We start from the raw sequence: 49,487 nt of genomic DNA, 5'->3' as shown, positions 1-49,487 counted from the left end.
TCTGCCGGTAATCCCAAACTGGCGGACGACCGAGCTTCGAACGCGGTGGGAGCAGCGGTTCCAAAATCGCCCATTCCGCGTCAGTCAGATCACTTGGCAAAAGCAGTTCGGCTCTGGCATACTGCCGACGGGTGGTGTCGGTCCACATGTGTCACTCCGTCGTCGTTTCGCAACTCCGACTGAATCACATCTCGCTGATATCACCCAACTTCTTTTTCGGTCAGCCTCTGAACAAACATAAAAAAGCCGGCAGCAACCCAAAGTCGCCACCGGCCCATATTTGTCTCACTCATCCAAGCCCAAAGGCCCGAAAAAGCCGATCAGCCCTCTTCCTTCTCACGCTTCTTACGATGCGTATCCAGGTCCAGAACCGTCGTGTCCAGCCCTTCGGGCAGCAAGCCCAATCGGCGCGCGACTTCCTGATAGGCTTCGACTTCGCCGCCCAGATCGCGGCGGAAGCGGTCCTTGTCCAGCTTTTCGTTCGTCACCGAATCCCACAGGCGGCACCCGTCCGGGCTGATCTCGTCGGCCAGGATGATGCGGCTGTAATCGCCGTCGAACAACCGGCCAAACTCCAGCTTGAAGTCGATCAGGCGGATGCCGATGCCCGCGAACAGGCCGCACATGAAATCGTTGATGCGGATCGCCATGTCGGCGATGTCGTGCATCTCTTCCTGCGTGGCCCAACCGAAGCAGGCGATATGTTCCTCGGAAATCAGCGGGTCGCCCAGCGCGTCATCCTTGTAACAATATTCGATCAGCGTGCGGGGCAGTTGCGTGCCTTCCTCGATGCCCAGCTTCTTGCTGAGCGATCCGGCGGCGACGTTGCGCACCACGACCTCGATCGGCACGATCTCGACCTGACGGACCAGCTGTTCGCGCATGTTCAGGCGACGGATGAAGTGCGTGGGCACCCCGATCTGGCCCAGCAGCGTGAAGATATGCTCGGAAATCCGGTTGTTCAGCACGCCCTTGCCGGAAATCGTGCCCTTCTTCTGCGCGTTGAAAGCAGTGGCGTCATCCTTGAAATATTGGATGATCGTGCCCGGTTCGGGGCCTTCATAAAGGATCTTTGCCTTGCCTTCGTAAATCTGGCGGCGACGGGCCATGCGCGTTCCTGTCTGGTCAAAAATACTGCGCCCCGGCGACACGCGAATCGATGAGGATCAGCGGGTGCCGGGGCTGCTCGGCTGGCCCATAAAGCAAAGTGGGCAGGGGTGCAATTGGATGGGGCAGCGCGACTTATTCCGCAACAGTCATATGCGCGTCCAGAAAATCCAGAAACGCCCTGATCCGCACCGAAGCCCGGTTTTCCGCTGCATAGAGCGCATGAATATCCTCGCCATCGCCCGGATTATGGTCCGCCAATATCTCGACCAGCCGCCCGGCGGCTAGATCGCGCGCGACATGAAAGCGCCCGTGCCGCGCTATGCCGCCGCCCGCGACCGCCATCTGGCGCACCACCTCGCCAGAATTGCCGAAGAACATGCCCTGCACCGGCCTTTGCACCACGCGCCCGTCGATGCGGAATGGCCAACTGTCCACCGACCGGCGGAAACTGAAGCGCAGGCAATCATGCGCGTCCAGATCGTCCGGCGTCACGGGCTTGCCGCGCCGCGCCAGATAATCGGGGCTGGCGACCAACGCCATGCGGCTATGCCCCAGCTTTTTGGCGCGCAGCCGCGTATCGCGCAGCGGCCCGATGCGTATCGCGATGTCGGCGCGCTCCTCCACCATGTCCACGATCGCATCGGTCAATGTCAGGTCGATCGTCACGGCAGGATATAGTGCGGTGAAGCGAGGCAGGATCGGCAACAGACACGCTACGCCAAAGGACGGCGACGCATTGATCCGCACCATGCCGCGCGGCTCGTGTCCATCCTGCCCCAGGCTGCTTTCCACGTCCTGCATGTCGCCCAGCAAGGTGGCCATTCGCGCGCGATAGGCGATGCCCTCGCTCGTCAGCGCCAGCGCGCGGGTCGTACGCCGCAGCAACGCCACGCCCAGCCGTCGCTCCAGCCGCGTGATCGATCGGCTGACGGCCGATGGCGTCAGGCGCAGCGCCTTGGCCGCCGCCGCGAAACTGCCCTCGCTTGCGACCATCAGAAACGTCTCTATGTCGCCAAACCGGTTATCCATGATTTGAAATCACTTCTGAAATGATGAAGTGCTTTCTAATCATCAATCGGCAAATGTCTATCTTGGGTCCATCACATCGAAGGGAACGCACATGGACCTCAAACTCACCGCCAAGATTGCGATCGTCACTGGATCAACCGCCGGCATCGGCCTCGCCATCGCCCGCCGTCTGGCGCAGGAGGGCGTCGCCGTCACCATCACTGGCCGCAGCCAGGCCAAGCTGGACGCCGCAGCTGCGGACATCGGCCTGCCAGTCAACTCCGTGCTGGCGGACCCGGCCACGGCGGAGGGCGCCGCCGCGCTGATCACTGCCGTTCCCCGCACCGACATCCTCGTCAACAATCTCGGCATTTACGAGGCGAAAGCATTTACCGACATCACCGACGACGACTGGCACCGCCTGTTCGAAGTCAATGTGGTCAGCGGCGCGCGCCTGTCGCGCCATTATTTTCCGCAGATGCTCGCGCAAAACTGGGGCAGGGTGATCTTCATCGCCAGCGAAAGCGGCCTGCTGCCGCCCGCCGAAATGATCCACTATGGCATGACCAAATCGGCCCAGCTTTCCATCTCGCGCGGCCTTGCCGAACAAACGCGCGGCACCGGCGTCACCGTCAATAGCGTGATGCCCGGCCCGACCCGATCGGAAGGGATCGTGGATTTCATCCGTTCCGTCGTCGATAACAAGGATGCCAGCGAAGCCGATCGCGAGACGGAATTTTTCACCAAGCTGCGCCCGCTTTCGCTCATTAAGCGCCTGATCGAAGCGGACGAAGTGGGTGCCATGGTCGCCTATCTCGCCAGCCCGCTCGCCGCCGCCACCAACGGCGCGGCCGTGCGGGTGGAGGGGGGGATCATTCCGACCATAGCCTGACCGAAATCGCCCGCCGCCTTGCAAAGAAAAGCGGCGGGCATCGACCGTTACAGCACGTCACCTACGACAAGCCACACCAGTGCGAACCACGCGATCAGGCCGACCGCACCGAATATCACGCCCGACCGCGCATGGATTGCGGACCACAGACTGCGCGGCTCGTCATCATCATGATCCATTGGCGTCATGATGGTGCAATAGCCATCCGCGCGCACCTGCTCAACCGCTATCCCGCCGTCGTCTCGACCTCCGCCTCGACCGACATGTCCGCCCGATCCACCGCCATCAACCGGCTGGTAAAGGCCTGCCGCCACCAGCTGATGTCCTGCGTCTCCACGCTGTCCATCATCGCGCGCCAGCGCCGCTTGCGCTCGTCCAGTGGCATGGCGATAGCCCGGCTGATCGCGTCAGACATCTCCTCCGGGCTATAGGGGTTGATGAGCAGCGCGTCCTTCAACTGCATCGCCGCGCCCGCAAAACGCGACAGGATCAGCACGCCCGGATCGTTCGGGTCCTGCGCCGCCACATATTCCTTCGCCACCAGATTCATCCCGTCGCGCAGCGGCGTCACCAGCCCGATCTTGGCGCTGCGATAGATGCCCGCCAGCTTGTCGCGCGGATAACCCTGATTGACGTAGCGGATCGGCGTCCAGTCCACATCGCTATATTCCCCGTTCAGCCGCCCGGCCAGCGAATCGAGCGTCGCGCGGATCTGCTGATAACTCTCCACCTCGCCTCGTGAAGGCGGCGCGATCTGCGTCAGCAACACTTTGCGATGCTGTTCGGGATGGTCCTTGAGGAACCGGGCATAGCCGTTGAACCGCTCCTCCAGCCCTTTGCTGTAATCCAGCCGGTCGACGCCGACGATCATCGTGCGGTCCTGCAACGAAGCACGCACCTGCTGCCCCATGGCTTCAGCCGCATCGCTGGTGGCGGCCTCCGCAAATTCCTGCGCATTGATGCCGATCGGGCAGGCGATCGCCTGTATCGTGCGGTCGCCCACGGTCACGAAATCGCCGTTCACCGTGCCGCCCATTTCGCGCTCGACATAATGACGGAACGATTCCAGCCATTCCTCGGTATGGAAACCCACCACGTCATAGGCAAACATGGTGCTGACCAGCTTGCTGTGATGGGGCAATGATACCAGCAGGCGCGTGGGTGGCCATGGGATGTGCAGGAAGAAGCCCATCCGGTTCTTCAACCCCTTGTCGCGCAACATCTGGCCCAGCGGGATCATGTGATAATCATGCACCCATATCACATCCTCCGGCTCGATCAGCGGAGTCGCGGTATCGGCAAAACGCTTGTTGACGCGGTTATAGCCGCCCTCGAAATCGCGCTCATATTCGGCCAGGTCGATGCGGAAATGGAACAGCGGCCACAGCGTCTTGTTGGCATAACCGTTATAATATTCGTCGATATCCTGTTCTTCCAGGTCGATCGTCGCGGTCTTGACGCCGTCATCCTCGGCAAAGCCGATATGGCCGGTGAAATTGTCGGTGACTTCGCCCGACCATCCGACCCAGATGCCCCGGCTCTCGCGCAGGGCTTGGGAAAGGGCGACGGCCAGTCCCCCCTGATTGCCGCTTTTACTGGGGCGACTGACCCTATTTGAAATGACTATCAGACGGCTCAACGCATCACGCTCCATGGCTTGCTCAGCAAGACGGCGCAGTTGATAATGCCGACCAACGAGTATGTCTGGGGATAGTTGCCCCATAATTCCCCGGTGTTGGGGTCGATGTCCTCGGACAGCAAACCAGCGGCAGTGCGGCGGCTCAACATCTCCTCGAACAATGTCCGTGCTTCCTGCGTGCGACCCGTGCGGTGCAGCGCCTCGATAAGCCAGAATGTGCAGACGTTGAACGCCGTCACCGGCTCGCCGAAATCATCGGGCGCGCTGTATCGCAACATGTCGTTGCCCCGCCGCAGGTCGGTCTCCAGCGCAGCCAGCGTGCCGATATACATCGGATCGTCGGCGTTCAGAAACCGCAGGTCCAGCAGTTGCAGCAGCGAAGCGTCGCGCGAATCATCCTCGAAATTGGCGGATATGGCGTTGCTTTCGGGCCGCCATGCCGATTCCAATATCTTCGCCTTCATCGTGTCGGCCCGGTTCTGCCAATGCGCCGCGCGCACCGGCAGATCGAGCGCTGTCGCCGCATGGGCCAGCCGGTCGCACGCCGCCCAGCACATCACCGCGCTATAGCTGTGGACATGGGTGCGGTTGCGCAGTTCCCACAGGCCCGCGTCCGGCTTGTCATACACGGCCCATGCCCGCTCGCCCACGACCTCCAGCGCCTCGAAATCGGCATGACCGGCCATGCGCAACAAACGCTGGTCGATAAAGCCCTGCACCGATGACAGCACGATCTGGCCATAGGCGTCATGCTGGATCTGGCTATAGGCCGCATTGCCCACCCGCACCGGTCCCATGCCGCGATAGCCCGGCAGGTTCTGCGCCTCCCATTCGGTCAGCGTCGCATTGCCGCGCACGTCGTAAAGTGGCTGGATATGCCCGCCCTTCGCGCCATCGACGATGTTGCGCAGATAGACGAGATAGGTTTCCAGCACGTCGAGCGCGCCCAGACGGTTGAGCGCCTCCACCGTATAATAGGCGTCCCGCACCCAGCAGTAACGATAGTCCCAGTTGCGCCCGCTGTCGGCATGTTCGGGGATGGAGGTGGTCAGCGCCGCGACGATCGCGCCGGTTTCCTCATGCTGGCACAGCTTGAGCGTAATGGCCGATCGGATCACCGCTTCCTGCCATTCGGCGGGGATGGCCAGCCCACGAACCCAGATGCGCCATTCCTCGATCGTGTCGTCCAGCATCCGTTCCATCGCCGGGCGCAGCGCGTCGGAAAATCCTTCGTCCGGCCCCATGAAGAAATGGATGTCGTCTTCCAGCCGGAACCAGCTTTCCTGCGCGATCAGGCCGATGGGCGCATTGGTCGATACGCGCATCGCCATATAGGACAGCACCATGCGGATATGGTTCGACCCGTAATTGATCGGCACGGCTTCATCGTTCCACGACGTCGTAGGCCGCAGTCGCACCCGCACGCGGGGCGATCCGGCGACCGGGCGCACGATGCGGATGAACGCAACGGGCCGATACATCCGGCCCTTGTGGCGATGGCGGGGGCAGAAATCCAACGTCTCGACCGCATTGCCCTGCGCATCGCTCTGGCGCGTGACCAATATCGGGGTGTTGCGGATATAATGTTGTTCGACAGCGACGCAATTTTCCAGCTCGATGGCCCAGAAACCACGGGCGTCGGGGTCTTCCCATGCCTTGTCGTCCAGCAGAGCGGAGAACACCGGGTCGCCATCGACGCGCGGGACACATCCCCACACCATCCGGCCCGCCCGATCGATCAGCGCAGAGGCCTGACAATTGCCGATCGGCCACAGGTCGAGCGTGCGCTCGTTCCCGCCATGAAGTGTGTCACTGGTGTCGCTGATCGGTCGTCCCCCGGTGGTGAAAAAAAATGGGCGCGTAACAGGGTATGCTCAACCCAGTGTGGCGACCCCCTCGACTAGGTAATGCCTGACCGCTGCAACCTGTTCCAGATTATATGCGGCCCGCGTGGTGCGATAGGGGCCAACCAATATGCCAGCACCGCCCAGTTCGACCGCGACGGCAAAGCCTTCCTCGTCGGTTACATCGTCACCGATGAAGATCGGTACGCCGCCCTCCATCGGGCTTTCGCGCATCAGTCGCGCGACGGCGCTGCCCTTGTCCGCTCCGCCGGGGCGCAGTTCGATCAGCATTTTACCGCGCTGGATCGCCAGTCCATATTGCTTGGCCAGCGCGACGCCCAACGCATCGGATTCGTCGGCAAAGGTCGGATCGCCACGAAAATGCAGCCCCACGCTGATCGTCTTGCGCTCGACCAGCAGGCCCGGCTTGTCCGCGACGAAATCGTTGAACGCCGCTTCCACCGTGTCGATCGCTGTCAGCCTTTGCGGCGCATCGACATCTTCGCCGGGCCGCGCAAATTCCAGTCCATGCGTGCCCGCCATCAGGAAATCGCCAAAGCCCAGATCGCGCAGCGTTGCCACCGACCGCCCACTGACGATTGCCAGCCGCCCGTTCAGGCGGGCGCGCAACGCATGGAGCGTATCCAGCAGCGCTGCATCCACCCGCACATCATCGGGCCGCTCCGCGATCGGCGCGAGCGTCCCGTCGAAATCGAGGAACAGCGCCGCGCCGGACAGCAAGGCGACCGGCGGCGCGGGCAGGGTGATTTGGGATGAACCGAGGGAATCAAGCACCACCCCAAAGTGGCGTCCCGCCCGCAATGCGCAACCCCCGAAACGAAAAATTGCTGCATTTGCACAATCGCGCAAGTGCGTCCGATTCTGGATCGAAATCTTATATATCTAACTGATATATAACGATAATAATACAATTCTGCAGGAACTGGCTAAAGAGCATCAATTCCCACAATCGCGTTTACCTGTGGTCCTCACTCTGGAAAAAGCAAATCCGTTTCCGTTTTGCCCCCGTCCTGCTATCTCACCCGTAATGACCGATTTTCGCGACCCCCTCGACAATATCAAGGACCACCCTTTCGACGCAGCGTTGTCGCAACGCTATCTCGTCTATGCCCTCTCCACCATCACCGCCCGCTCGCTGCCGGACCTGCGCGATGGCCTCAAACCCGTCCACCGCCGCCTGCTCTGGGCGATGCGCCTGCTCAAGATGGAACCGTCGGGCGCATCTCCCGACGTCCTCGTCGCCAACCCGGCGCGCAATAGCACCAGCTACAAAAAATGCGCCCGCGTCGTCGGCGACGTCATCGGCAAATATCACCCCCATGGCGATTCGTCGGTCTATGACGCCATGGTCCGTCTGGCGCAGGACTTCGTGCTGCGGACCCCCCTTGTCGACGGGCAGGGCAATTTCGGCAATATCGACGGTGATAATGCCGCGGCCATGCGTTATACCGAAGCACGCCTGACTCAGCCTGCCGCCGACCTGATGGCCGGTCTGGACGAAGGCACGGTGGATTTCCGCCCGACCTATAATGGCGAAGATGAAGAGCCGGAAGTCTTCCCCGGCCTCTTCCCCAACCTCCTCGCCAACGGCGCCAGCGGCATCGCGGTCGGCATGGCCACCAGTATCCCGCCGCACAACGTCTCCGAACTGCTCGACGCCGCCAGCCTGCTGATCGACGATCCGGAAGCCGATCATGCCGCGCTGATGAAAATCGTCACTGGCCCGGACTTCCCGACCGGCGGCATATTGGTCGACAACCCCGCGCTCATCGCCGAAGCCTATGCCACCGGTCGCGGCGGCTTCCGCACCCGCGCGCGCTTCTCCACCGGCAAGGATGACAAGGGCGTCTGGGAACCGACCGGCATCGAGAAATTGAGCGGCGGCACATGGCAACTGGTCGTCAGCGAAATTCCCTATCAGGTGCAAAAGGGCAAGCTGATCGAGCAGATCGCGGGCATCATCAACGATCGCAAGCTGCCGATTCTGGAGGATATCCGCGACGAAAGCGACGAGACGATCCGCATCGTCATCACGCCCAGAAACCGCAACGTCGATCCGCAGGTGTTGAAGGACAGCCTTTACCGCCTGAGCGATCTGGAAAACCGCTTTCCGCTCAACTTGAACGTCCTCGACGCGACCCACACCCCACGCGTGCTGGGCCTCAAGGCCGTTCTGGTTGAATGGCTAAAGCACCAGATCGACGTGCTGGTCCGCCGCGCGCAAAACCGTCTGGACAAGATCGCCGCCCGGCTCGAACTGCTCGACGGCTATATCATCGCTTACCTCAACCTCGACCGCGTGATCGAGATCATCCGCACGCAGGATGAGCCGAAGGTCGTGATGATGGACGAATTTGCCCTGACGGACCGTCAGGCCGAAGCCATTCTCAACATGCGCCTGCGATCGCTGCGCAAGCTGGAGGAGATGGAGTTGCGGCGCGAACATGCCGAACTCATGGCCGAACAGGATGAGCTGCAAAAGCTGGTCGAAAGTCCGGTCAGACAGCGCACCCGCCTGAAGCGCGACATCGCCGCGATGCGCAAGCGCTACGGTCCCGAAACCGACCTCGGCCGTCGTCGCACATTGGTGGAGGAAGCTGGCCCAACGCGTGAAATCCCGCTGGAGGCGATGATCGAGCGCGAACCGATCACCGTCATCCTGTCCGATCGGGGCTGGATTCGCGCCATGACCGGGCATCGCGATCTGGCCGCTGCCGACACGCTCAAGTTCAAGGAAGGCGACGGTCCACAATTCGCTTTCCACGCCTACACCACCGACAAGCTGTTGCTCGCGACTGCCACCGGGCGTGTATTCACACTGGCGTCGGACAAGCTGCCGGGCGGGCGTGGCTTTGGCGATCCGGTCCGTTCGCTGGTGGACATGGATCAGGAAGGCGCGATCGTCGCCTTCATGCCTGCACGGATCGGCGGCGACCTGCTGCTGGCTTCGTCCGACGGACGCGGCTTCATCGCCGCCATGGCCGACCTCATCGCCGAAACCCGCAAGGGCAAGCAGGTCGTCAACATCCGTGAAGGATCCAAGCTGGCCGTCATCCGCACCGTTCCTGCCGAAGCGGACAGTATCGCTGTCATCGGCGAAAACCGAAAGCTGCTCGTCTTCCCCATCGGCGAAATGCCCCGCATGACGCGCGGGCAGGGCGTCCAGATGCAGCGCTATCGCGACGGCGGCCTGTCCGACGCCATCGCTTTCCGCCTGTCCGATGGGTTGAGTTGGACTATGGGAGGCGAAACCGGCCGTACCCGTACCGAAAGCGACATGACCCCATGGAAGGTCGCGCGCGGCGCGGCCGGACGCATGCCCCCGACCGGCTTCCCGCGCGACAACCGCTTTTAACCGCCGCGCCTTCCGCCTTTTGTCTCATCGCTAAACATCGCGTTTTCAGAAAATTTACTCCTGAGCGGTAATAGCAGGCACATGGAGTCCACCTCTGCGCATAGCTGGCCGGTAGCAAGGACCAGATGTCCCACCTCTGCGGAACAGGGGGACGTGCATCGTCACGACATTGGTCAGGACGGCGAGTGGCTAGATGCGCTGGGGCAGGTCGCAGCCATTTTTGCCGTTCAGGATCAACAGATACTGATGGTTCGCGGCAATGCGCGTTTCGTGCAGGTGCAAAGCGATCGGGCCGAAAATGGCGTTGGTCCGATCATCATCGATGCGGAGTGGAAGAAGCATTTCTGCGAGTTTCGCGAATCGGATCGCCCCCATGTGAATTTCGAACTGCGGCGCGACGGAAAGCTGGGCCCGGAATATTTTTCCTGCGCCTTTGGCCGATTGAAGGGAGCATCAGGCGGTGACGATTTGTATCTCTTCACCGCGACGGATCGCACCAGCGAGCGCACGATCGAAAAAAACCTTCGCCGCGAACTTCTGTCGGACGGCCTGACCGCGCTGCCCAACCGCACCGGCTTTGGCGAAAAGATTGATGACCGGCTGGCCAACGCCCACTGGCCCGACCAGGCGCAATTCGGCATCATCGCGATCGACCTTAGCCGGTTCAGCCGTGTCAACGAATCGCTCGGCTCCATGGCGGGGGACGAATTGCTCATCACCGTGGCAAAGCGTCTGAAGTCCAGCCTGCGTCAGGGCGACGTCCTCGCCCGGATCGGCGGCAACGACTTTGCAATTTTCGCGCGTCTCAACAACGGCCTGTCCGATGCGCTCCACATCGTGCAGCGCATCAAGGAAGCATTGGCATCCCCCATCCGTCTGTCCGATCTCCAGATCCGTGTGGATTGCGCCATCGGCTGCGCCCTGTCGACCAGCCTGACCGACGATCCCGAAGATGTCGTGCGCAAGGCGCAGGCGGCAGTGAAGATCGCCAAATGCAGCGGCAAGGTCGAAATCTACCGCAACGGCGTGCTCAAGGAAGCACAGCGCCGTTTTTCGATCGAAAGCCGCCTGCGCGACGCCCTGGCCCATGGTGGCCTCACGCTCGCCTATCAACCCCTGATCCATCTCCACACCGGGGAGATTACCGGGTTCGAAGCGCTGGCCCGCTGGAATGATCCCGATCTGGGCAACGTCTCGCCTGTCGAGTTCATCGCCGTGGCCGAGGAAAGCGGTCTCATCACGACGCTGGGCCGCTGGGCCGCCTATGAGGCCGCGCAGGCGCTCTCGCGCTGGGATTCGCGCTTTGGACAGGCTTTGCCAATCAGCGTTAACGTCAACCTGTCACCGATTCAGATGGCGCGCGACGATGTGGCGTCGATGTTCGAAGAAGCGCTGCGTTATTCAGGAATCGCAGGCAACCGCATGACTGCCGAACTGACTGAAAGTGCCATCGTTGCGGATCCTGACAAGGCACGCAAACTGCTCTTCGCGCTCAAGGATTTGAAAATGTCCATCGCGATGGACGATTTCGGCACCGGCTTTTCCAATCTTGCCAGCCTCCACAGCCTGCCAATCGACATTTTGAAGATCGATCGCAGCTTCGTGACGTCCATGCTTCAGGATCGGGACAAGATGATCATCGTCCGCACGATCCTGTCGCTTGCCGAATCGCTCAATCTGCGCGTGACTGCGGAGGGGATCGAGACGCAGGAACTGGCTCATGCGCTTCAAACCATGGGCTGCTGGCAGGGGCAGGGCTATCATTTCGCGAAGCCGATGAATGAAGCCGACGCGTTCGATTATTGGCGTGCCCGCTGGAATTTCGAAACGATCTGATCGGCGATCGTCGCGACCCTGCCAGCATCGGGGAAGCCTTCCTCGACCCACATCCGCTGCACCTCATGCAACGCCTTCGCCACGTCGGGGCCGGGTGGCAAGCCACGCTCAATCAACCCGCCGCCGCCAATCGGCAAGGCAGGCGGCGTCCAGCCAATGATGGCGGTCAGGTCCGACAAAGGCCGCCGTCCGTCGAGCAACAGGCGATCGATAGCCCCTTCCACACCAACGCGATAAGCCAGAGCGCGGGGCGTTTCATACTCTGCATCATCCAGGGCTATGGTCAGCCGCTTGCGTGCCTTTTTCGACAGCTTCAACCGCGCGCCGATGGCGTCTGCAACAATCGGATCGGGCGGCAGCAGGGCGGCGAGGCGGCGCAGAGGTGCAACCGCAACACCGGCTTCCCCTTCGCGCGTGATCAGTGTTTGGAGGCGCGCAATTCCATCGCCATCGACCTCAGGCAAAACCGCGCGCAGAATATCGCCATCGACCATCAGGCGTAGCGCATGAACAGGCGCTGCAACGCCGATCAGCTTGAGCAATTCGTCGGCAATCCGCTCACGCGACAAGGCCATCAAATTGTTGGCGGCGGCCCGGCAGGCGGCATAAGCCGCGTCGTCCAGAGCATCACTGCCATATCTGGCGAGGAAGCGGAAATAGCGCAGGATGCGCAAATGGTCCTCGGCAATGCGCGCCGTGGCGTCCCCGATAAAGCGCAGTCGCTTCGCAGTCAGATCGTCCAGCCCACCAAAATAATCCGTCACCGCCAGCGTCAGCGGGTCTGCATAAAGCGCATTGATCGTGAAATCGCGCCGCGCCGCATCTTCTCGCCAGTCATCGGTATAGGTGATGGTCGCACGGCGGCCGTCAGTGCTGACGTCACGGCGCAGGGTTGTTATTTCCACGGGCCAGCCGCTGATGACAGCGGTGATCGTGCCATGATCAATGCCCGTTGGCACCGCCTTGATCCCCGCAGCCTTCAGCCGATCGACCACATCATGCGGGTTGATTGTCGTCGCGATGTCGAGGTCGTTGACCGGCAGGCCCAGCAAACCGTCGCGCACCGCGCCACCCACGAAGCGCACTTTGCCCTCCGCCGCGCCAAGTGCTTCGAGCAAGCCGTCCAGCCCCGGACGATGACGCCAGGAAGCGTCAGGCAGCTGAACGGTCATGGCCCAGCCTGCGCGACAGATTGGCGAGAATGGCAGCAGTAATTCCCCATATGCGACGGCCCTGCCACATGATTTCGTAAAAATGGCGCGTCGCACCCGCAAATTCAATTTCCTGCCGCACCCGATTCGCCGGGTCGAGCGCAAAGGCCAGCGGCAGTTCGAACCAGTCGGCGACCTCCGCCTCCTGCGCGCGCAGCGGCAGGTCAGGCGGGATCACGGCCAGCACCGGCACAATGTCGAAGCCGGTGAAGGTGTGATAGCGGTCGGTTACGCCGATGATGTCCGCCACATGCGGGGGCAGGCCGATCTCTTCCTGCGCCTCCCGTAAGGCGCCGGCGATCTCGTCGGCGTCGCCGGGATCGACTCGTCCGCCGGGAAAAGCGATTTGCCCTGCATGTTTGCGCAACGTGTCCGCCCGCATGGTCAGGATCAGGCCCGGTTCGGGCCGATCGGTGATCGCGACCAGAACGGCGGCAGGGGCCAGCGCTATGTCACTGTCGATGCGCGGGTCGCGTATGTCGGACAGCGGCACCCGATCCGCGCGACTATGCCCTTCCGCCAGCGCCGCGCGCAGCCGCTCCGCCAATATCATGCTTGTCCGTCCAGCGGGAAAAATCGACCTTGGCTCCACAGGCCGACACGAGGCGTGTCCATGGCATCGCTATCTTCCAGCGCCAAGTTCATCATCTCATAATAAACGCTGCGCACGACCAGCGCCTCCAGCCCACCGCGCACATGCAGATAGGGATGGGGCCCATCCGCCGTCTCGCGCACGACGATGGGATTGTCCGGGCCAGCCGTCACCAGATCGCCCGTGTTCAGCCGAAATGCCAATGCCCGGCTGCGATCTTCGCCTTCACTTTTTAATTCGACTGCGACGAAAGGTGCATCCTCTACCGCGATGGTCAATTTCTCGACCGGCGTGACCAGAACGTAGCTGCCGTCCGCTTCACGCCGCAATATGGTGGAAAACAGGCGCACCATCGCCTCGCGCCCGATCGGCGACCCCTGATGAAACCATGTGCCGTCGCGCGCGATCCGCATTTCGCTGTCGCCGCAATGATCGGGATTCCACTTGTCCACTGGCGGCAGTTTCTTGTCCGCCAGCAGGCGGGCTATATCGGCAAGCGAAAGGTCGGCGAGATTGGGGATCGGGTCCATCGGCATGGTCATGCAGATAGGGTCGTGTCGCCCGATCGCAAAGGGCTTTCAGGCAGGCCAAGCGATTCTGGGGCCAAGCATGCCCATGCCGTCCACCGGGCGGCCATCGACCGACAGGGCCAGCAGCCGCCGCGGCTCGAACGGGCCGGGCGCGGCCCAGCCGCCCGTGCCTTCTGCCGAAAAGCCCCAGAAGCGGCCATAATATTCCGGATCGCCAATCATCATCAGCGGTTCGGTCGCCTGCGCCCTGGCAGCGGCGATTACCGCATCCATCATCGCGCGGCCATGGCCGCCGCTCTGATGCGCGGGATCGACCGCCACCGGACCAACCATGATCAGCGGCAACTGCGTACCGTCTGCCCGTGTCAGCGCCACGGGCCAGCTTTGCAACGAGCCGATCAGCTCGCCATCTTCGTCCAGCATGGCGAAGGAGAGGGCCGGAAGCCAGGGCATCGCATCGCGGATCAGATAGGCCGTGCGTCCGTGGCGGCCCAAGCCAAAGGCAGCATCGAGTAACCGCTCGATCGCGTCGGCGGGCTGGCTTTCCAGTGGCACCATCATAGACACGTCTTGCCGATCCGCCGTCAATGGCGCATGGACCGCGCCGGGAGCGCGGGATTTAGCGTCCGGCTCGCAAAATGAAAGACTAAACTGGCCCTGTCTGACGGCAGGACGAGCGACATGTGGCGGATCATGCAGACTGAATTTGACGATTTTCTGACGCTGGAGGTCAACAACCTGCACGTCGATGTGCTTACCGGCATTTACTCGGAGGAAACCCACCTACCGCAGCCGCTGCGCATTTCCATTCGCGCGCGGTTAAAGATCGCCGACCATTATGATCCGGCAACGCCGCTGTCGCACTCCAAAAATTATATGGATCTCAAACATGCGGCATCGACGGCTTTGCCCGACGGACTGCATTTCACCCTGATCGAAGCGGTCGCCGATCACATCATCGACACCATTTTCCTTCAGGGCGACAATGTCACCCATGTCGAGGTGAAGATCGTCAAGCTCGCCCTGTCCGAACGGGGCGAGGATATCGGCATCACGCTGGGTCGCGCACGCAGATAATCCCGCGCCGTTCGGTGATCAGCCTTTTTTGATCAGCCCGATCTCGATCAGCCGTTCGGTCAGATAATCATGCGCGCTGATTGGCGGATCACGACGCGGATTATTATCGCTCACGCACTGCGGCAGCGCGTCGATCATGAAATCGGGGCGCAGATGCAGGAAAAACGGCATGGAATAGCGCGAATGGCCGCGTCGTTCTGGTGGCGGATTGACCACGCGGTGGCTGGTCGATGGCAGCACATGGTTGCTCAACCGCTGGAGCATGTCGCCGACATTGATCGCCAGCGCGCCGGGCGGCGGCACCACCGGCAGCCAGTTGCCGCTCCGGTCCTTCAGTTCCAGCCCGCCTTCTTCCGCGCCCAGCAGCATCGTGATCAGGTTGATGTCCTCATGCGCGCCCGCCCGAATGCCCGGTGCTTGCGGCGATACGGGTGGATAATGCAGCAATCGCAGGATGGAATTGCCGTTTTCGATCGGGCCGTCGAACCAGCGTTCCTCCAGCCCCAGATAAAGCGCAATCGCCGATAGCAATTCCGCGCCCACGCGGTCGAACTCGGCGTAAAGGCTGGCGAACACCGATCGAAATTCGGGCATGTCATCGGGCCAGACGTTCGCGGGCATGGTGTCATTCAATGGGTCGCCGGGCGACAGGTCGCGGCCCACATGCCAGAACTCTTTCAGGTCATTCTCGCTCGCACCCTTGGCGATTTCCGTGCCAAACGCGGTATAGCCGCGCTGGCCACCGTTGAACTTTGCGTCATAGCTGCGCTTGACTGCTTCGGGCAGGGCAAAGAAGGCACGGGCCTGCGCCCATCCTGCATCGATCAACCGCTGATCCATGCCGTGATCGCGGACCATGGCAAAGCCGAAGCGTTGAAAGGACTCGCCGAACGCCTGCGCGAAATCGCCCTTGCTCATGTCCGCCAGGGACAGGACCGGAACCTGATCCAGCACTATTTGCGACACGTCTCTATTCTCCATTATGTATAGGCAGGGAACCGTTATCCCACCGCCCGTCGATGAGAGCATTCTTGATCGCGCGGGATCGCTGATGCAAGGTTGCAGCATGAACTATTGGCTGATGAAATCGGAACCCGACGTCTTTTCCTACGACGATCTCGTCAAAAAGGGGAAGGGCGAATGGGACGGCGTGCGCAGCCATGCGGCGCAGGGCCATATGCGCGCCATGCGCAAGGGCGACCTGTCCTTTTTCTACCATAGCAATATCGGCTTGGAAGCCGTTGGCATCATGAAGATCGTCGAGGAAGCCGCGCCCGACAGCACGGACGATACCGGCAAATGGATTGCCGTTCACGTCGCACCGCATGAAAAGCTGGCAAAACCAGTGACGTTGAAGGCGATGAAAGCCGATCCCAAACTCGCCGATATGGTCATGCTGCGCCAATCGCGCCTGTCTGTCGCACCGCTGACCAAGGCACACTTTGATCATATCATCGCTATGTCGAAGGCTTAAGCGGCGCGGGTCGATACGGTTGCGTTACACGCAATTGTTTCTGCGCTCTTTGCGTTTGCCGCTCTACCGCATCGCAGCATAAAAGCGTCTCAACAGAACAAGAATATTCAGAGGTGTTTGATCGGCATTCACAAGGAGTTTACCCATGCGAATGCTGTCGAAATTTGTTGCCACCGGCGCTCTGAGCGCCATCATCGCTATTGCCGTGCCTGCCCAGGCTGAAGAGACTGGCAAGCAGCGTTTCACGCACGAAGGTTATACCTATGTGTATGAAGTGAAGGAAGCCAAGGGTGGCAAGGTCATCTCGGGCCGTCGCTTCCCCGACGCCGTCGCGTTCAACCTGTCCGTCAAGGACGGCAAGGTTTCGGGCGTATCGGGTGGTCGGTCCGTAGCGTTCAAGGAAGACGAAGCGCGCGGGGCTGCCTCTAACTGAGGCTCAAGGCCTTACGGCTGAAAAAAAGGGCGGCTTCCAGATCGGAAGCCGCCCTTTTTCAATCAACGGCAGGTGCGCTTGCTATCGATCGCCTTGCCGAGCAGCGCGCCGCCAGCAGCACCCAGAATGGTGCCGGTCGCGCGATCGCCACGCGTATCGATCGCACGGCCAGCCAGTGCGCCGCCCACGCCGCCGACAATCAGACCGGTAGTCCCGTTGGACTTGCGGCAGTAAGTCCGGCCATCACGACCGCGCCATTCCTTATAACGATGATTCTTGCGAGCCTGCGCACCATCAGTGGGAATAGCCATCGATACCGGAACGGCCAGCGAGATGGCGGCCAGGGCGAGTAGGGCGTTACGCATGAATATCTCCTCCAATTGCGTGTTCAACGCTTGAACCCCTATATCTTGATGCAAGTTGCATGAACCTTCCACAACGATGTAAAATATTGATTTTTCGTAATAATAATTCGCTTGCGGAGCGGTACAGCCAGTTCCTCCGGGTCAGGCCCAATAGGCGAAGAATAGTTATCCACACTTATCCACAGCTTTCAGTGGCGTCGCCCTTTCTAACCTGTCGATTCCGCTTTGTGCGACTCGGAATCGGTGACACCTTCTGTCTATCGAAGCATCATGGAGCGGAGTGATCCGGTTCAAAAACCCAAGGGAAACCAATGGTTTGATTGAGGCTTCGTTGATCCGCCGAACGCGATGCCTGAACGGGCATCAGTGGCCGACGGGTGGGTCTGCAGAGGCCGTTGCCGGGTACGCGCGAAAGTGAACGTCGGGCATCGGACGCTGGGGACCAAAGCCGGGATGGCAGCCCTTGGCTAAAACCCGGTCATGCCGATGGAGCAGCCTTTCAGGCTGGTGCATGGCACATCGCCGGGCCGATGATCGCCTCTCCACCAGAGAAGCGGATCGCATGACCCGACGGAAGTGGGGACCGGCAGCAATGTCGGCCCCCATTTTGTTTTATGGCGGAACTGGCTTCTTGGCCTGCGCTCGAACATGTCAGGGTTGGCAAATCCGAACGACCGCTTGAGCTTATACTCAGAAAGCCACGATCGCGGAAGCGACCACCCGGCGCGTAAGGGTGAAAACATAATGGTGCCGGCTACAGGATTCGAACCCGTGGCCCCCTGATTACAAATCAGGTGCTCTACCAACTGAGCTAAGCCGGCCCGCCCTAAGGGCTAGGTCCACGCCCTTACTATCAGATGACGCCGAACGTCCAGCCCTCTGTTGCGGCAATATGCGGTGTGAGGGCTGCCGGTGTCCAAAGTCGTTCATTATCAGCGACGGCGCGCATCCATGCAGCGGCGACGATGGCATCGGCGCCATGATCGTCGGGTGGGTCGCCATGGTGCGGGTCTGTGCCCAGGGCAGATAGTGCGGTGTTGAGGGCGCAAAGATCGCGCATCTTGCTGCGTCCCTTGGCTCGCCCGGCGGCGCGGGCGGCAATGGTCGTGTAAATTTCCACGACCAGCGATCCGTCCGACGGCACGGGATCGAAGGGCCACACCGGCACGCGATCCCGCACCCGATGAAGCAGGCGCATCCCGGCAAAGCTGGCCTTGGCCACCTGCGCTGCGCCGATCGCGTCATAGACAGTGGATGCCTTGCCGCCGCCGCCTGCATTATAGAGCGCTTCGCACCGCCGGTTGTGCATGAATCTTGCCTTCACGCCGTCCGCCTTGCCGAAATAGAAATGCGGTCGATGGGCTATTTCCAAAAGGCTCCCCGCGCCCAGATCCACATCATCGCACAGCCAATCGACATAGGCCCAGAACGCAGGCGCAGTGTCGGGCACGGCTTCGCCCGGCAGGTAGGAACCACGCGCCACGAAGGGAGGTGCGAAACTGAAATCGAACCCGTAGAGCGTCGGCACATCCCCGGCGGTTTGGATCAGCCAGTCGGCCACAGCAGTCCGCGACCAGACGCCATCGGGCGGCGTAAGCAGGCGGGGCGTCGCCTGTCCGGCTTCACATAGAGTAATGGCGATCCCTTTATGCCGCGCGCCCTTAGCTCCCGACCAGTCAATCGCGGCGAAGCGCGCGAACCGGGGCTTCATTCCTCCCGACGATCCGCGCGCAGTCGGTCCCAATGCGCGATCCGTTCGGCAATCCGCGCTTCATAACCGCGATCCGTCGGTGCATAGAAAGACTGCGGCGCCATCTCTTCGGGCCAATAATTTGCCCCCGAAAAGCCATCCGCTACATCATGATCATATTGATAGCCCTTGCCGTATCCGACATCCTTCATCAGCTTCGTGGGCGCATTGAGAATGTTTTGCGGCGGCATCAGCGACCCGGTGTCGCGCGCCGATTTGAACGATGCCTTCATCGCCACATAGGCGGCATTGGATTTGGGCGCGGTGGCGCAATAAAGGCACGCCTGCACGATCGCGACTTCGCCCTCTGGGCTACCCAGAAAATCATAGGCGTCCTTGGCGGCGAGGCACTGGACCAGCGCCTGGGGGTCGGCGAGGCCAATATCCTCCGCCGCAAACCGCACCAGTCGGCGCAACACATAAAGCGGCTGTTCCCCGGCCGTCAGCATCCGCGCAAGATAATAGAGCGCCGCTTGCGGATCGGACCCCCGCAGCGATTTGTGCAGGGCGGAAATCAGATTGTAATGCCCCTCCCGATCCTTGTCATATACCGCGACGCGGCGGTGGAGCAGGGCAGACAGGGCGGCAGGATCGAGCGGAGCAGGGATGTCGATCGCATAGAGCGTCTCGACCTGATTGAGCAGAAAGCGGCCATCGCCATCCGCGCTCGCGACCAGCGCCTCTCGCGCAGCGGGCGTCAGGGGCAGGGGGCGACCGGTCAGCGCCTGCGCCCGGTCGATCAGTTGGTCCAATGCGTTCGCATCCAGCCGCCGCAGGATCAACACCTGCGCGCGGGAAAGCAATGCGGCGTTCAGTTCGAAACTGGGATTTTCAGTGGTCGCCCCCACCAAAGTCACAGTGCCGTTCTCGACAAAGGGCAGAAAGCTATCCTGCTGTGCGCGATTGAACCGATGGATTTCGTCCACGAACAACAATGTCTTGTCACCGCGACGGCCATGTTCCTTGGCAGCGGCGAAGACTTTCTTGAGGTCAGCGACGCCGGAAAACACGGCAGATATCGGCTCGAACCGCATGTCCACCGCGTCGGCCAGCAGGCGCGCTATGGTGGTCTTGCCCGTGCCCGGTGGCCCCCACAGGACGATGGATGACAGCCGCCCCGCTGCAACCATCCGCCCGATCGCGCCATCCGTGCCGGTCAGATGTTCCTGTCCCACCACGTCGGCCAGCGCGCGCGGGCGCAACAGGTCGGCCAGCGGAGCGTCGGCAGGCGTGATGTCGGTCAGCGCGGTGTCGGGAGCAAAGAGGTCAGCCATTATTCCCGATATAGGATGGATGGGGCGTTTAGGGAACGGGGCTGGATCGGGCGACGATGCCCTGTTCGCGATGGCGAATGACCCGCAGATAGGTATCGACCAGCGCCTGGTTCACCTGATCCCATCCATTATGTTCCGCCCGCGCCTGCGCCGCCGCGCCCGCCTGCGCACGCAAAGCCGGATCGTCGCAATAATCCTGCAACGCATCGGTGAACGCGCCGATCGCGCCGGGGCGAATCAGGCGTCCGGTCAGCCGATCGGTCAACAGGCTTTCGCTGCCGGTCGCGCGTGCCGCCACGGTGGGGAGGCCGCACGCCATCGCCTCCAGCGTGACGTTGCCGAACGTCTCGGTGACTGACGGGTTGAACAACATGTCCATGCTGGCGACTGCGCGGCCCAGATCATGGCCTTGCTGGAAACCGGTGAAGATTGCGCCGGGCAGTCGATGCTGGAACCAGTCGCGGGCCGGACCTTCGCCTACGACCAGAACCTTGTGCGGCACCTGCCGCGTAGTCAGCTGGTCGATCGTGTCGGAAAAGACGTCCAGTCCTTTTTCCATCACCAGCCGCCCGATAAAGCCGATCGTTGGCACATCATCGGCAATCCCCGCCGCGCGCCGCCATGCCAGATCGCGCCGACCGGGGTTGAATATGTCGCGGTCTATTCCCCGCGTCCATATGCCGACGTCATAACTCATCCGCTGTTCGCGCAGCAGTTGCGCCATGGATTCCGAAGGCGCGACGATCGCGTCGCAACGCCGATAGAAGCGCCGCAGCATGGATTCGATCAATGGCTCCAGAAAGGCGAGGCCATAATAGCGCGGATAGGTTTCGAAGCGCGTATGCACCGATGCGACGGTCGGCAAGCGATGCGCCCGCGCCCAGCTGAGCGCCCGATGGCCCAGCGGGTCGGGGCTGGACAGATGGACCAGATTGGGGCGGAAGGCAGCAAGGTCGCGGCGGACCCGCAGCGACATGCGGTAGGGGACACGATATTCCTTGCGCCCCGGCACGGGAAAGGATGGTGTGCTGACCAGATCGCCTGTGGGTTCGAACGCGGGCGTATCTGTCGTGGGCGAATAGACGCGCACCTGCGCACCCTGCCGGATCAGATAGCCCACGAACCGGTTAAGCGCCTGATTCGCGCCATCGCGGACATAGTTGTAATTGCCGCTGAACAGCGCAACGCGAAGGCCGGTAGCATCCATCTGCGCCCCTTAGCCCATAGAAAGGCAAAACCCAAGGGAACCGGTCAAGCCGTTGGGAATTATGCGATTTGTTAAGACGAGAGACCGGTCGGCGCGGTTGCGCCCGAAAATGGAGAGGATGCCCCATGGCCCAGACATTCCGAAAAGGAACACGGGTCAAATGGAATTGGGGACAGGGCGTCGGCCGGGGACGCATCGTCGAACATTTTGAACGCCATGTCGAACGCACGATCGAAGGATCGCTGGTCCGTCGCAACGGATCGGCGGACGATCCGGCCTATCTGATCCATGTCGATTCTGGCAGCGAGGTGCTGAAGCTGGGTTCGGAACTCAGCGAAGCATAACTACTCTGTCTTCTGCGTCTATCGCCTTGAGCAGAACGCTATGGCATATCGCCGGGCATGAGCGATCCATTCATGACCATCGACGCTTTATTGATCGGCACGCCACGCCCTTTTCGCGGAAACGATCACAGCGCCATCGCCAAGACGCCAGTGACAGGGCCGGTCGCCATCACCTGGTCCGGTTTTGCTGGCGATGCGGTGGCTGACCCGATCCATCATGGCGGGTGGGACAAGGCGATCCACCTCTATCCGCAGGATCATTATGACTGGTGGCGCGATCGCAAGCCGGGCCATCCGCTCTTCAACGCCCCCGGCGCATTCGGCGAAAATATAGCCTCGCGCGGCATGACCGAAGTGCAGCTATGCCTGGGCGATCGCTTCACTCTGGGTAGTGCGGTGGTAGAGGTCAGCCACGGCCGTCAGCCCTGCTGGAAACTCGATCACCGCTTCGGCGCGCGCGACGTCATGGCTACCATCGTCAAGACTGGCCGCGCAGGCATCTATTTCCGCGTCATCCGTGAAGGCGAAGCGGAAGAGGGTATGCGCATGACATTGCTGGATCGCCCCCTGCCGGACTGGAGCATGGAACGCGTGTTTCGCCTATTGATCGGCGGCGGGCATAAGGGCGATCCCGATGGCGTGCGGGCGCTGGCGGGGATGCCGGTGCTGGCGGACGCGTGGCGGGGCAGGGCGTGGAAGTTGGCGGGGATGGCTTAGCTGCCGGCTTGTAGCGCGCCGGCGGTCGATCCATTTTCGGAACATGACTCATCAAAACATGCTGATTTCGGCATTTTCGGTTCGGCCGCGCATCTATCATTCTTCCTGAAATGGGAGGCTATGATGCTGGAAGGCGCAACGAACGGCCTACGTGATAAGCCTCTACGTTACGGCTTGGTCAGCCGTTTCTTTCACTGGATGACAGCCTATTTGCTCCTTTGGCAATTTTGCATGACCATCGGCTGGCGCATGTTTGGCGACAATAAAATCATGCAGGTCGCTTCTGTTTTGGGGCCGTCTCATAAAGTCGTGGGGATACTTGTTCTGACCCTCGTCATTCCTCGTTTTCTATGGGCGCTGTCAAACCGCCATCAAAGCCCCGTGGCCGACATTTCGCTGCTCGGCCGGTTCGCCAAAACCGTCTATACGCTATTCTACATTCTGATGTTCATAGTCCCGGTTCTCGCGCTTCTTCGGGCCTATGGAAGCGGACAGGGTTATGCCCTCTGGGGACTCCATCTCGTTCCCAAAACCGATCACATCATCCCCTGGCTCAGGACGCCTGCCGATCGTCTTCACACTCCGCTTGCATGGACGCTATCCTGTCTCATTGCAGGCCATATCCTGATGGCTATTTTTCACAGCGTCATCCGTCGCGACGGTACGATGAGCCGGATGATATGACCGGATAGGGAAGACCCCGTCCTTAATTCACCTCCACCCGATCGCCATGGCTCTTGGGCACTGACGTCACCAATATCTCCGTCGGCGCGCCGCTCCGGTTCTGCGCCTGATGCGGCACGCCGGGCGGGATTTCGATGCCTTGACCGATATTGAGCCTGTGCGTCTGCCCACCAGCCTCCATCGTCAGTTCGCCCGCCAACACGTAGAAAAACTGTCGCGCATGAACATGATAATGCCGCACTTCGGAAGCGTCCGGCTGGATGCGTTCACGGATGACGGACAGGTCGTCCCGTTTCACCAGATGCCAACCGTCGTTCACGCCGCCCCACACATAATGCTCCGCACCCTCCTGCTGCACCGGGACGGGCAGCGGTGCGATCGGGCTGGCGATGGCAGCGGCAGCGAGAAGGGAGAGGATAAGCGCTTGCATAGCCTCTTTAACGATCCGATCCGGGTCCTCCGCCATGCCACTGGTATCGGCGGCGGGGCGTGCCTATAGCTGGTGCATGGTATTCAACGACAAGACAACATCCCCAGCATCCCGCGCGCCCGGCCGGACCAGAGTGCGCCCCGCCGGTTTCCCCACACGCAACGAAATCATGGACTTCATCACCACGTCCGATCAGCCAGCGGGCAAGCGGGAAATCGCCAAGGCGTTTGGGCTGAAGGGGCAGGAAAAGATCGCGCTCAAGGCGCTGCTCAAGGACATGGCGGACGAAGGGCTGATCGACCTTGGCCCTGCGCGCGCCTTTCACAAATTGGGCGGCGTGCCAAAAGTGACGGTGCTGCGCATCATCGATGTCGACGACACCACGCTGATCGCTACGCCCGAACGGTGGGAGGCGGAGGGGCAGCCCGCACCACGCCTGCGCATCGTGGAGCGTGGCAAGCGCGGCGCGCTGACGGTCGGCGATCGTATTCTGGCGCGCACGGAGGAAGCCGGGCGCGGCTGGATCGCGCATCCCATGAAGAAGCTGGCCAAGTCCGAAGAGATGCTGCTGGGCGTGGTCGAGGAAATGGCCGACGGCAAGCTGTGGCTGCGCCCGGTGGACAAGCGCATCCGTAAGGACACGCCGATCAGCGATCTTGGCAGCGCCAAGAAGGGCGATCTGGTGCTGGCCGAACCGACCGGGCGCCCCCCGCGAATCTCCGCGCGCGTCACAGACATATTGGGCGACCCCTTCGCCCCACGCAGTTTCAGCCTGATCGCCATTCACAAACATGGCATCCCCAACGTCTTTCCCGAAGCAGTGGAAGAAGAAGCGGTCCTCGCCTCCAACCTGCCCCTGCATGAGGATAAGCGAGAAGATCTGCGCCACCTGCCCATCGTCGCGATCGACCCGTCCGATGCGCGCGACCACGACGATGCGGTATGGGCCACGCCCGATGACGATGAAGGCAACGTCGGCGGATATAAGGCGATCGTCGCCATCGCGGACGTCAGCTATTATGTCCGCCCCGGCAGCGCTCTGGACCGCGAAGCGCGCAAGCGCGGCAACAGCGTCTATTTCCCCGATCTGGTCGTGCCGATGCTGCCGCATCAACTCTCGTCCGACATGTGCTCACTGCGTGCGGGGCAGGATCGGGCGGCTATGGCCTGCCATCTGGTCATCAATGCGCAGGGGAAAGTGACGTCATGGCGCTTTACCCGTGCCATTATCCGCGTGGCGGCGGTGCTGGCCTATGAAGATGCGCAAGCGGCGATCGACGGCACGCGGGACGAACCGTTGCTCGACGTCGCGCTGCGGCCGCTCTGGGATTGTTGGGCGCTGCTGCAAAAGGCGCGTAATGCGCGTGAACCGCTGGCGCTCGACCTGCCCGAACGACGCGTGGTCCTGGATGAATGGGGCAAGATTGTCAGCGTTGCCGTGCGCGAACGGCTCGACGCGCATATGTTGATCGAAGATTATATGATCGCTGCCAATGTCGCAGCGGCCAAGGCGCTGGAGCAGAAGAAAGCGCCCGTCATGTACCGCGTGCATGAGCCGCCAAGCCGTGAAAAGCTGGTCGCGCTCAAGGAATATCTGGCCACGTTCGAAATCGATTTTGCGCTGGGGCAGGTGATCCGCCCGGCGACCTTCAACCATTTGATCAAACGGATCGAGGGGGCGGAGGAGAAGGAGCAGATCATGGTCCAGATCTTGCGCAGCCAGACCCAGGCCTATTATGCGCCGCAGAACATGGGGCATTTCGGCCTGTCATTGGGCAGCTACGGCCATTTCACCTCGCCGATCCGCCGCTACGCCGACCTGCTTGTGCATCGCGCGCTGGTGGGCGCACATAAGCTGGAACTGCCCGCGCCGAAAGGCGGCGCTATCCCGGCCTCATCCTCGCTCAGTGTCGAGGATTATGAAAATATGGCCCGCGTCGGCGAATTGATCAGCCAGCATGAACGCCGTGCGATGGAGGCGGAGCGAGAGACGGTCGATCGCTATGTCGCCGCATTCCTGGCCGCGCATGTCGGCGAAATCGTCAAGGCACGGATCACCGGCGTGCAGAATTTTGGTTTCTTTGCGACGGTCGATGGATTGGGTGGCGATGGGCTGGTGCCAGTATCGACCATGGGCGCCGAACGCTTCTATTTTGACGAAGCGGGAAGGGCGCTGGAAGGCGTCGAAAGCGGCGATCGCTACACTGTCGGGCAGAAACTCGAACTACGGCTGGCAGAGGCTGACCCAATTAACGGGTCGCTGCGCTTCGAATTGCCCGACCAGCCCCCTTCACGCGGCGGCCCGATGAAGCGTGATCGCACGCGTCCGGGCGCTCATCGCGGTCGTCCCACCAATGTTCGCCACATCGGTGGCAAGCGCGGCAAACATAAGCGCTAGATACTGTTCCCCGGCTTACCTCGCCGGGGAACGCCAGCATCATGCCAGCGCCGCCTCTAACTCAGCCGATCAATGGCATCGGCATCCAGCCCGCCGGGAATAATCATGATGGGGCAGGGCATCTTCCCTGCATCCGCGCCCGCGAAATGCGACACCAGCGCACCCGGCGGCCCACTGGCCGCCGCGCCCAGCACGAGTGCAGCAACATCGTCCATTTCCTCCAGCATGGCGCGCACCACTGCCACGGCGTCCCCCTGCCGTACGGTGATGCCGGGGCGTATCCCCGACTCATTCGTCAGCGTGCCCGCCGCGCTGGTCACCAGCGCCTCGGCCCGCTGCAAAGCCTCATCCTCCATCGTCGCTTGCACACCGCCCCATTGAACGAACTCTGCTGGCGGGATCAGCGCGAGAATGCGGATAGCGCCGCCCGTCTTGGCGGCGCGGCGAGCCGCGAAGCGCAGCGCGGTTTCCGCTTCCGGCGATTCGTCCACGACGACCAGATATGTGCGCACTCTCGACCACCCCTGCTGCCCCGATGACGTCGATGGACCATCCATCAAGGCCCAACGAACCAGTCCGGTGAAATGTGGGCGATAAACCGCCCTTCTGCAAGCCGCGCCTTGACCGTTACGGCAAATGGGTGAAAACCGCAGCCAATGGCGCAAGCCAAAAGGCAAGAAGAGGCTACGCAAGCATGAGCAAGACGATCCAGATGCCCGCTTTGTCCCCCACCATGGAGGAAGGGACGCTGGCCAAATGGCTGGTCAAGGAAGGGGACACGGTATCGTCCGGCGATCTGCTGGCGGAAATCGAGACTGACAAGGCGACGATGGAATTCGAAGCTGTCGATGAAGGCATAGTCGCCAGGATACTGGTGGCTGAAGGGTCCGAAGGCGTAAAGGTCGGCACCGTCATCGCAATTATTGCCGAAGAAGGCGAAGATGTCGCCGCAGCTGCCGCTGGCGGTGGTGATGCCGCTCCGAAGGCAGAAGCTGCGCCCAAGGCTGATCCCAAAGCTGACGCCGTGCCTGCCAAGGCTGACACTGCCCCAGCCGCCGCGCCGAAGCCCGACGCAGTTCCCGCAAAAGCAGCATCCAGCGACCGCGTAAAGGCCAGCCCGCTTGCTCGCCGCCTCGCCAGTGCCAAGGGCATCGACCTTGGCAGCGTATCGGGCACCGGTCCCAACGGCCGCATCGTCAAGGCGGATCTGGATGGCGCAAAGCAGGGATCGGTCGCTCCTGCCGCCGCTACCCCGACCGCCGCAGCACCGACACCTGCAGCACCTCCGGCCGCCGCACAGGATTTTGGCATCCCGCATGAAGTCGTCAAATTGTCCGGCATGCGCAAGACGATCGCGCGCCGCCTGACCGAATCCAAGCAGCAGGTGCCGCACATCTACCTGACGGTGGACATTCAGCTCGACAAACTGCTCAAGCTGCGTGGCGAACTCAACGCTGGTCTTGCCAGCCGCAACGTCAAACTTTCGGTCAACGATCTGCTCATCAAGGCGCTGGGCGTCGCACTGGTGCAGGTGCCCGAATGTAACGTGCAGTTTGCCGGTGACCAGATGCTGCAATTCCAGCGCGCCGACATTTCCGTCGCCGTGTCGATCCCCGGCGGCCTGATCACGCCGATCGTAACCGATGCAGGCAACAAGGGCGTCGCCGCCATCTCGACCGCTATGAAGGATCTGGCCGCCCGCGCCAAGGACGGCAAGCTGAAGCCTGAGGAATATCAGGGCGGCACTGCGTCACTGTCCAACATGGGCATGTTCGGTATCAAGCAGTTCGAAGCCGTCATCAACCCACCCCAGGCGATGATCATGGCGATCGGCGCTGGCGAAAAGCGTCCCTATATCGTCGATGATAGCCTCCAGATCGCGACTGTCATGTCCGCGACGGGCAGTTTCGATCATCGCGCGATCGACGGCGCGGACGGCGCTCGCTTGATGAAGGCGTTCAAGGAACTGATCGAAAACCCGATCGGCATGCTGGCCTGATGGCCTATACCGACGAACAGCCGCCGGAAACCAGCCCGGCGGTGCGGGTCATCGCCATGCCCGCCGACACCAATCCCTATGGGGACATATTCGGCGGCTGGTTGATGAGCCTGATGGATTCGGCAGCGGGATCTGTCGCCGCCCGCCACAGCCATGGGCGCGCTGTCACCATCGCGGTGGAGGGGATGACCTTCCTGCGCCCCGTGGTGGTCGGTGACGAAGTGTCGGTGTTCGCCACGCTCCAGTCGGTCGGCCGTACCTCTATGAAAATAGAGGTAGAGGCGTGGCGTCGGACCCGCCATGACGACCGATCCTACCGCGTCACCCGCGCGACCTTCACCTTCGTGGCCGTGGGGGAGGATCGCCAGCCGCGATCCGTTCCGCCCATGCCTACCACCAATTCCATTCAGACATAGTAAGCGAGAATGACCATGGCCGACAATTATGATGTCATCGTTCTGGGTTCGGGACCGGGCGGCTATGTCGCCGCGATCCGTTGCGCCCAGCTTGGCCTGAAGACCGCGATCGTGGAGCGGGAGAATCTCGGCGGCATCTGCCTCAATTGGGGCTGTATCCCGACCAAGGCGCTGCTGCGCTCGGCGGAAATCTTCCACTATATGCAGCATGCCAAGGATTATGGCCTGGCAGCGGACAATATCACGGCCGACATCGCCGCCGTGGTGAAGCGTTCGCGCGGTGTTGCCAAGCAGCTCAATCAGGGCGTCACGCACCTGATGAAGAAGAACAAGATCACTGTCCATATGGGCGATGGCAAGCTGACCGGAAAAGGCAAGCTGTCCGTGACCAGGGACGGCAAGACCGAAGAACTGACGGCCAAGAATATCGTCGTTGCGACCGGCGCGCGCGCCCGTGACCTGCCCGGCACCCCCGCCGACGGCAAGCGCGTGTGGACTTACCGTCATGCGATGACCCCGCCGGAAATGCCAACCAAGCTGCTGGTCATCGGATCGGGCGCGATCGGCATCGAATTTGCCAGCTTCTATAACGACATGGGTGCTGACGTGACCGTCGTTGAAATGATGGATCGGATCGTGCCGGTCGAGGACGCGGACGTCTCCGCCTTCCTCGAAAAGGCGCTCAAGAAGCAGGGCATGACCATCCTGACCGGCGCTGGCGTCAGCGATATTCAGGTGGGCGCGAACGGCATCAAGGCCAAGCTGAAGGATAAGGCGGGCAAGGAAAGCGCTGCCGAGTTCAGCCATATGATCGTCGCCATCGGCATCGTTCCCAATACCGCCGACATTGGTTTGAAGGAAATGGGCGTCGACATGGACGATCGCGGTTTCCTGAAGACTGATGCAATGTGCCGCACCAATGTGGACGGCCTCTGGGCGATCGGCGACATCACCGCTCCGCCATGGCTGGCGCACAAGGCGAGCCATGAAGGCGTCATCACCGCCGAAGCGATTGCGGGCAAGCATCCCCACACCATGGACCCGCGCAACATCCCCGGCTGCACCTATTGCCACCCGCAAATCGCATCGGTCGGCCTGACCGAGGCGAAGGCCAAGGAAGAAGGCTATGAAGTGAAGGTTGGCATGTTCCCCTTCATCGGCAATGGCAAAGCGATCGCACTGGGCGAAGCGGAAGGCTTCACCAAAACAGTGTTCGACGCCAAGACCGGCGAACTGTTGGGCGCGCACATGATCGGCGCGGAAGTGACCGAGATGATTCAGGGCTATACGATCGGCAAGACGCTCGAAACGACCGAAGCGGAACTGATGCACACTGTATTCCCGCATCCAACCATTTCGGAATCCATGCATGAAAGCGTGCTGGCGGCTTATGGCCGTGCGATCCATATCTGATCGTCGCACATTGATCGTCAGGGGCGCGGGGGCTTTCTTACTTGCGCTCCTGTGCGTTCTGGCGATCGCGCTATTGCAGCGGAACGGCGCGCTGGACGGTGTGAACTTCGGCCTGATGCGCATGGCGGGGGCCGCACGGGACAGCGTGACCGGCCAGCATGTCACGACGCTGATGCGGCTCTTTTCCATTATCGGCGATACGGCGGGGCGGCTCGTGATTCTCGCCGTGCTGCTGCCCGCTTTGCTATGGACGGGCAGGCGCGCGCATATGATATGGCTGGCAGCGATGATGGCGGGCGGCACAGCACTCAACCTTGTCCTTAAACAGATTTTTGCCGCGCCCCGGCCAAATCTTCTGCCGCATCTCGACGCGGTGCATAGTTACAGCTTCCCCAGCGGCCACGCAGCGGGCAACATGATGCTATTCGGCGCGCTCGCCATGCTGGCCGGGCGCCGCGTCACTTATCTTGGGGCAGCGGCGATAATCGCTCTGATTGGCATCAGTCGCGTCTGGCTGGGCGTTCATTGGCCCAGCGACGTGACGGCTGGATGGATTGAGGGGCTTGGTTGGCTCGCCCTGTGCCGCGTCTGGCTACCAGCGCGGCGAGGGTAGCAATAGCGCGCGAAGCGGATCACTGTGCGGCGGCATCCCGTCGCTCGTGACGAAACCCCTCACCCAAAAACTGTCGAAGGCGCTGACACTGGCTATGGCCAGCAGCAGCAGCGCGGAGCCAGCAAACAGCGGCCGCGCTCCGCGCATCGGTCGCTCCGTGGACAATGCCAGTAGCAGCAGTGGCATCAATGGCAGGAAATAGCGACCCTGCGTCCCCTGAATGAAATCAGCGGCTGGCGGCGTCCCGGTCAGATACATGGCCGTCTCGATCAACAGTGCGGTGTCGACCGCGACGGCGATCCACCACAGCCGTTGCCCGATGCCAAAGCGTTCGCCCGCACCGCTAGCCATTGCAGCCACTATCATCACCCCAGCCAGCGGATAAGCGAGCAGCGGCAGCAATATGGCGTTCCAGCCAAAGCGGCCCACGATCTGCAACACATAGACCGGTGCGCGTTCGACGACGCTGGAGATCAGGATGCGAACATAACCGATCGGATCGCCCAGGATCACTGCCAATTGATTCGCAAGTGGAGCCGTCAGCACGCTCTCCCCCGTCTTGCGAGACATGATGTGATAGAGCGCCTGACTGCCGCCAGAATATTTCATCCACCCAATGAAAGTCAGTGCGCCGATCGCCATGGCCATGAAGAGGACTAGCAAACGGCCATTGTGGCGACCAGTTGGCCAGCGCAGGCCAGCGGCGATCAGCGGCAGATAGACACCTTTGGCCAGCGCCAACATAGGCGCGATGATGAACAGTCCCGTCGTGCGCCGCGCAGAGTTACCGATGAAGCCGATGCGTAGCGCCAGAGCCAGTCCGACAAAGGCGATGCCGTTGATAACCGCATCAGGCGACAGCGAACCGATCTGATAGGAAAATGTAGGAAGCAACGCGACGCCCAACATTGCGGTTCGTCCGAATGGCAGTAGCCAAAGCGCAGCGCACAACAGGGCCAGCGCCGTCACCGCGTTGATGATGCGCCCGACATAGAATGCCCCCAGATGCGGTAGCCCCATGGCATCGCCCATCAGCAGGCCTGCCGCGCCGGGTGCATAAATTGTCGGCGCATAGCTGGCGACGTTGGGAAATTCGGCAAAAACCCTGCCAGGACGGCTTGCGTCTGCGGTCCATGCCTTGGCCAGCATCGCGGAATCAAAAACGCGGGCCGTGGCTGGCACATCAGTCGGAAAATCCACGCTGTGCAATTCGATAGCAGCGCGCGGAAGATCGGCGCCAATCAAGCCGCCCCGTGTCTCCGCCAGCATCCGGCCCTCGGATAGCAGCAGCGCTTTCATATAATGCTGGTTTTCGTCAGGTGCCTGAAACGGTGGCGTCACAACGGCAAAAAACAGCGTAGCGGCGCAGATCGCGGCGAGCAGCAATTTTTCGAGAGCGGGCAGGGGAGAGGGGGCGGACAGGCCAGCCTCTATCCCATGTCGAGCCATCATTCGTTCGCTGCGCATCCAATATCCATGGCTTGGGTCGGTTTGCATGATCCATAGGGGCAGCCCGTTAATATTTCGCGCTCGTCATCCTGCCTTGCCGTGCCGGGATGAAAATATGCCAGACAAGAAAAAGGCCCGACCGCCGATGCGACCGGGCCTTTCTCGCATACTGATCCGTAAAGGGGATCAGTTGCTGTAATACATGTCGAATTCGACCGGCGACGGCGCCATTTCCCAACGATATACTTCGGGCCATTTCAGCTCGATATAGGCGTCGATCTGGTCCTTGGTGAACACATCGCCCTTCAGCAGGAATTCGTAATCGGCTTCCAGGCTGTTGAGTGCTTCACGCAGCGATGCGCAAACGGTTGGAACCTGCTTCAATTCTTCAGGCGGCAGGTCGTACAGATTCTTGTCCATGGCAGCGCCAGGGTGAATCTTGTTCTCGATGCCGTCGAGGCCAGCCATCAGCAGCGCCGAATAGCAAAGATAGGGGTTGGCCATCGCGTCGGGGAAGCGGAACTCGACGCGCTTCGCCTTGGCGCCCGCGCCGTATGGGATACGGCAGGAAGCGGAACGGTTGCGCGCCGAATAGGCCAGCAGAACGGGCGCTTCGAAGCCCGGCACCAGCCGCTTGTAGCTGTTGGTGGTCGGGTTGGTGAACGCGTTCAGTGCCTTGGCATGCTTGATGACGCCGCCGATGAAATACAGGCACATGTCGGACAGACCGGCATAGCCTTCGCCAGCGAACAGCGGATTGCCCTTGTCCCAGATGGAGATGTGGGTGTGCATGCCCGAACCATTGTCCTGCGCGATCGGCTTGGGCATGAACGTCGCCGTCTTGCCATAGGCCTGCGCGACCATCCACACGACATATTTATAAATCTGCATGCGGTCGGCGGTCTGCACCAGCGTACCGAACGTCAGGCCCAGTTCGTGCTGCGCAGCGGCGACTTCATGGTGATGCTTGTCGCAGGGCAGACCCATTTCCAGCATCGTAGTGACCATTTCGGCGCGGATGTCGGTGCATGGATCGACGGGCGCAACGGGGAAGTAACCGCCCTTGGCACGTGGGCGATGGCCCAGGTTGCCGCCTTCATATTCCTTGCCGGTGTTGGTCGGCAATTCGATGTCGTCGATCTTGTAATAGCTCTGCGAATAGTCGTTTTCGAAACGCACATCGTCGAACATGAAAAATTCGGCTTCCGGCCCGACATAGACGGTGTCGCCGAAACCGGCCGATTTGACGAACGCTTCGGCGCGCTTGGCGGTCGAGCGGGGGTCGCGGCTATACAGTTCGCCCGTGTCGGGTTCCACGACGTCGCAGAACAGGATCATCATCGGGGTCGCGCTGAACGGATCAAAATAGACCGCGTCCAGATCGGGCTTGAGGATCATGTCCGACTCGTTGATCGCCTTCCAGCCTTCGATCGACGAACCGTCGAACATCAGCCCCTGCGTCAGCTCATCTTCGCCAATGACGCTCGACACCATGGTCAGGTGCTGCCACTTGCCCTTGGGATCGGTGAAGCGGACATCGACCCACTCGATCTCCTTTTCCTCGATCATTTTCAGGATGTCTTTTGGCGTATTGGCCATGTGCAGTTGCCCTTCTTTTAAGAAATACCCCCCCGAAGGGGTAAGGTTGCCCATTTCAGCCGACCCCAATCAGGCCGGGTAGAAATCGTCTAAAAAATCAGATCGCGTCGCTGTCCCGTTCGCCGGTGCGGATGCGGACGGCGCCTTCGATCGCGGAAATGAAAATCTTGCCATCGCCAATACGGCCGGTCTGGGCCGCCGCGCAGATCGCTTCCACCACGCGATCGGCGAGCGCATCGTCGACCACGACCTCCAACTTTACCTTCGGCAGGAAATCGACGACATATTCAGCGCCACGGTACAATTCGGTATGGCCCTTCTGCCGACCAAAGCCCTTGGCTTCCGTCACCGTGATGCCCGACACGCCGACGTCATGCAGCGCTTCCTTGACCTCGTCCAGTTTGAACGGCTTGATGATCGCCTCGATTTTCTTCATCTTTTTAATCCCAACCCATGACGCGCGACGAGATACGGGCGCGACCCGCATCCCCTTTCCACCTTCAAGCGACGATCATCATGCCCCCCAAAGGCAGGTGCCGTCTCTCTTAACAATCAATTACCGTGCCAACTCGCGAATCGCTAGGCTATGCTTTCGGTGATGCAGCAATATTTGTCCATATTGCCCGGATTCAGGGCAATATCGCATCGCCCTGCCCGTTTTTTGGGCAATGGTTGGCGTCATGACGCATAGGGCGGTGCGTTTAGGCCGGTCGGGCTTTGCGTGAATATTTCGCACCCGGTTTCTGTGATGCCGATGGAATGTTCAAATTGCGCAGACAACGTGCGATCGCGGGTGATCGCCGTCCACCCGTCGTCCAGCATCCGCACGTCCGCCTTGCCGATATTGATCATCGGTTCGATCGTGAAGAACATGCCCGGCTTCAGTTCTGGACCCGTGCCCGGACGACCGACATGCACGACCTCGGGGCTATCATGGAATACTCGGCCCAACCCATGCCCACAAAAATCGCGCACCACGCCATAGCGATGCTTTTCGGCATGCTGCTGGATGACATGGCCGATGTCGCCCAGATGATTGCCCGGCCTGGCCTGCTCTATGCCCAGCATCAAACATTCATAGGTGACCTCGATCAGCCGCCGCGCCTTGATCGGCGCCTCCCCGGCGATGAACATCCGGCTGGTGTCGCCATGCCAGCCATCGACCAGCGGCGTCACGTCGATATTGACGATGTCGCCATCCTTCAATCGATAGTCGCCAGGGATGCCGTGGCAGATCACATGATTGATCGATGTGCAGCAGCTATGGGTGTAGCCGCGATAGCCCAGCGTTGCGGGCACCCCGCCGCCGTCCAGCGTCATGCGCCGCACGATGTCGTCCAGTTCGCCCGTCGTCACGCCAGGCATCACATGGGGCACCAATGCGTCGAGTATCTCCGCCGCCAGCCGTCCGGCCTTGCGCATCCCGGCAAAACCGGTCTCGTCATACAGCTTGATCGCGGTCGATCGCGTCGTGGGCGCATCCGCCGTCATTGTCATATATTGGGTCATGCCCCGATTATAGGACGCGAAAACGGATAATGCGAGAGGGCGGCTAGGCAGGCGTGGCTGTGCAGGCTATGGCCAGCCTCATGACTGATCCGACCCGCATCTGGACCGCAGCGCTGATCGTGATCGGCGACGAAATCTTGTCGGGCCGCACTCAGGACAAGAACGTCGCGCAGGTTGCGACATGGCTCAATGTGCAGGGCATCCGCCTGCGTGAAGTGCGGGTCGTGGCCGACGATCAACATGCGATCGTGGAAGCGGTGAATATCCTGCGCACGCGCAACGATTATCTGTTCACGACCGGCGGCATTGGCCCGACGCATGACGACATCACCGTCGATGCGATCGCCGCCGCGCTAGGCGTCGAGGTCGTGATCCATGACGAAGCGCGCGCGATCCTGACCGACTATTACGCAACGCGCGGCGGATTGACCGACGCACGGCTGCGCATGGCCCGTGTGCCAGGTGGAGCCAGCCTCATCGAAAATCGCATGTCGGGCGCGCCGGGCATCCGTCACGGCAATATCTTCATCATGGCGGGTGTGCCGCACATCACCGCAGGCATGCTCGATCGGCTCACGGGCACGCTGGAGGGCGGATCGCCTTTGCTATCCGCCACCATCGGTTGCTGGGTAGCCGAAAGCGAGATTGCCGACCTGCTCGGCGCCACCGAGCGCGCGCATGAAGGATGCCAGATCGGCAGCTACCCCTTCTTTCGCGAAGGCCGCACCGGGGCCAATTTCGTCGTGCGATCGACGCAGCAATCCAGCCTCGACGCCTGCCTTACGGACCTGACCGCCGCGCTGGAACAGGGCGGCTGGCCAGTCACCTCAGGCGGTATCTAGGTCTGGCGCTTCAGCCCGGCTTACGGGCGAACCAGATGACATGGCGCGGCCCCTTGCCATTGTCCCGTGCCTTGACCACCACTTCATCGACCGTAAATCCCGCGCTGCGCAGCCGACGGGTAAAGGCGTCGTCGGACCCCGCCGACCACACTGCCAGCACGCCGCCGGGTCGCAACGCCGCCTTGGCGGCGCTAAGCCCCTGCGCTGAATATAGTCGGTCATTCGCCGCCGCAGTCAGCCCGTCCGGCCCATTATCCACGTCCAGCAGTATCGCGTCATACGTTCCCTGACCATCAGCAATCGCAGGCACGACATCGCCCATCACCAGTTCCACGCGCGGATCATCCAGACATCCAGCGGCCAGCTCTACCATCGGCCCGCGCGCCCAGTCGATAATTTCCGGCACCAGTTCGACCAGCGTGATCCGGGCATCACCGGTCAATGCCGCCAATGCCGCGCGCAGGGTAAAGCCCATCCCATATCCGCCGATCAACAAATGCGGGGCTTTCGTCCCCCGCAATCGCTCGATCGTCATAACCGCGAGTGCCTTTTCCGACCCGCTCATCCGGCTGCTCATCAGTTCGTTGCGGTCCAGCACGATCATGAAATCGCCGCCGCGCCGATACAGTTTGAGTTCCTCGCCACCGGGCACAAGCGCGGAGCCAAGATATTCACGCGGCGTCATATTCGGTTCCTTCTTGTCGTATCGGTCGCACGCCTGTGCGCATGGCAGCTTGGCTTCCGTCACGCAAATGCTACAGGGCATCGCGGACGCCCGGCCCGTCCTTTCGCTTCACGCAGTTTCGGACAGGCAGTTCTTTCTTTCATGCGCTATTTTCTCGATACGGAATTTAACGGCTTCGGCGGCACTCTGCTCAGTGTCGCGCTGGTGCCTGAACATGGCGATCAGGAATTTTACGTGACGCTACCCTTGCCCGACGAGATCGAGCCATGGGTGGCAAAGCATGTGATCCCTTATCTGCGCCACGTTCCGCCCGGCATCGACCTGCAACTCAACCGCATCGAGGCGGCCGATCATGTCGCCGCCTATCTGGAGGGGGATGGCGATCCGGTCATCATCGCCGACTGGCCAGAAGATCTGGCGCATTTCTGCGCGCTGCTGGTCAAAGGGCCGGGCCTGATGGCGGGGGTCGATTTCGGGCTGCGTCTGGAACTGATCAACGCGGCGGGTTTCAGCGCAGCGGCAAACAGCCGAGTGCCCCATAATGCGCTGCATGACGCTCGGGCCTTACGGGATTTCTACGTAGCCGATTGATCCGCCCGCGTGACACGACCCAACCGGGCGCGTTCCAGCCACCACAACACAGCGCTCACCACCAACCAGCCCAACGCAAAGGGCCAGGATGCGCCGGGACGTTCCTGCACGTCCGATACCATGCCCCTATTCGCCACGGGCGCGCGTAACATCAGCATCGCGTCCATATTGCGCGCAGCACGCATGATGGGCAGTGCATCGGCGGCCTGCACATGGAACAGCCGCGGCCCATCTGACGTAGACAGGCTATGCCATCCAGCCATCATCGGCCAATAGGCACCGCATCCCCTGTCGGGCAGGACTGTAGCCGCGCGACCATCGGGCGCGGTCACGCGCGAAGGCGTCGACAGGCCACACAATGCGACACGCTCACCGGCCCATGCCACGCCTTCGACTGGCGACGGCGCAGCAGCGGGACGGGCGATGGCGGACAACATCTGGCTCCACCAGTCATCATAGAGCGCACGCCTTCCGGTCAGTGGCAGGCCATAGCTGTCCAGAACAGTGAACATTGCGCTTCGTCCCTGACCTGCCGCATGCCAGGCAGCGATGGTCGTTCCCGCTCCATCGCGCAGCATCGGCACGCTGTCCGTCCCCATCGGCACCAACGATAATCGGCTGATGTCTGGTAAAGGATCGTCGGGCAGGGCGATGTCGGTCGGCGCATCCTCGCTCCCAATGCCCTGCCGCGTCGCGCTGATCGCCGGGTCGGTCGCAGGGGGCAGGGCCAGCGGCGACAGACTATTTGGTCCCGAAAGCGTAAAGCCTGCCATTTGCCACTGGCCACGTTTGCCAGAGTCCAGCAGTCCGGTAGGCCGCAACAACAGGCCCAGCCCATCACGCACTGCGCCCATCACCACACCGCGCTTCGCCCCGATCGCCGCCCAGCTTCGATCGTCGAAAATCGCGATATCGAACCGGCGCAACGTACCCGCATCTAGGTTGACCGGCGCGTCGCCCAGTTGGATGCCACCGCCCGCCTGCATCTGCGTCACGACGGTAAAGCCAGCGTCGCTCGCCCATCGGCGCAGGAACTTGACCTCCGCGCTTGGGGCGGCCGCGACTATCAGCACGCGGGGCGCAGGCGCATCGCGGACGATCAGCGGCACCGCCGCCTCCTCGACCGTCTGTCCATTGCGACGGATGCGCAGCATGAACATAGCTGTGCCTGCTGCACGCGCTGTGCCGGTCAGCCTGAACTGGCCCGCAGCGTCGGGCGTTGCTCGATCGGTCAGGCGTCCAGCCGGGTCGATCAATTCGGCCGTCGCGCCTGACAGTCCGACCAACTGCCCACCTAACCTGAAGGGCGCACCGGGCGCGGTCGGCTGGGGCATGGTGAGGTGCCGGATGCCGGGGCGCAGAGACGACGGCGTGAAATCGACGGCAACCGTCTGCGCCGCCTCCAGATCGCGCGGCGTCAGTCCATCACCCAGGATACTCACCCGTGCCGTGCCAGGATAACGACGCAGTGCAGTGGCAAGGTCCGGCATCGCCGCCGCGCCCGCGATCGCTGGCGCTTCGGGCAAGATCACGATCGGCGGCCCGGACGCCAGCGCAGCAGTGCCGGGCGTATGCGCCGTCGCGATCCGCAATATGCCGCTGCGCTGCGCACCGGCAGGCGGGAACAGCGTCAGGAACAGCAGGATCGCGCACGTCGGCTGGAGCAACAACAAGGCAGCCAGCCGCAGCGTCGTCGTCCCGCCAAAATCGCCCGCCGCCCGCCGCCACAGCACCAATCGCGCCATCGCTACAAGGACAACAGCGCCAAAAATGATGGCGACGATCAGTTTCGCGTTCATCATCGCGCCCCCGAAATGGATTGCAGGTAACGCTGACCCGCCGAATCTGCTGGCCGCCTGCGCGCCAGATGCGCGGGCGGCCGCTCCATGGCGCTCCACAGGCCCGCACGCAGCTTGGCGCGGCAGGATGCACAGGCCGGATCGCGCCGCACTGCATCCAGCGCGCCTGTCAGGGCCAGCGCATCGGGCAGGCGCGCGGCGTTGGCATTGATCCACCGCGCCAGCGCATCCAGCGCCAGCGGGCCAGTCGTGGCGTCCGGCCCTTCACCCAAAGCCCGCCACGCTGCCGCAGCGGGGCCGTCCTGCCCCGCGACCGGCGCGATCGGCAACGCGCGGCTGGCAAGGCCCTCGCGCTTGCCTGTCATGCGTCGGCTGGCGTCGATCGGCGGCAGCTCCGGGCCAACCCTGGCCAGGAAGATACGCGTCGCCTGTTGCACCTGCTTGATAAAGCGCAGCGCGCGATAGGCAAATGGCAGGGCGAGGTCGGGCCGCCCCTGTTTCAACTGCACTTCCGATTGCCACATTTCATCGACTGCGTTTTTCAGGATCGCGCGCGTTTCCGGGTCCAGGCTGGACGCGGGACTATTGTCATGGGGATGGCCAAACGCCGCCAACACATCTTCGGGCGCGCCGAAACCACTCGCTGGCTGGCGCGGCGGTCCGCCATGGTCGTGGCCGTCTCCCTCGCTATGGTCGGCTCCATCGGCGGTTGGGGCTTTGGGTTCGCCCTCTTCCTCCCCGCCCAGAAACTGACTGTAGCGTCCACGCAGGATTTGCTGGTCACTACCGATTGCGGCTGATCGGGCGACATAGCGGTCGGCTGCGATCCGCGATTTCTGCTTCAACACCCCTTCGGCATCGATGATGATCTGGCGCTGGCTGCGGAAATAGGCGGGCAGGGTGGTGTTCACCATCCCTTGCAACCCGCTGCTTTCGGGCTGCTTCGGTGCTGGCCAGCGCAGGATAATGCTGGGTCCGCGCGTCTCCTGTGGCGCCGGATTGCGATTGTCCCGCACGATCAGTTGCACGACCATATCGCCACCCGCCGCAAAGCCGAGTGCCCCAAAATCGAGGCGCGGCGCAAACCGCTTGTCCCGCGCCGCGCCGCTACCGCTCACGGCGATCTCGCGATCACTGAACGTCACATTCTCGCCTTCCCCGATAGCGAGCGTCACGCGCAGTCGCGCAATCGTTGCGATACCGTAATCATCTGTCGCGACGAAAACAGGCGACCAACTCCGCTGCCCCGGCGCAACCATGGTCACCCCCCCCTTTGGACTAAGTGCGCGCACATGTGGTGCTCTGTCAGGAATTATGTCGATCCGATGGAGCGGCGGAACGAGTTTGCGACCGGGTGCTGGTTCGATGCGATAGAGGAAAGCCGCGTTCGCAATATGACTGGCGAACCAATCACCCCCGGATCGGCGCAGCGAAGGCGAAGGCCCAGCCAGCGTAGCGACCTTCGGAGCAGTCGCCTGCGGATCGAAACGCAAGGTCCACTCGATCCGCGATCCCTGCGGAATTCGCGCGTCCAGCGATGCAGAGTCGCGGACGGGCAGTCCGGTATAAGCCGGAGGAATGATACGCAGATTTTGCGCCACTAACCTTGCTTGCCCTGGCGGCATAGCCAGCCCCTCGCTGCTGGGGACGAGGTCGGGCGGTCCTTCTCCGGTGCGCGGCCACAGCAGCACCGCCGCCGTCACAGCGACCGCTACGCTCCACAGGATGAGGATCGCGCGACCATGCCAATTGGGGATAAGGATGTTGGGACTGTAGTCATCCAGCCGCGCGAACAGCCGCGCCTGCTGCAGTCTTTGCAACGGGCCAATCATGTCCTGATCGGCAAATAGCAGCGCGGCGCTGTCGTCCATATCGGCCCGTCGCCGGTCTAGGCTATGGATCAGCCAGTCGCGATCATGCCGCGCCGCTTCCCGCCAGCCGACGAAAAGGGTGACAGTCAGGCCAACGACTATCATGCCAACAGCCGCGACCGGCCCAGCAAAACGCACGCTTCCAGCGGCGAGCATGATCACCAGCGGCAAGCCGAGCGCCAGTCGATCGAGGAACGCGCGCTTGCGGGCCGGGGCGGTCCAGTGGCGCAGGGTCTGGCCACCCATCAAGGGCTGATGCTCCGGCTGCGGCGGGTTGCCAGCCACCTTTCGGCTGCGAACAGCAGGGCAATCAGAAGAGCAAGCCAGTTGCGCAAATCCTCCGGCGGCTGACTATAAGACCGTCCACCAACCTTCGGCGCATAATCCTCTGCCAAAGCCCTGGAGGGAGGCACCGGCGGAGAGAGCAGCGCATGCAGATGCTCTGGGAAGTCGCTCTCCACCAGTTCGGGCATGTCGGTTGGGGTAAGGCGGCGGGTAAAACGAAGTAGACGCCCCTGGCCCAGTGCGATGCCTTCGACCAATGGTGTGTCTAGGGCATCGCGCCAAAGTGTGGCGCGTCTCTTGTCCGATGGAAAAATGGCGTCGCTGGCGATCAGCGACGTGCCGCCCGCTTTGACCCATCCCAGTACGCTGTTGGGCACGGTGCCCCCACCCAGCCAAATCATCGACCGACTGCGCGCAGGAAGGGGGGCATCGAGCGCGGCAACATCAGGCGCTGTGCCCTTCCACGCCAGTGCCGCCGCCCGGAAATAGCGTAGCCCGTTACGATGCCCGTCATCGTGGCGGATGGCCAATGCAATGGCGCTGGCTGGCGAAAAACTGGGTGCGTGAAAACCTGCGCCCTCCACGATCCGCCACTCCACTTTCCGCGAAAGGCGCATCCGTTCGGCATCCGCGCCCGTAATCTGTCTTGGTGCCATGATGGTGAGAGGCGTATCTGCTGGCAGTCTTGAATCAAGATCGCGGATGAGGCTGGCAGTCGGCAAATCCGCAGACGGCGCGGGCTGACCGACAGAGGGAAACCCCGGCGCGATCCAATGTGCCCGGCTGTCCTTATCGACGCCCGTCTGCGTAAGCGATGAGCCGGGTACTATCGCAAGATAGGGCGTTCGGTCAGGCGGGCCCGACAGGAATGGCCGGGCCAAGGCCAGCACCACCAGTGTGACGATGGCGAGGCGCAGTAGAAGCAGGGGCCATTCGTCGAAGCGCAAACGCGAACGGGGCTTAGGTTTCTGGCGAAGCCACCGCAGCGCGGCGAAGTCGATCCGTAGCTGTTCGCTCTTGCGCGCGATGTGGATCGCAAGCGGGACGACCAGCGCAACCAACGCCGCAAGGGCCGCGGGAATCAACAGACCCAACGTCATGCGCTGTCCGCCATCCCGCGTGCAGCGAACAGTGCGCGCAGTGGCAGGTCGATCGGTTGGTCGAGGCAATGGGTGGCGTGACGGATGCCTGCAATGTCAAGCCGGGCGTGCAAAGCCGTGCGGGCGGCGGCGAAGCGAGACAGGAATTCCGCCCGCAACGCCGGACCATCGGCCAGCAATTCCTCTGTCGTTTCGGGGTCGCGAAAGCGATGGCCGCCATCGAAAGGAAAATCGCGCTCGGCCACCGTCAGCATTTCTATGACCAATGTTTCCCGCCCGGCAGCGGCAAGTTTTTCAGCCAAGGCAATCGCGCCTTCGTCGAAACAGTCGCTGAGCAAGAGGACGAGATCACGTGCGCCGATGCGCTCCCAAATCGGACCAAGCTGCTTTTCTGCCGGGAAGCCGCGCGCGCTTTGGATGGCCAGAAGGTCGATCAGCATCCGGTTGCGCTGGCGTGGTCCGGACGCGGGCGGAAGCAGGCGCAGGCCTTCGTCGCCCAGCGCCATGTAACCGAAGCGATCGCCCTGCCGCAAGGCGAGTTCGGTGACGCAGGCAGCAATGCCACGAGCGGCGTCGAGGCGGCTATAGTCCGGGCGTGCTGCGTCCGACTGCGCCATGGATGCGCTGGCGTCGATCAGGATCCACACCGCGACGGGACTTTCCCGCTCGGCTTCCCGGACAAAGAATTTGTCCGAACGGGCGTAGAGTTTCCAGTCAATCTGCCGCAGTTCGTCACCCGGTTCGTAGGCGCGATATTGTGCGAATTCGATGCCCGCGCCTCGGCTGTGGCTTTGATGCAGGCCAATGCCGCGCGATCCCACGGCACGGCGCGTGACGATGCTCACGCCTTTCAGTCTGTTGCGCACGTCTGCCGGGATGAGATTGACCATGGGGCGTTCAGTCGAGCGGCATCGCACTGACCAGCGCGGCGACGACATCATCGGCGCTGCGCCCTTCCGCTTCGGCGGCAAATGACAACAGCAGGCGGTGTCGCATGACCGGGGCGGCCAGCGCGCCTATGTCATCCCGCGTGACGGCCAACCGTCCGTGCAATAGTGCGCGTGCCTTAGCCGCCAGGATCAGCGACTGGCCCGCGCGCGGACCTGCGCCCCATTTGACGTATTTGCGGATCGCTTCGGGCGCGCCGTCGCCGGGGCGGCTGGCGCGGACCATGCGGGTGACCCAATTCAGTAAATCATCACCGAAATGCACCTCTCGGACCAAGCGTTGCAGGGCTAGGACTTCATCACCATGCATGACGGCAGGGACTGTGCCGGACTGCACACCTGTCGTTTGCGACAGGATGGCGCGCTCCTCCGCTTCAGTGGGATAATCGACGCGGATGTGGAGCAGGAAGCGGTCGAGCTGTGCTTCGGGCAGGGGATAAGTACCCGCCTGCTCCAGCGGGTTTTGCGTCGCCAGCACGAAGAAGGGGGCAGGCAGCTTGTGCGTGACGCCCGCATAGCTGACCGTCTTTTCCTGCATCGCTTCAAGCAGCGCTGCCTGCGTCTTGGGCGGGGTGCGGTTGAGTTCGTCGGCCAGCAGCAGGTTGGTGAAGACCGGTCCTTGCTGGAAACGGAAGCTGCGATGGCCGGTGCCATGATCTTCCTCCAGCAACTCGGTGCCCAGAATGTCGCTGGGCATCAGGTCGGGGGTAAACTGGACACGGCGAAAGTCGAGTTTCAGCGCTTCGCCGAGCGACCGCACAAGCAATGTCTTGCCAAGCCCCGGCACTCCTTCGAGCAGGCAATGACCGCCTGCCAGCAGGCCGATAAGCAATTGCTCGACGACCTGCGATTGCCCCACGATCGCCTGCCCGATCGCGTCGCGCAATCCGGTCAGGCTGGCAAGGCGGGTCTGAATGTCTGCTTCAGTCAGTTCGGTCATGCTGATCCCTTGTCGAACGCGAAAAGCCTGTACGTCATCCCCTGTAAGGGGAGGGAAACCGCCGCAGGCGGTGGAGGGGTGTCATGCTGTCGATTGGGTGACGCTCCTCCGTCAGGACTGCGTCCTGCCGCCTCCCCCGCAAGGGGCGGAAATTTGACAGATAGGCAATCATGCCGACAGTGCGTACATCACGATGTTGACGGCGAACTTCGTATTGTCTTCGGCCAGAAAGCGCTTGTTGCGCCAGTCATAGTCCCATTCGCAGCCATAATCCTTGTTGCTGTAGAGGACGCCGAGCCGCCCGTTGATTTCGATCCCTTTGAGATAATCATGGACGAGATCGTCGCCCCATCCATTGAGTTCCAGTCCCGTGTTGGGTGGCCCGTCGAACTTGAAGAAGCTGCGATAGATGGGGTGGCTCGCGGGCAGAGTTTTAAGTGCTTTTGAACCAAAGATTTTTGCCATCTGCGCTTCGAAGGATCGGGCGAACAAGCCATCGATGTCATGGTTGCAGTCATCGACCATAACGAAGCCGCCGTTGCGGACATAGCGTTCGAAATTGCGCCGTTCGGCGGGGGAGAACTCCACCAGCTTGTGCCCGGCCATATAGCAGAAGGGCGCCGTCAGCATCCTGGGGTCAGACAGCGCCAGAACATGCTCCTTCGGATCGACGCGCAGGGTGGTATAGTCGATCAGCGACGTGATCATGTTGGATGGCATGCGCTGATCGACGTCCCAGTCCCCCGAATCATAGCGCAGTCGCGTGAACCGGAAATCAAAACCCCCGGCGGCGGCGAGCGGACCAGCCAGCATCGCGCTGGTCAGCCCGCCCACCATCAGTCGGAGAAATTCGCCACGCGTCATGCCGTGCGGATCATCCTCACACCGCGTCCGACAGCGACGTGAAGGTAAAGTCGCGCAGCTTCATCGGGGGGATGACCATCACCATCTCGGACTCGTCGCTCTTCACCCGCACCGGCTTGCCGAATTCTTCGACATTGTTGAGCATGATGACCGGGCTTTCGTTGAAGCGGAAATTCTTCACCGGATATTTGATCTGGCCGTTTTCAATATAGAAAGTGCCGTCGCGAGTCAGGCCGGTGAGCAGCACGGTTTGCGGGTCCACCATGCGAATATACCAGGTGCGCGACACCAATATGCCCCGCTCGGTAGAGCGGATCAGGTCTGCAGTTGACTTGTTGCCACCCTCCATGATGACGTTGCCAAACTGCGCCTGTTCCGGCTTGCCCTGCTTCTGCGACCAGAAGCGGCTGTAGTTCATGTTCACCAGCTTGCCGTTCTGGATGATCGGCATCTTCCTGCGCGGCAGATTGTCGCCGTCGTCCCACGGCAGCACGGCCGCGCCGGGATAGGCGGGGTCGGTGAACATCGTCACCTGCGGCCCGTACACCTGTTCACCCAGCTTGTTGCCGCCGCCTTTCTTCGACAGGAAGCTGCGGCCTTCATCGGCCGACCGCGCGTCGAAGAAGAACATCATGAACGCGATGAGACCCGCCGCCGCCGCCGGTTCCAGGATGACGGTATATTTGCCCGGCTCCAGCGCCTTGGCGTCGGCCGATGCAGATGCTTTGCGCATGGCGACGCGAATGTCTTCGCCTGCCTTGAAGCTGGCGACATCCTGCACATTATGGCCGACCCAGCCGGATCCGCGACCATCCTCGGTGCGGACGGTGCAGGTGTAATCGGAACTGGTTGTCGTCTGATAACCGTAATTGCCCTTGCTGTTGAGGAACGCGACGAAGCCCGCCTGATCCTCCAGATAGCCCGCCGCGATCAGCTTTTCGGCGCGGCAGGGGCCTATAGAATCCGTTGCGACCTTTGCACGATAGGCGGCGTTGATGCCCGCCGTCGAAGCGCTGAACGTATCAGTCTTCATATAGGTCTGTTTCGGGACGGCAGGCATATATTCCGGGTTTTCCGGAGCCAGCTTCGCCAGTTCCTCCGCCCGGCGCACCACGCGCTGCAAAGCGGCGTCGTCAAACTGGTTGATCGTGGCGGTGCCGATCCGCTTGCCGAACGCGACCTGCACGGACAGTTCGATATTGTCGGTGATGCCCGCGGTGGACACGTCGTTACGCGCGAAGCGCACATTGCCGCGGATCGCGCCGATCAGTTGGGCGGTGCATTCGTCGGCTTTGGAAAAACCCACGACCTTGGTCAGGATCGCCTTGGCCTGTGCTTCGGTAAGGATGCTCATATTTCTCTCTCCCTAACCGATCAACCGAGCGAACGGGCGGTGTTGATGACGTTTATGCCGTTGAAACGGGCAGTCGAGGAACCATGCGACACGGCGGATACCTGCGCCGGTTGCCCCTTGCCGTCGAAGAAGGATCCACCCATGCGATAGTCGCTGGAGTCGCAGACCCCTGCGCAGGCGTTCCAGAATTCCGGGGTGCGGATCTGGTAGGCGACGTCCTCGATCTGCCCGGCGATCTTGCCGTTCTTGATCTCGTAAAAAAGCTGGCCGCCAAATTGGGCGTTGTAGCGTTGCTGGTCGATCGAGAAGCTGCCGTCGCCGATGATGTAGATGCCATCCTCTACATTGGCGATCATGTCGGCGACGCTTTGCTTGGCCTTGCCGGGTTCCAGGCTGACATTGGCCATGCGCTGGAACTGGACGTTCGACCAGCTATCGGCATAGGCGCAGCCGTCCGACGCGGTCTTGCCTTCGATATGCGCCTGATCGCGGATCGCCTGATAGCCGACCAGCTTGCCGTTGCGGATCAGATCCCACTTCTTGGTCTTCACGCCTTCGTCATCGAAGGACACCGCGCCCAGGCTGCCGGGCTGGGTCTTGTCCGCGACGATGTTCACCTTGTCGCTGCCATATTGGAAATTGGCCTTAAGCTTGTCCATCGTCGCGAAGCTGGTGCCAGCATAATTGGCTTCATAGCCCAGCACGCGATCGAGTTCGAGAGGATGGCCAACCGATTCATGGATCGTCAGCCAGGTGTGCGAGGGATCGAGCACCAGATCATATTTGCCCGGCTTGACCGAGGGTGCCTTGATTTTCGCCAGCGCCTGTTTCGCGGCGGCGACGGCATCTTCCTTCATGTCGTAGGACTGGCCGTAGACTATGACGCCGTTGGGCAGCACGGTCTTGCCCGAAGGCGCGCCGTCGAGATATTCAAAGCCCAGACCCATCGGGGCGGACAGGCCTTCGCGAACACGGAACTTGCCGCTGGCCTTGTCGACGGCGGTGACTTCCATCGGCGCCCAGATGCGATGCACGTCCTGATCGATATAGCTGCCGTCGGTGCTGGCAAAATATTTCTGCTCATTGACCAGGAACAGGGTGGAGTTGATGAAGCTGGCCCCGGCGTCGAGCGCGGCGGCGTTGACGCTCATCAGCAAATCAACCTTGTCCTTGATCGGCACGGCCATGCTGTTCTTGACGATCGGGGTACGCCACGACACTTCGCCCACGCCCTTGACCGGCGCGAGTTGCACCGGGGCGCTCTGGCCCGGCGCATTGGCCTTGGCGATGGCGACGGCCTGCGCGGCTGCCTTGGCCACGGCGTCGTTGGTCATGTCGTTGGTGGCCGCGAATCCCCATGCGCCGTTGGCGATGACGCGGATGCCGACGCCGCTCGATTCGGTGTTCACGATGTTTTGGACATTGCGTTCGCGGGTGATGACGAATTGGCGCAGGTAGCGGCCGATGCGCACGTCGCAATAGGATGCGCCCGCGCTTTTGGCGGTGTTCATCGCGACGTCGGCCAGCGCCTTCTTGACGGCGACGTCGATCGCGCTGGTCAGTTCTTCGGCGGCAATGGCCCTGCCGAACATCGCGGGCAAGGCAAGGCTGCCCATGCCCATGGCGCCAAAGGCCAGAAAATCTCTTCTGTGCAAATTTCGTCTCCACCTGCGGATGCCAGCATGATGCGGGTCTGATTGTGCATGATCGCGACCGGGCGGTCGCGTCGATAGACCGGATCATCGCCAAGGTGACGCGGCGGGTCAAATATCTTTTACAATTGCGTAACATGGGCCGGGTGGGTTTCGACAGATGACATATGTCGAAAGCGGCTGGTCATGGCGCGAAAAGTAAGTGCCGCGCGCAGGTATCGCACACATGAGGATAGAAGCCCCCAGAGGGGCGGATCGCCTTATTTGTGCTGAAAGATTGTTGGTCGGGGAAAGAGGATTCGAACCTCCGGCCCCTGCCTCCCGAAGACAGTGCTCTACCAGGCTGAGCTATTCCCCGACCGATGCCGGAAACGCCGCAAGGCACCCCCGTAAGGCAGGCAGCAGCCTATAGAGACGGGTTTTGGGACTGGCAAGCGGGCTGGCGCGCTTTTTTTGCTGGTTCATAACAGGCCTTCGGCGCGGAAGCTGAAGCGCTGTCCGTCGGCACAGATCATATGGTCGGCGAGGTAGAGATCGAGTGGGCGAAGACGCCTGATGAAGGCACGAGTCAGTGCAATATCGACGGGATTGGGCAACGGCGGAATTTTGCCCGGACGGTGCTGGTCGAGGGCGACCCAGTGCGCATCGAGGGCGAGGATATGGCCGATGGCGGTGCGCCAGTCGGTCGTCATCGCCATGCGGTGGCGGGGACGCCATGCCGGATCAAGGATGAGCAGATCGAACGAATGAACGTTGGTCATGAAAGTCAAGGTGGCCGGAAGGACAGGGGACTTTCCAGTCCAAGCCGCTCCGATGTGGCGCAGACCTGGCTGCGTTGGGTCCGTATCGAACCATTGGCGAGAGGGCGACGGCTGGGCTAAAGAACGGGAGACCATTGTTACAGGACGCTGCCTTGACCGATATGCCCCTTCCTTCCGCGCCGCACTATGAGCAGCAATATCTCGACCTGATGCGGACGATCTGGACGAGCGGGGATGAGCGGATCGACCGTACCGGCGTGGGCACGCGGTCGATATTGGGCGCGTGCCTGCGTTTTTCGCTGGCGGACGATGCGGTGCCTTTGCTGACGACCAAGCGGGTCTATTGGAAGGTCGCGGCGCGGGAGATGCTGTGGTTCCTGAGCGGGGACACCAATATTCGTGAGTTGGTCAAACAGGGCGTGCATATCTGGACCGACTGGCCGCTGGATGCCTATCGCCGGGCGACGGGGGAGGCGATCGATCGGGACGGGTTCGAGGCGCGGATCATTGCCGACGATGACTTCGCGGCGCGCTGGGGCGATCTGGGTCCGGTCTATGGAGCGCAGTGGGTGAACTGGCCGCGCTATGAGCCGACGGGGGATGGCCT

48 protein-coding genes, 2 tRNA genes and 1 pseudogene (1 of these 51 only partly in view) are annotated in these 49,487 nt (G+C 61.8%); 17 read left to right on the top strand and 34 right to left on the bottom strand.

What is annotated here, in order from left to right; translation table 11 throughout:
* The 3 genes and pseudogenes from WA070_RS02270 to WA070_RS02260 form a co-directional block, all read right to left on the bottom strand.
* A pseudogene (locus WA070_RS02270) lies at positions 1-148 on the bottom strand (IS5/IS1182 family transposase); the annotation flags it as partial.
* 172 nt (positions 149-320) lie between these two features.
* Positions 321-1,109, bottom strand: coding sequence for a phosphoribosylaminoimidazolesuccinocarboxamide synthase (purC, locus tag WA070_RS02265; protein ID WP_422632595.1), 789 nt, complete (start codon positions 1,107-1,109; stop codon positions 321-323).
* A gap of 133 nt (positions 1,110-1,242) precedes the next feature.
* Complete coding sequence (locus WA070_RS02260) at positions 1,243-2,139, bottom strand: LysR family transcriptional regulator (protein WP_422632594.1); 897 nt, start codon at positions 2,137-2,139, stop codon at positions 1,243-1,245.
* Between the two features lie 91 nt (positions 2,140-2,230).
* Between WA070_RS02260 and WA070_RS02255 the strand changes: the two genes are divergently transcribed.
* Positions 2,231-3,010 carry an SDR family NAD(P)-dependent oxidoreductase gene (locus tag WA070_RS02255; protein WP_422632593.1) on the top strand — a complete coding sequence of 260 codons (780 nt, stop codon included), beginning with the start codon at positions 2,231-2,233 and terminating at the stop codon, positions 3,008-3,010.
* 47 nt (positions 3,011-3,057) lie between these two features.
* Here WA070_RS02255 and WA070_RS02250 read toward each other — a convergent pair whose 3' ends face one another.
* The 4 genes from WA070_RS02250 to otsB form a co-directional block, all read right to left on the bottom strand.
* Positions 3,058-3,198, bottom strand: coding sequence for a hypothetical protein (locus tag WA070_RS02250; protein WP_422632592.1), 141 nt, complete (start codon positions 3,196-3,198; stop codon positions 3,058-3,060).
* Positions 3,199-3,236: 38 nt separating this feature from the next.
* Entirely contained in the window at positions 3,237-4,649 is a 1,413-nt protein-coding gene (gene otsA / locus WA070_RS02245) for an alpha,alpha-trehalose-phosphate synthase (UDP-forming) (protein ID WP_422632591.1), read from the bottom strand.
* Positions 4,646-6,424, bottom strand: a complete 1,779-nt coding sequence (locus WA070_RS02240) for a glycoside hydrolase family 15 protein (protein ID WP_422632603.1) — start codon at positions 6,422-6,424, stop codon at positions 4,646-4,648. Before WA070_RS02240 ends, otsA begins: the two co-directional genes overlap by 4 nt.
* 99 nt (positions 6,425-6,523) lie before the next feature.
* Positions 6,524-7,288, bottom strand: coding sequence for a trehalose-phosphatase (gene otsB, locus WA070_RS02235; protein WP_422632590.1), 765 nt, complete (start codon positions 7,286-7,288; stop codon positions 6,524-6,526).
* A 253-nt stretch (positions 7,289-7,541) separates the two neighbouring features.
* Here otsB and parC point away from each other — a divergent pair, with 253 nt between their 5' ends.
* Both parC and WA070_RS02225 read left to right on the top strand, forming a co-directional pair.
* Positions 7,542-9,869: a DNA topoisomerase IV subunit A gene (gene parC, locus WA070_RS02230; protein ID WP_422632589.1), complete on the top strand. Its 2,328-nt coding sequence runs from the start codon at positions 7,542-7,544 to the stop codon at positions 9,867-9,869.
* A gap of 81 nt (positions 9,870-9,950) precedes the next feature.
* A complete protein-coding gene (locus WA070_RS02225) occupies positions 9,951-11,705 on the top strand; it encodes a putative bifunctional diguanylate cyclase/phosphodiesterase (RefSeq protein WP_422632588.1) in 1,755 nt (584 codons plus the stop codon).
* Here WA070_RS02225 and WA070_RS02220 read toward each other — a convergent pair.
* The 4 genes from WA070_RS02220 to WA070_RS02205 are packed head-to-tail and all read right to left on the bottom strand — an operon-like array spanning position 11,669 to position 14,599.
* Positions 11,669-12,877, bottom strand: a complete 1,209-nt coding sequence (locus WA070_RS02220) for a CCA tRNA nucleotidyltransferase (RefSeq protein ID WP_422632587.1) — start codon at positions 12,875-12,877, stop codon at positions 11,669-11,671. The two genes, WA070_RS02225 and WA070_RS02220, sit on opposite strands and share 37 nt — an antisense overlap.
* Positions 12,858-13,469 (bottom strand): CoA pyrophosphatase, encoded by a 612-nt coding sequence (locus WA070_RS02215; RefSeq protein WP_422632586.1) that lies wholly within the window; start codon positions 13,467-13,469, stop codon positions 12,858-12,860. The genes WA070_RS02220 and WA070_RS02215 overlap by 20 nt, the downstream gene beginning before the upstream one ends.
* The gene (locus tag WA070_RS02210) at positions 13,466-14,044 is read right to left on the bottom strand and encodes a DUF1285 domain-containing protein (protein WP_422632602.1); all 579 of its coding nucleotides are present in this window, start codon (positions 14,042-14,044) and stop codon (positions 13,466-13,468) included. The genes WA070_RS02215 and WA070_RS02210 overlap by 4 nt, the downstream gene beginning before the upstream one ends.
* A 42-nt stretch (positions 14,045-14,086) precedes the next feature.
* A complete protein-coding gene (locus WA070_RS02205) occupies positions 14,087-14,599 on the bottom strand; it encodes a GNAT family N-acetyltransferase (RefSeq protein WP_422632585.1) in 513 nt (170 codons plus the stop codon).
* A 132-nt stretch (positions 14,600-14,731) separates the two neighbouring features.
* Here WA070_RS02205 and WA070_RS02200 point away from each other — a divergent pair, with 132 nt between their 5' ends.
* Complete coding sequence (locus tag WA070_RS02200) at positions 14,732-15,115, top strand: dihydroneopterin aldolase (protein ID WP_422632584.1); 384 nt, start codon at positions 14,732-14,734, stop codon at positions 15,113-15,115.
* Positions 15,116-15,133: 18 nt separating this feature from the next.
* Here WA070_RS02200 and WA070_RS02195 read toward each other — a convergent pair whose 3' ends face one another.
* The gene (locus WA070_RS02195; RefSeq protein ID WP_422632583.1) at positions 15,134-16,081 is read right to left on the bottom strand and encodes an isopenicillin N synthase family dioxygenase; all 948 of its coding nucleotides are present in this window, start codon (positions 16,079-16,081) and stop codon (positions 15,134-15,136) included.
* Positions 16,082-16,181: 100 nt separating this feature from the next.
* On the opposite strand from WA070_RS02195, the gene WA070_RS02190 reads away from it, so the two are divergent.
* Both WA070_RS02190 and WA070_RS02185 read left to right on the top strand, forming a co-directional pair.
* On the top strand, positions 16,182-16,589 hold the full coding sequence (locus WA070_RS02190) for an EVE domain-containing protein (RefSeq protein WP_422632582.1): 408 nt from the start codon (positions 16,182-16,184) through the stop codon (positions 16,587-16,589).
* A 151-nt stretch (positions 16,590-16,740) separates the two neighbouring features.
* Positions 16,741-17,022 (top strand): hypothetical protein, encoded by a 282-nt coding sequence (locus WA070_RS02185; protein WP_422632601.1) that lies wholly within the window; start codon positions 16,741-16,743, stop codon positions 17,020-17,022.
* 62 nt (positions 17,023-17,084) lie between these two features.
* Here WA070_RS02185 and WA070_RS02180 read toward each other — a convergent pair whose 3' ends face one another.
* From WA070_RS02180 to WA070_RS02160, 5 genes are all read right to left on the bottom strand, one after another.
* Entirely contained in the window at positions 17,085-17,387 is a 303-nt protein-coding gene (locus WA070_RS02180) for a glycine zipper 2TM domain-containing protein (RefSeq protein WP_422632581.1), read from the bottom strand.
* 745 nt (positions 17,388-18,132) lie between these two features.
* Positions 18,133-18,208 (bottom strand) — tRNA-Thr (locus tag WA070_RS02175).
* Between the two features lie 32 nt (positions 18,209-18,240).
* A complete protein-coding gene (locus WA070_RS02170; protein WP_422632580.1) occupies positions 18,241-19,098 on the bottom strand; it encodes a hypothetical protein in 858 nt (285 codons plus the stop codon).
* Positions 19,095-20,411, bottom strand: a complete 1,317-nt coding sequence (locus WA070_RS02165) for a replication-associated recombination protein A (protein WP_422632579.1) — start codon at positions 20,409-20,411, stop codon at positions 19,095-19,097. The genes WA070_RS02170 and WA070_RS02165 overlap by 4 nt, the downstream gene beginning before the upstream one ends.
* Positions 20,412-20,439: 28 nt before the next feature.
* Positions 20,440-21,618, bottom strand: a complete 1,179-nt coding sequence (locus tag WA070_RS02160) for a glycosyltransferase family 4 protein (protein WP_422632578.1) — start codon at positions 21,616-21,618, stop codon at positions 20,440-20,442.
* Between the two features lie 125 nt (positions 21,619-21,743).
* Between WA070_RS02160 and WA070_RS02155 the strand changes: the two genes are divergently transcribed.
* The 3 genes from WA070_RS02155 (at position 21,744) to WA070_RS02145 (ending at position 23,363) form a co-directional block, all read left to right on the top strand.
* Complete coding sequence (locus WA070_RS02155; protein WP_422632577.1) at positions 21,744-21,962, top strand: DUF2945 domain-containing protein; 219 nt, start codon at positions 21,744-21,746, stop codon at positions 21,960-21,962.
* Between the two features lie 57 nt (positions 21,963-22,019).
* Positions 22,020-22,679 (top strand): MOSC domain-containing protein, encoded by a 660-nt coding sequence (locus tag WA070_RS02150; RefSeq protein ID WP_422632576.1) that lies wholly within the window; start codon positions 22,020-22,022, stop codon positions 22,677-22,679.
* 120 nt (positions 22,680-22,799) lie between these two features.
* Positions 22,800-23,363, top strand: coding sequence for a cytochrome b (locus WA070_RS02145; RefSeq protein ID WP_422632575.1), 564 nt, complete (start codon positions 22,800-22,802; stop codon positions 23,361-23,363).
* A gap of 22 nt (positions 23,364-23,385) precedes the next feature.
* Here the strand turns inward: WA070_RS02145 and WA070_RS02140 are convergent, their stop codons facing one another.
* Positions 23,386-23,793 carry a cupin domain-containing protein gene (locus WA070_RS02140; protein ID WP_422632574.1) on the bottom strand — a complete coding sequence of 136 codons (408 nt, stop codon included), beginning with the start codon at positions 23,791-23,793 and terminating at the stop codon, positions 23,386-23,388.
* A gap of 76 nt (positions 23,794-23,869) precedes the next feature.
* Here WA070_RS02140 and rnr point away from each other — a divergent pair, with 76 nt between their 5' ends.
* Positions 23,870-26,191 carry a ribonuclease R gene (rnr, locus tag WA070_RS02135; RefSeq protein WP_422632600.1) on the top strand — a complete coding sequence of 774 codons (2,322 nt, stop codon included), beginning with the start codon at positions 23,870-23,872 and terminating at the stop codon, positions 26,189-26,191.
* A 56-nt stretch (positions 26,192-26,247) separates the two neighbouring features.
* Here rnr and WA070_RS02130 read toward each other — a convergent pair whose 3' ends face one another.
* A complete protein-coding gene (locus tag WA070_RS02130) occupies positions 26,248-26,703 on the bottom strand; it encodes a universal stress protein (protein ID WP_422632573.1) in 456 nt (151 codons plus the stop codon).
* Positions 26,704-26,885: 182 nt separating this feature from the next.
* Between WA070_RS02130 and WA070_RS02125 the strand changes: the two genes are divergently transcribed.
* Genes WA070_RS02125 through WA070_RS02110 form a run of 4 tightly spaced genes read left to right on the top strand, consistent with a single transcriptional unit; the run spans position 26,886 to position 30,632 of the window.
* The gene (locus WA070_RS02125; protein WP_422632572.1) at positions 26,886-28,190 is read left to right on the top strand and encodes a pyruvate dehydrogenase complex dihydrolipoamide acetyltransferase; all 1,305 of its coding nucleotides are present in this window, start codon (positions 26,886-26,888) and stop codon (positions 28,188-28,190) included.
* The gene (locus tag WA070_RS02120) at positions 28,190-28,606 is read left to right on the top strand and encodes an acyl-CoA thioesterase (protein ID WP_422632571.1); all 417 of its coding nucleotides are present in this window, start codon (positions 28,190-28,192) and stop codon (positions 28,604-28,606) included. Before WA070_RS02125 ends, WA070_RS02120 begins: the two co-directional genes overlap by 1 nt.
* Positions 28,607-28,621: 15 nt before the next feature.
* A complete protein-coding gene (gene lpdA / locus WA070_RS02115; protein WP_422632570.1) occupies positions 28,622-30,019 on the top strand; it encodes a dihydrolipoyl dehydrogenase in 1,398 nt (465 codons plus the stop codon).
* Entirely contained in the window at positions 29,997-30,632 is a 636-nt protein-coding gene (locus WA070_RS02110; RefSeq protein ID WP_422632569.1) for a phosphatase PAP2 family protein, read from the top strand. Before lpdA ends, WA070_RS02110 begins: the two co-directional genes overlap by 23 nt.
* Here WA070_RS02110 and WA070_RS02105 read toward each other — a convergent pair.
* From WA070_RS02105 to map, 4 genes are all read right to left on the bottom strand, one after another.
* Positions 30,612-32,099, bottom strand: a complete 1,488-nt coding sequence (locus WA070_RS02105) for a DUF2142 domain-containing protein (protein WP_422632568.1) — start codon at positions 32,097-32,099, stop codon at positions 30,612-30,614. The genes WA070_RS02110 and WA070_RS02105 overlap by 21 nt on opposite strands.
* A 168-nt stretch (positions 32,100-32,267) precedes the next feature.
* On the bottom strand, positions 32,268-33,680 hold the full coding sequence (gene glnA / locus WA070_RS02100; RefSeq protein WP_422632567.1) for a type I glutamate--ammonia ligase: 1,413 nt from the start codon (positions 33,678-33,680) through the stop codon (positions 32,268-32,270).
* A gap of 97 nt (positions 33,681-33,777) precedes the next feature.
* Complete coding sequence (locus tag WA070_RS02095; RefSeq protein WP_422632566.1) at positions 33,778-34,116, bottom strand: P-II family nitrogen regulator; 339 nt, start codon at positions 34,114-34,116, stop codon at positions 33,778-33,780.
* Between the two features lie 242 nt (positions 34,117-34,358).
* On the bottom strand, positions 34,359-35,189 hold the full coding sequence (gene map / locus WA070_RS02090; RefSeq protein ID WP_422632565.1) for a type I methionyl aminopeptidase: 831 nt from the start codon (positions 35,187-35,189) through the stop codon (positions 34,359-34,361).
* 80 nt (positions 35,190-35,269) lie between these two features.
* On the opposite strand from map, the gene WA070_RS02085 reads away from it, so the two are divergent.
* Positions 35,270-36,031 (top strand): competence/damage-inducible protein A, encoded by a 762-nt coding sequence (locus WA070_RS02085; protein WP_422632564.1) that lies wholly within the window; start codon positions 35,270-35,272, stop codon positions 36,029-36,031.
* Between the two features lie 10 nt (positions 36,032-36,041).
* Here WA070_RS02085 and WA070_RS02080 read toward each other — a convergent pair whose 3' ends face one another.
* Entirely contained in the window at positions 36,042-36,716 is a 675-nt protein-coding gene (locus tag WA070_RS02080) for a spermidine synthase (protein WP_422632563.1), read from the bottom strand.
* A gap of 141 nt (positions 36,717-36,857) precedes the next feature.
* On the opposite strand from WA070_RS02080, the gene WA070_RS02075 reads away from it, so the two are divergent.
* Complete coding sequence (locus WA070_RS02075) at positions 36,858-37,307, top strand: hypothetical protein (RefSeq protein WP_422632562.1); 450 nt, start codon at positions 36,858-36,860, stop codon at positions 37,305-37,307.
* Here WA070_RS02075 and WA070_RS02070 read toward each other — a convergent pair.
* From WA070_RS02070 to WA070_RS02025, 10 genes are all read right to left on the bottom strand, one after another.
* Complete coding sequence (locus WA070_RS02070; RefSeq protein ID WP_422632561.1) at positions 37,292-39,109, bottom strand: carboxypeptidase regulatory-like domain-containing protein; 1,818 nt, start codon at positions 39,107-39,109, stop codon at positions 37,292-37,294. The two genes, WA070_RS02075 and WA070_RS02070, sit on opposite strands and share 16 nt — an antisense overlap.
* Complete coding sequence (locus WA070_RS02065) at positions 39,106-41,223, bottom strand: DUF4175 domain-containing protein (protein WP_422632560.1); 2,118 nt, start codon at positions 41,221-41,223, stop codon at positions 39,106-39,108. The genes WA070_RS02070 and WA070_RS02065 overlap by 4 nt, the downstream gene beginning before the upstream one ends.
* Positions 41,223-42,362, bottom strand: coding sequence for a BatA domain-containing protein (locus tag WA070_RS02060; RefSeq protein ID WP_422632559.1), 1,140 nt, complete (start codon positions 42,360-42,362; stop codon positions 41,223-41,225). Before WA070_RS02060 ends, WA070_RS02065 begins: the two co-directional genes overlap by 1 nt.
* Entirely contained in the window at positions 42,359-43,252 is an 894-nt protein-coding gene (locus WA070_RS02055) for a DUF58 domain-containing protein (protein ID WP_422632558.1), read from the bottom strand. Before WA070_RS02055 ends, WA070_RS02060 begins: the two co-directional genes overlap by 4 nt.
* 7 nt (positions 43,253-43,259) lie before the next feature.
* Complete coding sequence (locus WA070_RS02050) at positions 43,260-44,249, bottom strand: AAA family ATPase (protein WP_422632557.1); 990 nt, start codon at positions 44,247-44,249, stop codon at positions 43,260-43,262.
* 168 nt (positions 44,250-44,417) lie between these two features.
* Positions 44,418-45,113 (bottom strand): DUF4159 domain-containing protein, encoded by a 696-nt coding sequence (locus WA070_RS02045; protein WP_422632556.1) that lies wholly within the window; start codon positions 45,111-45,113, stop codon positions 44,418-44,420.
* Positions 45,114-45,129: 16 nt separating this feature from the next.
* A complete protein-coding gene (locus tag WA070_RS02040; protein WP_422632555.1) occupies positions 45,130-46,467 on the bottom strand; it encodes a TldD/PmbA family protein in 1,338 nt (445 codons plus the stop codon).
* Between the two features lie 20 nt (positions 46,468-46,487).
* Complete coding sequence (locus WA070_RS02035) at positions 46,488-48,122, bottom strand: TldD/PmbA family protein (RefSeq protein ID WP_422632554.1); 1,635 nt, start codon at positions 48,120-48,122, stop codon at positions 46,488-46,490.
* A 278-nt stretch (positions 48,123-48,400) separates the two neighbouring features.
* Positions 48,401-48,477, bottom strand: a tRNA-Pro gene (locus WA070_RS02030).
* A gap of 103 nt (positions 48,478-48,580) precedes the next feature.
* Entirely contained in the window at positions 48,581-48,880 is a 300-nt protein-coding gene (locus WA070_RS02025; RefSeq protein WP_422632553.1) for a JAB domain-containing protein, read from the bottom strand.
* Positions 48,881-49,041: 161 nt separating this feature from the next.
* On the opposite strand from WA070_RS02025, the gene thyA reads away from it, so the two are divergent.
* Positions 49,042-49,487 carry the 5' portion of a thymidylate synthase gene (gene thyA / locus WA070_RS02020; protein ID WP_422632599.1) on the top strand. 493 nt of this gene lie beyond the right edge of the window, so 446 of the gene's 939 nt are visible here — the first part of the coding sequence; its start codon is at positions 49,042-49,044; its stop codon lies off the right edge, out of view.

The sequence above is a fragment of the Sphingobium sp. genome, from assembly GCF_049304695.1.
Taxonomy (GTDB): Bacteria; Pseudomonadota; Alphaproteobacteria; order Sphingomonadales; family Sphingomonadaceae; genus Sphingobium.
Note: the sequence above shows the minus strand (reverse complement) of the source record. Positions and strands in the feature narration are given on the sequence as shown.

Excerpts from the sequence above, each read along its gene's own strand:
- WA070_RS02200 (WP_422632584.1), top strand. The coding sequence starts at position 14,732 with ATGCAGACTGAATTTGACGATTTTCTGACGCTGGAGGTCAACAACCTG.
- WA070_RS02210 (WP_422632602.1), bottom strand. The coding sequence starts at position 14,044 with ATGCCGATGGACCCGATCCCCAATCTCGCCGACCTTTCGCTTGCCGAT.
- WA070_RS02120 (WP_422632571.1), top strand. The coding sequence starts at position 28,190 with ATGGCCTATACCGACGAACAGCCGCCGGAAACCAGCCCGGCGGTGCGG.
- WA070_RS02220 (WP_422632587.1), bottom strand. The coding sequence starts at position 12,877 with ATGACCGTTCAGCTGCCTGACGCTTCCTGGCGTCATCGTCCGGGGCTG.
- WA070_RS02145 (WP_422632575.1), top strand. The coding sequence starts at position 22,800 with ATGATGCTGGAAGGCGCAACGAACGGCCTACGTGATAAGCCTCTACGT.
- WA070_RS02105 (WP_422632568.1), bottom strand. The coding sequence starts at position 32,099 with ATGCGCAGCGAACGAATGATGGCTCGACATGGGATAGAGGCTGGCCTG.
- WA070_RS02050 (WP_422632557.1), bottom strand. The coding sequence starts at position 44,249 with ATGACCGAACTGACTGAAGCAGACATTCAGACCCGCCTTGCCAGCCTG.
- WA070_RS02070 (WP_422632561.1), bottom strand. The coding sequence starts at position 39,109 with ATGATGAACGCGAAACTGATCGTCGCCATCATTTTTGGCGCTGTTGTC.
- WA070_RS02025 (WP_422632553.1), bottom strand. The coding sequence starts at position 48,880 with ATGACCAACGTTCATTCGTTCGATCTGCTCATCCTTGATCCGGCATGG.
- WA070_RS02055 (WP_422632558.1), bottom strand. The coding sequence starts at position 43,252 with ATGGTCAATCTCATCCCGGCAGACGTGCGCAACAGACTGAAAGGCGTG.
- WA070_RS02080 (WP_422632563.1), bottom strand. The coding sequence starts at position 36,716 with ATGACGCCGCGTGAATATCTTGGCTCCGCGCTTGTGCCCGGTGGCGAG.
- WA070_RS02185 (WP_422632601.1), top strand. The coding sequence starts at position 16,741 with ATGCTGTCGAAATTTGTTGCCACCGGCGCTCTGAGCGCCATCATCGCT.
- WA070_RS02125 (WP_422632572.1), top strand. The coding sequence starts at position 26,886 with ATGAGCAAGACGATCCAGATGCCCGCTTTGTCCCCCACCATGGAGGAA.
- WA070_RS02160 (WP_422632578.1), bottom strand. The coding sequence starts at position 21,618 with ATGGATGCTACCGGCCTTCGCGTTGCGCTGTTCAGCGGCAATTACAAC.
- WA070_RS02165 (WP_422632579.1), bottom strand. The coding sequence starts at position 20,411 with ATGGCTGACCTCTTTGCTCCCGACACCGCGCTGACCGACATCACGCCT.
- WA070_RS02225 (WP_422632588.1), top strand. The coding sequence starts at position 9,951 with ATGGAGTCCACCTCTGCGCATAGCTGGCCGGTAGCAAGGACCAGATGT.
- WA070_RS02060 (WP_422632559.1), bottom strand. The coding sequence starts at position 42,362 with ATGACGTTGGGTCTGTTGATTCCCGCGGCCCTTGCGGCGTTGGTTGCG.
- purC (WP_422632595.1), bottom strand. The coding sequence starts at position 1,109 with ATGGCCCGTCGCCGCCAGATTTACGAAGGCAAGGCAAAGATCCTTTAT.
- WA070_RS02150 (WP_422632576.1), top strand. The coding sequence starts at position 22,020 with ATGAGCGATCCATTCATGACCATCGACGCTTTATTGATCGGCACGCCA.
- WA070_RS02170 (WP_422632580.1), bottom strand. The coding sequence starts at position 19,098 with ATGAAGCCCCGGTTCGCGCGCTTCGCCGCGATTGACTGGTCGGGAGCT.
- WA070_RS02180 (WP_422632581.1), bottom strand. The coding sequence starts at position 17,387 with ATGCGTAACGCCCTACTCGCCCTGGCCGCCATCTCGCTGGCCGTTCCG.
- WA070_RS02065 (WP_422632560.1), bottom strand. The coding sequence starts at position 41,223 with ATGGGTGGCCAGACCCTGCGCCACTGGACCGCCCCGGCCCGCAAGCGC.
- WA070_RS02255 (WP_422632593.1), top strand. The coding sequence starts at position 2,231 with ATGGACCTCAAACTCACCGCCAAGATTGCGATCGTCACTGGATCAACC.
- WA070_RS02140 (WP_422632574.1), bottom strand. The coding sequence starts at position 23,793 with ATGCAAGCGCTTATCCTCTCCCTTCTCGCTGCCGCTGCCATCGCCAGC.
- WA070_RS02260 (WP_422632594.1), bottom strand. The coding sequence starts at position 2,139 with ATGGATAACCGGTTTGGCGACATAGAGACGTTTCTGATGGTCGCAAGC.
- glnA (WP_422632567.1), bottom strand. The coding sequence starts at position 33,680 with ATGGCCAATACGCCAAAAGACATCCTGAAAATGATCGAGGAAAAGGAG.
- WA070_RS02095 (WP_422632566.1), bottom strand. The coding sequence starts at position 34,116 with ATGAAGAAAATCGAGGCGATCATCAAGCCGTTCAAACTGGACGAGGTC.
- WA070_RS02040 (WP_422632555.1), bottom strand. The coding sequence starts at position 46,467 with ATGAGCATCCTTACCGAAGCACAGGCCAAGGCGATCCTGACCAAGGTC.
- WA070_RS02045 (WP_422632556.1), bottom strand. The coding sequence starts at position 45,113 with ATGACGCGTGGCGAATTTCTCCGACTGATGGTGGGCGGGCTGACCAGC.
- WA070_RS02075 (WP_422632562.1), top strand. The coding sequence starts at position 36,858 with ATGCGCTATTTTCTCGATACGGAATTTAACGGCTTCGGCGGCACTCTG.
- WA070_RS02155 (WP_422632577.1), top strand. The coding sequence starts at position 21,744 with ATGGCCCAGACATTCCGAAAAGGAACACGGGTCAAATGGAATTGGGGA.
- map (WP_422632565.1), bottom strand. The coding sequence starts at position 35,189 with ATGACCCAATATATGACAATGACGGCGGATGCGCCCACGACGCGATCG.
- rnr (WP_422632600.1), top strand. The coding sequence starts at position 23,870 with ATGGTATTCAACGACAAGACAACATCCCCAGCATCCCGCGCGCCCGGC.
- WA070_RS02085 (WP_422632564.1), top strand. The coding sequence starts at position 35,270 with ATGACTGATCCGACCCGCATCTGGACCGCAGCGCTGATCGTGATCGGC.
- WA070_RS02190 (WP_422632582.1), top strand. The coding sequence starts at position 16,182 with ATGAACTATTGGCTGATGAAATCGGAACCCGACGTCTTTTCCTACGAC.
- lpdA (WP_422632570.1), top strand. The coding sequence starts at position 28,622 with ATGGCCGACAATTATGATGTCATCGTTCTGGGTTCGGGACCGGGCGGC.
- WA070_RS02250 (WP_422632592.1), bottom strand. The coding sequence starts at position 3,198 with ATGACGCCAATGGATCATGATGATGACGAGCCGCGCAGTCTGTGGTCC.
- WA070_RS02205 (WP_422632585.1), bottom strand. The coding sequence starts at position 14,599 with ATGATGGTGCCACTGGAAAGCCAGCCCGCCGACGCGATCGAGCGGTTA.
- WA070_RS02215 (WP_422632586.1), bottom strand. The coding sequence starts at position 13,469 with ATGATATTGGCGGAGCGGCTGCGCGCGGCGCTGGCGGAAGGGCATAGT.
- parC (WP_422632589.1), top strand. The coding sequence starts at position 7,542 with ATGACCGATTTTCGCGACCCCCTCGACAATATCAAGGACCACCCTTTC.
- WA070_RS02110 (WP_422632569.1), top strand. The coding sequence starts at position 29,997 with ATGGCCGTGCGATCCATATCTGATCGTCGCACATTGATCGTCAGGGGC.